The organism is Alteromonas sp. MmMcT2-2 (assembly GCF_022348305.1).
Classification (GTDB): Bacteria; Pseudomonadota; Gammaproteobacteria; order Enterobacterales; family Alteromonadaceae; genus Alteromonas; species Alteromonas macleodii.
Genome location: NZ_JAKRFA010000030.1, coordinates 1,727 through 59,397 on the forward strand (window position 1 = coordinate 1,727; position 57,671 = coordinate 59,397).

The following is a 57,671-nucleotide window of genomic DNA, read 5'->3' on the forward strand; positions in this document are numbered from 1 at the left end:
TTTGCCACACTTATAAGTAGTAACCCACCTCCGCAGCCATTTATTGGTGTGGTCTACAGAGGATTATGTCTTTTTAGAGGGGAAAATCCCTAGAACCCCATCTATAAACGGAAAGTTTTCGTATCCACTATTCATTGGTCGCCATTCAATACTGTGTTCGCTCTCAAATTTTTGAATAAAATGGCAGTGCCAATGTAACCGAGACGTTAAAGCGGCTAGGGAGCGACTCCATTGTTTTCTATCAGAATTCGGCAGTAACTTTTTCGTCTGCTTTTGATGTTGGACGCTTTGGTAAACTTGCTTAATTGATAGATTGCCCCATGCCAAGTAGGGACTTAAACGAGAACATGCCCGTCTTGCATATTCCGGCTTAGAAATATGTTGATGGTAGTATTGTCCTCTAGCATCGAAAAAATCTTTTAATACTTGCCAAGCACGCCTTTCACCGCCTGGCTGCATCTTGTTTAATTTTTTTAACTTGTCTAAAACATCCTGCCGATAATAATTCGCTTTCTCGCTACAATGAGTGCCGGTTTGATTAGTAATATGACAATCAAACAGACCAAGCTCATCTAAATTTTTGCAAGCAGTGTTGATGTTGTTATGCTGGGCCCAGTCGACCCAATTAACGCTATTTATATCAATATCATAGGTTTTCGTTGTAAAGTGACGATCCCAGTTTTGCTGCCATTGCTCACGGTGAGGCAAACCACGCATCACTGCGCCATACTGGGACTCAATATGGTTTATTTTCTTTTTCTTCAAATAGTTACTTACTAAAATGTCACGGTTATGCGTAACGCTCAACCCTATTTCTTGGTAACTCCTAACTGCTGAAATGGCGTAGTGCTGGGCAATAAGTTCGAGCGCATCAATAACTTCACAGTGTAAGGTCAGTAAACGGGCGCCTGAAGGCAACTGGGCGTTAATGTCGTCGATACTTTGCTGGATAAATTGCCAATGACGCATGTCCATATGCGGGTCGGCTATAAGGGAAGGCTCCCAACAAAAAAGCGGAAGAATGTTTTCGTTTTTTTCAACTGCACGGTAGAGAGGCTCGTGGTCTCGAAGACGAAGGTCACGTTTAAACCATATGACAGTGACCGATTGTTTAGAATGTACTGGAACCATACGACGAACTAACTACAACCACTTTTTACGAAATTGGCCGTCCGAATCATAAATCTCAGTCTGCTTTTGAAGGTTGAACTGTCTGTGGCCGCGAGGGTCGCTTCCAACACCAGCTAAGTAAAGCCAATTGCCCCAATTACTCCCCACATCGTAATCGATTAATTGATGCTCAAACCACGCTGCACCGTATCGCCAGTCCTGCCTTAGTTCGTGAACCAAACAGCTCGCAACCAGTTGCCTGCCTCGGTTTGACATATAGCCAGTTTCAGCGAGTTGTCGCATGCAAGCATCGACTATCGGATAACCGGTTTTTCCTTCGCACCATAACGCAAAGGTTTCCGGACAATGCTGTGTCGACGGCTTTTTACCCTGGATACCGCTAAAACGAAACCAATTGGCCCCGTATTTACACTGTAACCAATGAAAAAATTCGCGCCAAAGTAATTCAAAGTATATCCAATAAGTGGAATCGTTTTTTTCAACGGTTGCTTCAAACTGTTGAACTTGCCGAATGACTTCCCGTGCAGACAGCGACCCGTTCGCTAACCAGGCCGAAAGCTTGGTACTGTCTTGCCAAGTATCTAAAGCGTTCCTTGTGTCTTTATACGTTGCTGCAGCTTTCCAATCGAAGAGATAAGTATTTAAATGCGTCAGCGCTGCTGTTTCACCTCCAACAAACGATGATTGAGACGGGCTTGGTAAATCAGTATCAATGGCGAATAAAAAAGACTCATCTAATTGCGGTGTAAAAGGGCTTGGTAAGCTTTCCATGGGTGGATGGACAGATAATGGCTTACAGTGCTTTTCTACTTTTCTGCGAAACGGACTAAAAACGTCGGGCATCTCTTTTATGTTGAAAGGAAGGGTTTGTGCATCAAATAAGCCAAACGTCGGAGTTTCTATTACTGTTACCGAATCGAAAAAGCGCTTTACTGTATTTAATTGTGCTCTCTCATTAAAACCACAGTGCTCGCTTACCCCAAGGTGAGAATATGGTCCGGACTTCATCAATTGAACTAAACGCTCAGCAGGGTCGCCTTTGACAATGAGCAAATCATGTCCGAGCTTAGCTAATTGCCGTTTTAAATCCACAAGTGTTTGAAGCAGGAATGTGTGCCTATGTTTCCCCATAGGCGCAAAACCATATGTCGTAGGTGTAAACGCTTTATCATCAAGAATATAAAGAAAAGTAACCTGCTGAACTGCTTCACACAGCGCAGAAATAGCAGCATTATCGTGAAGTCTAAGGTCATGTCGAAACCAATATAAACCTCGTTGATTGTTGTTCGTACGTTTTGTTTGTTGGTGGTGATTTATCATACTAATTTTGAGTACTTTTTTACTATTTCTACGGATCCTGAATCCGAGTTTTATCGTAGTACATGCAATACGAATAATATTAAGATTTGGCGCAATGCCTGAGGAAAAAAAGTGACCGTTCCCGTTAGTATAATGTGGTTCAGACAAGACCTTCGTGTAAAAGACAATCCGGCCTTAAACGCTGCCTGTGATATGGGAAAAATAGTACCCATCTACATATATGATGACACTGCACCTAATGGCAGAGAGCCTGGGGGGGCAAGTAAATGGTGGCTGCATCATTCACTCTCGTCGCTCAATAAACGCTTGAACGGACATTTACAAATATTTAAGGGTGACCCACAGACACTTATTCCAAAGTTAATGAAATCATTTAACGCTAAAGGTATCTTTTGGAATCGGTGCTATGAGCCATGGCAAATAAACCGCGATAAAACGATCAAGAAAACCTTAATCGAGCATGATTATGAAGCCCATAGCTGTAACGGCAGCTTACTATGGGAGCCAATGAAAGTATTAAAGAAAGACGGTACACCGTATCGCGTATTTACACCCTACTACAAGAAGGGCTGCCTGCAGGTTGAAGAGCCTCGTTATCCCAAAGCACCACCCGCACGTATTACTTATGCGGATGTCGACAACGACAGCGATGGATTAACATCGCTAGATTTACTCCCTTCCATCAACTGGGATGCAACCATTGAAAAAGAGTGGTCACCAGGCGAAGACGGCGCCGCTGATAATTTAGCTGACTTTATTGAAAATTCAGCACGTAAATACAAAGACGGCAGAGACATACCGTCAGCCAATGGGACATCGCGTTTGTCGCCGCATTTACACTTTGGTGAAGTGTCTCCAAATCAAGTTTGGTACGCGATAAAAGACCAGTTTGGAAATAGTGAAAACAAAAGCATTGAAACCTACTTGAGTGAGTTAGGTTGGCGCGAGTTCAGCTATTATTTGCTGTTCCATTTTCCTACTTTGCCTAATAAGAACTTCAACGAAAAGTTCGATAAGTTTCCTTGGCGCACAGATGCGAAAGCGCTCAAAGCGTGGCAAAAGGGAAATACAGGCATTCCTATCGTAGACGCTGGCATGCGCGAACTGTGGCAAACGGGCTACATGCATAATCGAGTTCGCATGATTGTGGGCTCGTTTTTAGTGAAAAATCTATTACTCAGTTGGCATGAAGGCGAGCGATGGTTTTGGGATACATTGTTGGATGCCGACCTTGCGAGTAACAGTGCTAGTTGGCAATGGGTTGCGGGTTCTGGCGCTGATGCTGCGCCTTACTTCAGAATATTTAACCCAATACTACAAGGCGAAAAATTTGATAAAAAGGGCAACTATGTGCGTAAGTATTGCCCTGAATTGAACAAGCTGTCAGACAAGTATATCCATAAGCCATGGGAAGCCCCTTCGGCGATATTGAAAGATGCAGGTATAGAACTTGGTAAGGAATACCCAAAACCTATTGTTGATTTAAAAGCATCGCGTCAACGCGCGCTAGACGCATTCCAAACATTAAAAGAGTAGGGTATGGCAGCACTCATTTTAGTTTTAGGCGATCAGCTTACCGAGACGTTGCCAGCGATTGCTAACGCAGTAAAAAGCAAAGACACAATCTTGATGGCCGAAGTCCGTGAAGAAGCCACCTACGTTAAGCACCATAAGAAGAAGATAGCGTTTTTGTTTAGCGCAATGCGTCATTTTGAAAAAGCGTTGCGAGACGACAATTTTAACGTTAACTATGTTCATTATAGCGACACAAACAATCAGGGCGATTTGCTCGCTCAGGTTAAGCATGAACTTAACGGAAATGATTTTGACGAAGTAAAGGTGACTATGCCCGGAGAGTACCGCTTACTCAAAAGCATGGAGCAATGGGAAAACGTGCTTGGCATACCCGTTAGTATATGTGATGACAATCGCTTTTTATCGTCCCCACAAGAATTCACGGATTGGGCTGAAGGCAAGAAACAACTTCGAATGGAGTTTTTTTACCGTGAGATGCGTCGCAAACACAACGTGCTCATGGAAGGAAAAAATCCCATTGGCGGTAAGTGGAATTACGATGCCCAGAATCGCGAAGCAATGCCTGAAACCCAGAGAGTACCGAAGCATTCTACGTTTGAGATTGATGACATTACTTCGAAAGTTATTGAGCTCGTAAAAAGCGAGTTTAGCGATCATTTTGGCGATATCAATCACTTCCACTTTGCGGTAACTCGAAAAGACGCACTCAGCGTATTGAATACTTTTATAGAAGAAAGATTACCTAACTTTGGTCAGTATCAAGATGCCATGGTGGAAGGCAAGCCTTGGCTTTATCATTCACATATCGCGTTTTATTTGAACTGCGGTTTACTGACGCCAAAAGAAGCCATTCATGCAGCCGAGCAAGCTTACCATGCAGGGCAAGTTCCACTGAATTCTGCTGAAGGGTTCATTCGCCAGATTCTGGGCTGGCGGGAGTATGTTAGAGGGTTCTACTGGCACTTTATGCCAAATCTAAAAACCGATAACTACTTCAATAACAGCCGCGCATTGCCCTCGTTCTTTTGGGACGCCCAGACGAATATGAACTGCATGCGCCAGTGTATTAAAGAAACGCAGCAGAACGCTTATGCCCACCACATACAAAGATTGATGGTTATTGGTAATTTTAGTCTTTTAACTGAACTTAGCCCTGAGGAAGTGCAGGCATGGTATCTGTTAGTGTATGCCGACGCATATGAATGGGTTGAACTTCCTAATGTTGCGGGCATGATTTTGTACAGCGATGGAGGTAACCTAGCAAGTAAGCCGTACGTCGCAAGCGGAAGCTACATCAACAAGATGAGCAATTACTGCAAAAATTGCGGATACCAAGTTTCTAAAAAGACCGGACCAAAAGCGTGCCCGTTTAACTACTTATACTGGCACTTTATTGACAAACACAAGGAAAAATTGAGCAACAATCACCGCATGGCCATGATCTATAAAACCTACGGGCGAATGAAAGAAGAAAATATCGAAACTATGAAGCAAGATGCCTCAACATTCCTGACTAAGCTAACGAAAAATGAAGAAGTCTGATTTACCCACCAAAATTTGTCCGGTTTGTCAGAGACCATTTACTTGGCGCAAAAAATGGGAAAAGAACTGGGAAAATGTACGTTATTGCTCAAAACGTTGCTCAGGAAATAGAAAACCACTGAAAGCAAATGAATGATAGTAGTATACGTTTTTATCAAAGGTAACGCTTCTTTATGACTTGGCCAGGTTAATCATTTGTTTCTTACAGTACGTATAACGCATAGTGAACATACAAGGAGAGTGTTGTGGAAGCACCGATTACCGTAGATAGACTGCGTTTCCTTTTATACAGTGTAAAAGAAAAGCTTTGGGTAAAACCTCTTGGCTTTTGTTTGCTCTCAATATTTGCTGTATTCGTCGCTAAAGTAGCAGACGGGACTTCATTGGCTGAGCATATTCCTGAAATAAAACCCGAATCAGTTGAAACACTGCTTTCAATTATGGCATCTAGCATGATGGTGATCGCCACGTTTTCTGCAGGTACCATGGTTAATGCTTATGCTTCGGCCAGTCAGTCGTCAACGCCGCGTTCTCTAAGCCTTATAATATCCGATGATGTATCACAAAATGCTCTGTCAGTTTTCATAGGCGCATTTATCTATAGTGCTGTAGCGCTTACTGCAATGACTCAAGCTTTTTTCGATGAAGCCGGGCTTTTCATTTTATTTTGTCTAACCTGTCTGGCTTTTTCGATAGTTATTTTAACTTTTATCCGGTGGGTAGACAGCGTTGCACGATTAGGGCGCGTGGGGTCAACGTTATTAAAAGTGGAGCACGCCACGACACGCGCAATTAAAAATAGAATAGATATGCCGTGCTTAGGCGCAGTACCGCAAGAGCAAATAAAAGAGCAGGGGACGCATGCCATTTATACTAAACAAGTGGGCTATATTCAGCTTATAGACATTGCCAAGCTGCAACACTGGGCTGATAAAAACGACGGTTTTATCAATGTTGCCATGTTACCCGGTGAGTTTGTTTCACCAGAGCGTGCCATAGCATATTCAAATAAAAAGGTAGTATCAGATGAAATTGTTGACGCATTTACTATAGGTGAAGCCAGATCCTTTGAGGCTGATCCTCGCTTTGGCTTTATCGTACTAGCCGAAATTGCATCTCGTGCATTATCGCCATCGGTTAATGACCATGGTACTGCAATAAATACCATTAGCAGCATTACACGCCTTATGTTGTTGTGGCACAAGCCCAAATCCGAAACTGAAACCGAAAACTCACAAAGCGATAGCGCTCAGCATGAGGAGTTTAAATATAACCGCATTTCATTGCCTGCGTTAAATGTGAATGATCTTTTTGACGATGCGTACACCAGCATTGCCCGTGATGGTGCTGCTAATATTGAAGTTGCTATCCGAATACAAAAGTCACTAAAAACAATTAAAGCGTGCTTTAAAGATGAAGGTACAGGCATAGAAAGAGATTTTGTTGAGGCGGCGTCTAAGTTAGCGAAGCAAAGTTACGAACGTGCAAAGTTGGCATTGGATTACGAAGACGATATTAAGCGAATTGAGCGCGTTTATAATGATAACTAAACCTGTAATTTATTACTGCCAAAATCACTGCTAAAAATACTTAAAGTAAACAGCTAGCCAGTCTATATAATCTCTGCATACCACAAACCATGTAATCTACGTAAATGATCGATCGAGTTTCTTTTTGTAGTTAATCAGATTAAATCTGATTAACTACAACTCAGATAAACACAGCAACATTTTAAATAGCTAAAAATCCACATTTAAAAAATTAAAGTCTAGTAGAAAAATACAAAGACTGCGTCTTTCTGTTTGTTAGTTATACCCATAATTAATCAAAAAACTAACGTGACGCTACGTGAATGAAAATACATTTTGCGAGGTGTAGTGCTACAGATTTCACGTAGCGCACGATTTATAAATTCCATGTCTAAATCCAAAGTTCATAGCAACTTTCAATAGAAACTACTGACACAATTGAAGCAAGTGCGGTAACGCTGAGGCACAAAAATAGCTGCCACGCATAAAAGTCTGTAAGTAATCACAGCCAACAAAACATCCGAATAAAGTGACATTTTCGCCCTAATCGTCCATATACATAATTGCGCATAATGTATATTATGTTAAATAGAGCATCAAAATTGATGGTGAATGAGCCAGATGGAGCTTTGCCAGATGCTTTACGCTATCCTTCTCGTAATATTTAGGTATTCGTAAGGTTTAATGACAACTAGCACAGATAAATAATAGACTTAATCATGTTCCTAAAAACATTTATCAGGCTTTATTCTTCTTTGCTTTTTATAATGAATGTACAGCCAGTAATATTAATTATTAACTCAATCAGCCAAAGGCTTAACGCTGATGAATTAAATAAAGGCTCCTAATTATTTCTAAAATAAGACGACTAGTTGTAAGGTTAAGGTTTTTCTAACATTTAGCGTTACATGTAATAATTACGGCCCGTAAAACTCATTTATTGATTACTCTTTATTTGAAATATCATCAATTATCTATACTTCTTATTAAATTAAACATCGTGCATGGAGACCGTTCGTTGTTTTAAAGTTGGGTGGCGTGGATAGCACGTAGAATTAAAACATAATCGACGCGATGTTTATTGAATTCATATCTGCGTAGACGTCGTTTATTCGGCTACGTACCGTATCGACGTCTTATTATCGTCGTACTGTAGTCGACATTAGATAGGCGCTCTATGAAAAGCGTATAAAAAGCAAAGGTAATAACTTCTAGGTTATCGCCTATTCCGCTTTTGTAACGTTTATTTTTAACTCGTTTGGTTTTGAAAAATGTGCGATTAGCCAGCAAACATGTTGGAAGTAAATCATGTGAAGTACTTCTTTAATAAATAAGCTCTTAGGGTGTTTTTTCATCACTTTTCAGCTTGTTTTTTAGGCGTCGCTACGTGAAATCTGAGCTCGCATTCGGGGTATTTACCTTGCAGATTTCACGTAGCGCACGATTTGAATTACACAAAAAACGTACTCTCTCAGCAGGCCACAAGCCTTATCTCGCGATATGGTTTGGAATAATTACGAGATAGGCCAACAATTGACGGCATTGAAACACCCAAACTGTTTATTTATACAGTAATGTGATAGAGTAGCACTGTACTTGAGATTACAATAGTAAAGCGCTTTGTGGAGTGATGAATGGATTAGTGCGTAACTTCACGCATGATAATTACAGTTATCATGCGTGAATATTGTTATATATCAATAGCTTATCAAGTTCTGTTAAAACTAGCATAATAGTCACAATAATGTCTTCACCAGGTTGCTCAATGCCCTCAAAAACTAATAGCTCATACCTGCTCACAACTCAATTAGTTAGCAGCAACAGTGATAGCAGCTCACAGCCACAAGACTCAAGTAGCGCGACGGTTCCAGCTTTTGGTATCGAGTACTCTCGTGGTAAGCAGCACACGTCAGGTTCTGACGACCTAACAACAAGTCAATGTTCATCTTCTGATAAAAACGTTGAAAGCTATTATCAAGATATTTTTACCAAGCTTCCATACAACACACAACGGGCATACATTAGTGACTACAATGAGTTCGCAATTTTTTGTAAGCAAGCTGGATTAAGTGGCTTTAAGAACAACTTCGAACACAATGAGATCTGCATTAAACAATATGTTGAAGCGTTGTGTCGTTCTCCCCTAGCCTATAGAACCATTAAGCGTCGGTTATCTGCCCTTAGTAAATTTTTGGGCGTGGCTAAATTGCCAAACCCCATTATTAGATCTGCGTATCTAAGAGACTTTATCCGTTTATCGCTTATAGAGAATAGAAAGTTTCGCTTGTCTCACAAACAAGCGGTTCCGCTTACGATAGATATGCTTGAACAAATAAACAATGCAATTATTCCTGATTCTTTATTAGAGCTCCGCGACCTTGCAATCATTAACCTGATGTTTGATGCATTGCTTCGCGCTGATGAATTAGTTCGAGTTTGCATCGAGGATATATCTGCGCGTAATAACACGCTGTTGGTTGTTTCTTCGAAAAGCGACCAGTCTGGTCAAGGTCAATATCGCTATATTTCTTCCAGCACCATATCTATGGTTCAAGAGTATATTAACGAAGCTAATCTTGATCCAAAGACTAATGCAACCCGCCTTTCTTCAGATTTACGCGGGCTGCACAAAGGCGTTTTGTTTAGACGACTAACAAACCATAAAACAGCACTTTTGCCATTTGATGAGAACATTCCCAGCCATAAGGCAAATGTACTTAACTATTCGAGTGTCTACAGGATTTGGCAACGTATTGCTCAACGCGCAGGTATTAGCGAAAACATTACCCCTCATAGCGGTCGTGTTGGTGGTGCAGTTTCTCTAGCCGAAGATGGTGCATCGTTACCCGAGCTTCAACTGGCTGGAGGTTGGCAATCACCGGAAATGCCTGGGCATTATACAAAACAGGCTAACGTAAAGCGTGGTGGAATGGCTAAATTGTCGGCAAAACGGAAAAGATAAAGCTCATTAAATACAGTAACTTAATTAATAAAGGGTTACGCATAACCAGAGACATCAGTAACAATGTCTAATTCACCTACTCTCTTCATTCTTTTACCAATCTGAAACTGTATAACTCGCGTATCAAAAGGTAAATTTGCCTTAAACCTATATTAATGAATAGGTTTTCTAAGTTGGCAAACATTTTAGTAAAAGGAGTGAAATATGAGTAGCGGTATTGATACAAAGCATGGAAAATTACTCGCGGAAATGGTGGTTCCCTCGTCGTCATGGAATGTCCAACCCGAGAAACAAGACCCTTTCAAGTCACAAGAAGCAGCACTAGATTATTTAAACTCAAATAATGAGCCGTTATATCTCCACGTGCCATTAGCTCAATCTGATGATTACGTGAGAATCTGCGTAACTTCACGAGGCGATGATGTTGTTTTTACGATAAAAGATATCAATAACGGTGGTGAAACTTCATTGCATTATTCGCACATTAAAAACTTAGATAGCACAATTAGAACCTTAGTTTCAGAATGTTGTGACCAGAAAATCAAAGCCCTATAAGTTAGGGCTTTCTTTCCGCCTATAAATCGCAAATTGCACTACCAAAGAATGCTAATCCACGTAAAGCCGGCCATCATTAGGCTGATGAACACTGCTGCCGAGCCGATATCTTTAGCACGCCCTATTAATAAATGGATGTCTGTACTGACATGATCACAGAGTTTCTCAATAGCCGTGTTGAGTAGCTCAGTGATAAGCACTATCAGTAAAGATATCACCAGCAATATACGTTCTACATGCGTAACGTCGATGAAAAACGCTACAGGTGTCATTATCAATATTGCGAAAATTTCTTGTCTGACCGCAGCTTCACTTAAAAAGGCTGCTCGAAGCCCCTTAAGTGAATAGTAAGTGGCATAGAGTACGCGTAAAATACCTGTCCGTTTCGTTATCATGATAAGTAATTTTAAGATTAGTTACAGCCTTTCAAAACGTAACTGACCTTCATTACATCTACATGACGGCGAAGGTATTTATCATGGATATTTAAAGCATTTTCGACGCTAATCGCCGCATTAATTTATACTTTCACAGCTAGCACGTCTGTTTTAACACCATGTAGTACTGCATTGGCCGTTGACCCAAGTAACAAACGAAGACCGCTCTGGCCATGGGTGCCGACAACAATGAGATCTGCATTAATCTTTTCGGCCATATGGTGAATCTCATCAGCAGGAGAACCTATCTCTACATTGATGTGGCTGTAAGGTATATCATGTTTTGCGGCAACGTCTTTTAATTGCCTTAATGCCTGCTCTCTTACTTCCTCTGAAAAATCCCGTTCTAAAAATAGTCCGTAAGGCTCTACATTGGTTTGTGGATAAGCAACATACAGGAGGTGAATTTTGTGACTATTGCCCGCTATTGCAATGGCTTTCTCCACCACTAATTCGTAGTCAGAATAAATATCTATAGGTACTAAAATTGTCTCGTAACCTTGCATTGTGGCTGTCCTCAATTTTTGTTAGGTAGCAGTGCTTTTCTACCATACCGTTAACTAATTCCATTAAATAGTAGTGCTATACAAATAATTATTCTTTGAGCTAGGTCAATGATTAGTCTGCAGCCTCATTCATAATCAGTGTATACACATTAGTTCTAGCGAACGTTACGCATCTTTACCGTAAAAGAAAGAGGGAAATGAGTATGAAAACGGCAATAGTTGTTATAGCAACGCTTCTCCTTTTCGCCTGTGACCAGGGCGCGCAGTCACCTCGCGGCTTTAGCTTGCCCGAAGGTAATATGGAAAAAGGCTATTTGGTATTTAAAAAGTATCAGTGCCAAGACTGTCACAGAATTGCAGGAGAAAAAGAGTCCGACAATGCGCAATACCTAGTCGCGAAGCCTATTCCGTTGGGAGGCAGCAGTGGAAGAATTAAAACTTATGCAGAGTTGGTGACAAGTATTATTAACCCATCACACAAACTTACTCCTCGACAGCCTGCCAGTTTCACCAGCGAAGACGGTGTGTCATTAATGCGAGTTGTAAACGACGAGATAACCGTTTCCGAACTAATAGATTTAGTGGCGTATCTTCAGCCTAAATATAAAGTAACACCCTACAGGACTAGTGATTACCGCCTCTATCAACTGCGTATTCCAAGCGAGCAATCTAAAGATTAACTCGCAGTTTTAGGCATTAAAAATCGTTAAGCGTGACTCCACAATCGGTATTTGATTAGGAGTCATGGCTTAGTTTTTTTAAGATACCGCTTTCGTTTCTTGCTCTATTTCTGCCAATAAACTACAAGGCATAAAGCTTTCAGAATTTGCTTCTTTTAAGTGTAATTTAAATCTATCGGGAACGTCGTCGGTTAAGAAACTTCCTGTTTTAACTAACGGGAAAATTTCGTCGTAACGCGCAATATTACACTGATCTACTCGCCTAAATATATGGGTACGATTTAGTTCGCTAGTTCTCACATGTCCTGTAGAAGACAAGATATCCATCAGCGCATGAATAGTTTTTTTGTGAAAGCGGTACACGCGCTCGTACTTGTCTTCAACGTTTAAGCCCTTGGCAAGCTTGGGGTCTTGCGTTGCTACACCGGTCGGACATTTATTCGTATTGCATGACAGCGACTGAACACATCCAAGTGCCAACATCATTCCTCTGGCACTGTTACATAGATCGGCGCCTAAACTTAGATTTTTCGCTAACTGAAAAGCGGTAATGATTTTTCCAGAAGCAATGATTTTAATTTTGTCGCGAATACCAAAACCAGTGAGACAATCGTCAACAAACGCCAAGGCTTCACGCAGAGGAAATCCTATAGAGTTTGTGTACTCAAGGGGTGCGGCGCCGGTACCTCCTTCGCCCCCGTCTACCGTTATAAAATCTGGCGTTACGTCCTTCTCTACCATGGCTTTGCACATGGCAATAAACTCACTTTTTCTACCCAGCGCCAGCTTAATACCCACTGGTTTATATCCACTTAACTTGCTTAACTGACTAATAAAATCAACCATTTCTAAAGGCGTTGCAAACGCTTTATGTCTAGGGGGAGAATCAACTTGAGTTCCAGGCTCAACCCCTCTTATTTTAGCTATTTCAGGGGTATTTTTATACGCAGGTAAAATACCACCATGTCCAGGCTTAGCGCCCTGGCTTAGCTTTATTTCTATCATTTTTACATTGTCGAGTTTGGCTTTTTCTTCAAAAAGAACAGGATCGAAACCGCCATCTTTACTTCTACAACCAAAGTATCCCGTACCAATTTGCCAAACGATATCGCCACCATTTTCGAGGTGATATGGGGTTAGACCACCCTCACCTGTGTTATGGTAAAACCCGCCTTTTGCAGCACCTTTATTTAGCGCCAAAATGGCATTTTTTGACAAGCTTCCAAAGCTCATTGCGCTTATGTTAAGTATGCTTGCACGATACGGCTTTTTGCAATGAGGGCCACCTACCGTCACTCGGGGATCTTCATCCATGTCTTCCACTTCGCGAGCAGATAAAGAATGGCCAATCCACTCATAGCCATCTTTATACGTATCTAGCTGAGTACCGAAGGGAACAGTTTCTCTACTGTTTTTCGCACGTTGATAAACAATCGAACGAAACATGCGGGAAATAGGTGCTCCGCCAGTATCGGTTTCTATGATGTATTGCTGGATGTAAGGCCTTAGTCCCTCGACAGTCCATCGTACCCTGCCAATTAATGGAAAGTTCTTTAAAATGGCATGTTTTGTTTGGAAGGCATCATATAGACCAAAAATGAGTAGCGTGACTGATAAAAGTAAAAACCACCACACGGGCGCCCACAATACGCCAATCACCACATTGAAAGCGACCAGCAGGGTTAGCACAGTTAGAATTGTTAAACGCATTCAAAGTCCTTCTTTATTTTTGGTCATATCAAAACAAAATAATATGCCTACAACCCTGTTCAATACACCTGAAATCGGGAACTAGATTTACTTTAGCGGTAAATGACTGATTTAGGGGTTAAATATACTGAGCCGGCTTTTAGCTCAATTGGGTTACGCGTTACCAAAATATGCAATTACAATGCTTTTTTAGCTGCGAAAACAAGCCATTGCATGCTAGTCTAAAACCTTTCAATTAGCGAGTTGAGAGAGCGATTTGTAGCTATCACTGGTTAATAGATGATGTGACCTATACAAAGGTAACGGATTTTACGTTCAACATTTTCTGAAAGGTAATTCATGGAGTATGCATTTCTTCTTTTCGCATTTGTTTGCGGCTTAACGGTTAAACTTATTGGCATTCCTCCTTTAGTTGGCTACTTGGTAGCTGGCTTTTTATTAAATTTTGCAGGCTACACGCTCACTGAAGATTTAACCCAAATAGCCAACTTGGGCATCACCATTATGCTCTTCACCATCGGTCTGAAACTCAACATCCGCGATTTGAGTCGACGAGAAGTTTGGGCGGGAAGCGTTTCACATACCTTAGTATGGGTGGGCGTTATTACCTGTTGCGTCTATGCGATTGGTGCGGTTGCTGCAAATTTCGTTGATGGGCTTACATGGAAAAGTGCTGCGCTTATCGCTTTTGCCCTTAGTTTCAGTAGCACAGTGTGCGTGGTTAAAGTATTAGAAGAAAGTGGCGAAAGTAAAACCCGCCACGGACGCCTTGCCATTGGCATTTTGGTCATGCAAGACGTTTTTGCTGTTATCTTCCTTGTTGCAGCAACTGGAAAGCTCCCCTCTGTGTGGGCGCTAGCGTTGTTGGCCTTATTCCCAGCAATGCCAATCATAAACAAAATGATTAATAAGTCGGGCCACGGTGAACTGCTTCCGCTTACTGGCTTTATCCTCGCCTTAGGTGGCTATCACTTGTTTGAGCTGGTTAACATTAAAGGCGATCTTGGGGCACTAATCTTTGGAATCATGTTAGCGCAACATGAAAAGGCTTCGGAGCTAGCGAAGTCGCTGCTTAGTTTTAAGGATCTCTTCTTAATCGGCTTCTTCCTTACTATCGGTCTTACCGCCCTTCCCGATCTTAGTATGATTGTCCTAGCTATCGTGTTCTGCTTATTTATACCGTTAAAAGCAGCACTCTTTTTCGGCTTATTTACGTCACTTCGCCTTCGCGGTCGCACGGCTTACTTGAGCAGCTTGGTGCTTTCAAATTACAGTGAATTTGGGCTTATTGTTGGCGCACTAGCCGTTTCATTAGATTTATTGGCAAACTCTTGGTTAGTGGTGATTGCTTTAGCCGTATCTATTTCATTCGTTATTACCAGCGTGCTCTATCGCAATTCTCATTCTCAATATCACAATCATAAACACACCATTAAACGTTTTGAGAAAAACGAGCGCTTAAAAGAAGACATTTATCCTACTCTCCACAACGCGGAATTTTTAGTGTTGGGGATGGGACGAGTTGGTCGCGGTGCCTTCAATGCGTTATCTAAATTAAGTGATGTGAGCGTATGGGGAATGGACGCCGACCGAGTAAAAGTAAAAGAGTTATCAGACGAAGGCTTAAACGTAATATGCGGCGACGGTGAAGACGTCGATTTGTGGGATAATTTAGATATCAAACAAATTCAGCTTGTTTTGCTTGCTCTGCCTTCTATACAGGACGCAATAAACATCACACGTCAGCTTAAAAACGCGGGCTATGTTGGAAAAGTTGCAGCCATTGCACGATATGAGGATGAAGTATCACATCTATTAGAAAACGATGTAGATAAAGTCTTCAACTTCTTTACCGAAGCAGGGCTTGGTTTTGCTGAAGAAAGTCTTGCTTATGCGCATGCACAACAGTAATGCTGTTCTAAATGCGAACAATGGATGAATTGAGAAACGTTATCGTTTGTAAACAACTGTTTTACAAAGACTTTTTTGACATACAGTCAAATTTAGACTAAACTTCACGCAAATACGTTAATAGGGTTTACACAATGCAAGGTGATAAACAAGTTGTTGCAAAATTGAACGAAGTACTGACAAGTGAACTTACTTCGATAAATCAATACTTTCTGCACGCTCGTATGTTCAAAAACTGGGGTTTTTCTGAACTTAACGAAAAGAATTATAAAAAGTCTATCAAGGACATGAAGCAAGCGGATGATCTTATCGAGCGCATCTTATTCCTTGAGGGCCTTCCTAATCTTCAAGCGTTAGGCAAGCTTTATATCGGTGAAGATACCGTTGAAATGCTGTCATGTGATGCGCGTTTTCAAAAGGAACAGCTTCCACTACTTCGTGAAGCTATCGCGCTATGTGAAGAAAAGCAGGATTATGTTTCTCGTGATTTGCTTGAAGACCTTCTTGAATACGAAGAAGAGCACCTAGACTGGATTGAAACGCAAGAATACCAAATTGATGCTATGGGTATAGAAAACTACCTACAAGCGCAAGTAATGGGAGATGACTAATGAAAGGTAACCAAGCAATCATCAATGGCTTAAACGAACTACTCTCTTATGAGTTGGCCGCCATGGATCAGTATTTCATTCACTCTCAGATGTATCTTGATTGGGGGTTGAATAAGCTTTACGAACGCATCGATCATGAATTTGATGACGAGCGTGGACATGCAACTAAGTTAATTGAACGCATGCTGTTTTTAGAAGGTACGCCTGACATGACGAAGCGCACAGGCTTCAAAGTGGGTAAAGATGTACCTGAGATGCTAGAAAGCGATTTACGTGTTGAATATGAAGTTGATGCAAAGTTACGTGAAGTCATTGCGCTTTGTGAAACCGAGAAAGACTACGTAACTCGTGACATGCTAATTGTACTATTAGACGATACAGAGATGGATCACGCACACTGGCTAGAGCAGCAGCTTGGCCTTATTAAGCGACTAGGTATTCAAAACTACCTTCAGTCTCAAATGTAAGAAATAGCGTTCACGCTACAATTTACAGGTAATTAATGAAAAGCCGCTCTTTAAATAAAGAGCGGCCTTTTTTTGCTTGTTTACTCCCCTTTCTTTAGGGAGAGTCTTATTGCTTTTAATACAGTTACTGCTGTGTAACAAAATACAAATAGCTGGGGCTTTCTTTATCTTTAATATTTAGACGTAGCTGCCATTTCATAACTGGCTCACTACAGCTACCTAACATAAACCAACCTGACCATTTTCCTTCCCCGTCGTTATCTAACAGCACGGGAATTTTGCCCATATACATGTTTAACCCTTCAATCCATGCGCTCTCTATTTCCTCTCCCTCAGGAACTAAGAGCTTAACCGTTACTGACTCTTCGGCTTCAGGCATGGCTGAAAAAGTGGCAATTGCTAACCTGTCATCAATTAAGAATTCGCAAGTTTCATTGACAAAGTTGCAGCTGTTTCCTATTCCATTAACTACGCTCGTGTCTTTTAACACCGATGACTGGAATTTATGTGCAAGGTATACACACACGGCTACAACAATAATAGCCACTAATGGAAGCTGGGAATGTAAAATTTTTGATCGTTTATTGTTATCGTTATTTAGCATTTCTTAAATTTTGTGTATTTCTTCATTGACGGAGATCAAGCTTAAGTAGTTTATGGTATCTTTTTGTAATTAAAAACCTTATCATCCGCGTACCAACTGGCTTGGAGACAATAATTATTACTCTTTCCGAGCTCGGTGTGAAGCGTTATTCCTTAGCTGATACACGTCTCGACCGTACTATTCCGGCAGTTGGAGACCATAGTTCATTTGAAGTGGAAGATTCATTAAAATGAGTGAAATAAGCCAAGCACAACCTGACTACAATTATAAAGTAGTTAGGCAATTTACCATCATGACCATAGTCTGGGGTATCATTGGTATGGGCCTAGGGGTATTTATTGCCGCGCAGTTATTTGCACCTATGCTTAACTTTGACACACCATGGCTAACATTCTCACGTTTGCGTCCGTTGCACACTAACGCCGTTATTTTTGCCTTCGGCGGCTGTGCGCTATTTGCAACGTCGTACTACATCGTTCAGCGTACCTGCCAGGTAAGACTGTTCAGTGACAAACTTGCCGCATTTACCTTTTGGGGTTGGCAAGCCGTTATTGTTTTAGCTGTAATTACCCTACCTATGGGTTTAACCAGCACAAAAGAATACGCTGAACTAGAATGGCCAATTGATATCCTTTTGGCACTGGTTTGGGTCGCTTATATCATTAACTTCTTCGGAACCCTAGTAATCCGTAAAGTTTCGCACATTTATGTTGCAAACTGGTTTTTAGGCGCGTTCATGTTAACTGTTGCAATTCTTCATATTGGTAACAGCATGGCTATTCCGGTATCTTTCACTAAATCGTATTCACTGTATGCAGGCGCAGTAGACGCTATGATGCAGTGGTGGTACGGCCATAACGCGGTAGGCTTTTTCCTAACTGCGGGCTTCCTTGGTATGATGTATTACTTCGTACCTAAGCAAGCTGGCCGCCCGGTTTATTCATACAGACTTTCAATTGTCCACTTCTGGGCACTTATCTCTCTGTATATCTGGGCCGGTCCTCACCACCTTCACTACACTGCCCTACCAGACTGGACTCAGTCATTAGGTATGGTGATGTCTATTATCCTATTCGTTCCATCTTGGGGTGGTATGATTAACGGTATTATGACGCTATCTGGCGCGTGGCATAAACTTCGCACCGACCCAGTATTGCGTTTCCTTATCGTTTCATTGTCTTTCTACGGTATGTCTACCTTCGAAGGCCCAATGATGGCAATTAAGACCGTTAATGCACTATCTCACTACACTGACTGGACAATTGGTCACGTACACTCTGGTGCTCTAGGTTGGGTTGCAATGGTTTCAATTGGTTCAATTTACCACTTAATCCCAGTGCTATTCGGTCAGCGCGCTATGTATAGTACCAAGCTAGTTAACGTACATTTCTGGTTCGCAACTATCGGTGTTGTTCTATACATCGTAGCAATGTGGATGTCTGGTGTACTACAGGGTCTAATGTGGCGTGCGGTAAATGCTGACGGTACGTTAACCTATAGCTTTGTTGAGTCATTAGAAGCGTCTAAGCCTTTCTATGTGGTTCGTTTCATTGGTGGTTGTTTCGTGGTAGCAGGTATGCTTGTTATGGCATACAACACATGGAAAACCATTCGTGCACCTAAAGGCAGTATCGCTGCAGACCCAGCGACTCAGCCGGCGTAGTAAAGGAGACGAATAATGAAAAACGCACATGAGTTAATTGAAAAGAACGTCGGTCTGTTAACGGTATTAATCCTTATCGCTATCAGCTTCGGTGCCATGGTTCAAATTACGCCGTTGATGTTTCAACAGCAAACTATGGAACCGGTAAAAGGCTTACGTCCATATACCGCGCTTGAGCTTGAAGGCCGTGATATCTACATCCGTGAAGGTTGCGTAGGTTGTCACAGCCAGATGATCCGTCCATTCCGCGCTGAAACAGAGCGTTATGGTCACTACAGCGTTGCTGGCGAATCAGTATGGGAGCACCCCTTCCTTTGGGGTTCTAAGCGTACTGGTCCTGATCTAGCACGTGTTGGTGGTCGTTACAGCGACGAATGGCACCGAGTTCACCTGCTTAATCCTCGCAACGTAGTACCAGAGTCGAACATGCCAGGCTTTCCTTGGCTTGCGGAAAACACGCTTGATGGTGAGTTAACAGCTAAAAAAATGGAAGTATTCCGTGGATTTGGCGTTCCGTATACCGACGAAGATATCGCGGGCGCGAAAGCGGCAGTACAGGGTAAAACGGAAATGCAAGCCCTTATTGCTTATCTACAATCTCTTGGCACACATTTGAAATAATATGGACCAGGGAATTGTAGGCAGCATTTTTACTGTCATCGTCTTTGTAAGCTTCATCGGTGTTGTGTGGTGGGCATTTAGCAGCCGCAACAAGAAAAAATTCGATGAAGCGGCAAACCTAGTGTTTGCAGACGAAGAAAAAGAAAAATCAAAAGAAGATTAGCAGGAGTCTCGAACTCATGAGTATGTTTTGGACAATTTGGATTTCAGTGATAACTCTAGGGTTAATCATTGGTTGCTACTTCCTTCTACGCTGGACCCTTGCTAACAAGACCGGCGTACCTGAAGGTGAGTCAATGGGCCACAAATTCGATGGTATTGAGGAGTTGAACAATCAACTTCCTCGCTGGTGGACAATTATGTTCTACATGACCATCGTTTGGGGCTTTTTATACCTAGCGCTTTATCCTGGCTTAGGTGCGTTTGAAGGTATTTTGGGTTGGAAGAGCTCTAACCAAAATATTCAATCGCTAGAAGAGTCAGCTCAGGCGCGTATTGATGCTAAAGAGCAAGGCTACCTAGTAGAATATGACCGTGAACTAGATTTCGCTGCCGAGAAGTTCGATCCGATCTTCGAAGCGTATGCACAAGTTCCTGTTGAAGAACTGGCTAAAGACCCAGAAGCAAATAAAGTAGGTCAGCGTTTGTTCCTACAAAATTGCTCTCAGTGTCACGGTTCTGATGCACGTGGTCAAAATGGCGGCTTCCCTAACCTAACGGACAACGACTGGTTGTACGGTGGTTCAGGTGCGAAAATCGTTGAAACTCTTACGCTTGGTCGTAAAGCAGCTATGCCAGCATGGCTAGATGCTATGGGTGAAGACGGTATCGAAGAAGTGGTTAACTACGTACTTAGTTTAAGCGGTCGCGATGTGGACCCTCAGCTTGCAGAAGCAGGTAAAGCTCGTTTCGCAGCGTGTGCGGCTTGTCACGGTATGGACGGTAAAGGTAACCAAGCACTTGGTGCACCAAACCTTACTGACAATATCTGGCTATACGGCGGCAGCCACAGAGCGGTAACAGAAACGCTTACTTACGGTCGTAACGGTGTAATGCCTTCATTCAAGAAAACCTTGGGTGATGACAAAATTCACGTTGTTGCAGCGTATGTTTACAGCCTTTCAAATGATTAATGATTTAAATCATTAAATATCTTAAAAAGCCTCGTTACTACGGGGCTTTTTTTATGAGAAAATACAGCGATATAGACAGCAATACAGAAAGTGTCGTTGCGAACACATTTTGTGCGCCTTGGAGCTGCGTCCCCAACACTATATTTATTGTTATTAACTGATGTAGCAATAATAAATATGTTGTTAGCGACGTTGCTAGTGAAGTAAATACGAGAAAGATTTCGATGAATAGACCCTGGTATAAAGAGTTCTGGCCCTGGTTTTTAATTGCCGTACCTATCATTACACTCATCATGGGTGGCGTGTTGTTAAACCTTGCTATTAGCACCGAAGATAGCCTGGTGGTAGACGACTACTACAAGGAAGGAAAAGCAATCAATGCCCGTCTGGACAAAGAGGCCATAGCCCGCCGCAAGAATATCACCACTGATTTAACCATTGAAGATGGAAGCATAGCGCTGCAATTTCATTCGGGGATTCCACAAGAAGGTAACGCGGTTAAATTAAGTTTCTATCACGTAACGCTAGAAGAGCGCGATGTTAGCGTTTTATTGAGTCGCGACGCTAACGGTATTTATCGCGGTTTTATTGAAGAAAACCTTGACGGCAAATGGCGCATATCGCTGACGCCGATTGATGATAGCTGGAAAATTCAAAACACGGTCTATCTGCCCCACACTGGCAAAATGAAATTCAATCCATAATGGCAAGGCACGACTGTTACCATTGCGGCTTGCCTATAGCGAGTTCAGACAATGGGAAATTTACTACTGTCATTTTAGGGCAACAACGAGACATGTGTTGCCCTGGCTGCTTAGCGGTAGCTGAAGCGATCGTTAACAACGGCCTTGAGGACTATTACCAGTTTAGAACCGAACCGGCGCAAAAATCTGACGATGGTATTTTAGAAACATTAGACAAGCTAAAAGTATATGACGACCCTTCCCTTCAAGAAGAGTTCGTGTTTGAAGAAGGTCAGGACAAACAGATTCAATTGACCCTTGAAGGTATTACGTGCGCTGCGTGTGGCTGGCTTATCGAAAAGCAGTTGTCGAAAGTAGAAGGAATAAAGCAAGTCGCGGTGAATGTACAAGAGCGCCGAGCACTGGTTACCTGGTCACCTTTTCAAATCAAACTTAGTCAAATTCTATCTACGCTAAAACGCATTGGTTACGTTGGCTCGCCATTTCACCCCGACGAACACGAAGCCAGCTATAAGCGCGAACAAAAAACCTTTCTTAAAAAGCTTGGCCTAGCAGGCATTATGACCATGCAGGTAATGATGCTGATGACGGGGCTTTATTTTGATTGGTTTGGCGCCATTGAGTTAGAGACCCGCCAATATTTTTATTGGGTTGCCCTTACACTTACTACACCTGTGGTGCTGTATTCAGGCAGCAACTTTTATATGGGCGCCGCTAAAGCGCTAAGCGCCAAAACGGTTAATATGGACGTACCCGTTACGCTCGCAATATTCGGTACTTACATTGCTGGAATTCGTTCTACAGTATTAGAGCAAGGTGAAGTGTATTTCGAATCCATTTGTATGTTTATTTTTCTGCTGTTACTTAGCCGATTCTTAGAACATCGCAGCCGTCATCGCGCCGCACAGATCTCTGCCAATATGATGCAGTATGTGCCCGTATCAGCGACTAAACTAAATCCGGATGGTAGCCTAACCGAGTGTCTGGCTAAGCAGCTAAAAATTGACGACGTAGTGCTAGTGAAGCCTGGTGAAACAGTCCCCATTGATGGGGTGGTAACCGACGGCAACGCAGCGGTTGACGAATCTATGCTTACCGGCGAGTTTAATCCCGTGCGTAAGTCCAACAGTAGCCCAGTTTACGGCGGCACGGTTTGTCAAGATGGTACGCTAACCATTACGGTTACGCAGACCCTTAAAAATGCGCTGGTAAATCAAATTGTAAGACTGCAAGCAAGTGCCATGGCGAGTAAACCTAAAGCAGCGCAGATAGCCGATAATTTTTCTCGCTATTTCGTTACCGCGGTATTGCTGATTTCGGCGTTAACCTATGGCTTTTGGGCGTATCAGGGTAGCGACGAGGCATTTTGGATCACCATATCGGTGCTGGTTGCAACCTGCCCTTGCGCACTAGGGTTGGCCACGCCATCAGCGTTAACCTGCGCTATGGCAAAATTAAACAGACAAGGTATTTTACTAAAACGGGCAGATGCGCTTGAACAAATTACTGACATTGACACCATCGCTCTAGACAAAACCGGCACGCTCACAAAAGGCAAATTTACTATTTCAAATGCCTGGTACGCTGACGGCGTGGATAGTAATAGTGCGCTATCAATTGCGCGCGCTTTGGAGTCACGCTCTGAACATCCGATTGCCAAAGCCTTTAGCGACGATATAGCCTTTAGCGACGGTGTAGCCTTTAGCGAGAATTCTGCCTCTAGCGGCAGTGCTAACGTTATCGATAGCACTGTACACAAAGTGACTAATTTTACCGTTACGCCAGGAGGTGGTATCAGCGGTGAGATCAATGACACGTTGTTTTCTATGGGTTCTGCAGCATTCAGCGTTCACGAATCTCAGCTAAAACTCATTGAAGCGTTCCCTTCAGCTAACGTGTTTCTCACGGTTAAGGGGCGTATTATGGCGGCGTATGAAGTAAAGGATTCACTAAGAGAAGATACGCAAGAAACTCTCGATATATTAGCTGCAAGCCATACCCTCGCCGTTTTAAGTGGTGATACACAGCAAAACGTTAATGCGCTTACCGCACCATTGCCAATTTCGACCGCTAAAGGTGGCCTAACACCTGAGCAAAAGTACGAAGCCGTTCAAGCTATGCAGCAATCTGGCGCGAAAGTGATGATGATGGGTGACGGTATTAACGACGCTCCAGTTCTTGCCAGTGCTGATGTGGCAATTGCAGTGGGTAATGCCACAGACGTGGCTAAAACTGCCGCCGACGTGATACTGCTTGGCGATCAGCTGCTTTCTGTACCAGAACTTATTCGAACTGCGCACCAAGTGAAGCAAAAAATAAGGCAAAATATTGGCTGGTCGGTAGGTTACAACGTTTTGATCTTACCTTTCGCCGTATCAGGCCTACTTTCACCGTGGATGGCTGTTGTTGGTATGTCGTTAAGCAGTATCATTGTGGTCACAAACTCAACGCGACTCTTGAGCAAATAGCATGAGTATTATTTACGTATTAATTCCAATCGCCATCATCATTGTTGCCGTCGCTATCGTGATATTCTTTTGGGCGGTGAAAACCAATCAATTTGAAGATTTAGATCGCCAAGGTTATAGCATACTGTTTGACGATGATCTTCCGCCAGAAGAAAAAAAGCTAGCTGAGCAACGCAAGCAACTTCAAGACAGTAAAGTAGACAAAAGCCAAGCGCCACATGGAAGGGATTAACTACTTCTCTGCCTTTCTTATCGGCTTAGCCGGTGGAGTTCACTGTGTGGGAATGTGCGGTGGAATTGTCGCTGCGCTAAGGATGGTATCGCCTAAAGGCGCTTCAGCACTACCCTATACCCTTGCCTATAACATGGGACGTATAGTGAGCTACACCATCGCCGGAGCAGTAACCGGGGCACTTGGAAAAATTGCAGCAGATTATATACCTCTTGCCAACTATGCCCTTTCCCTACTTAGCGGAATCATGTTGCTTCTACTGGCGTGTTATTTGGGTAAGTGGTGGACTGGCTTAACAGTGCTGGAAAATGCGGGTAAAGGCCTATTTTCCAAAGTCCAGCCGCTTTCAAAACGCTTTTTGCCATTTAAGACCCCTTTAAGTGCGTTGCCTTATGGTTTTATTTGGGGTTGGCTTCCTTGCGGTTTGGTGTATTCCACACTTACCTGGTCTCTCGCGGCGGGTAACGCGCTAGAAGGCGCTGCTATTATGTTCTTCTTCGGTTTGGGTACATTACCCACCTTGCTCGCTGCAAGCGCTGGTAGCCAATATATTGTTCGAAGTTTTCAACATAACCATTTTAGACAAATTATTGCAGTAATAATGGCAATATATGCAGCTTATCTTATTCATGGCGCAATCGTTTAAAAATGGGTGTATTATTGTCGGGTATTCTTTTAGAGAGCGTGCATTATGAGCAAAGGAAGCCAATTTTCTATTCACTGTCAAAACTGTAGTTTCAGTCACCTGTGTTTACCGGTGGCGTTAAACAAAACAGAAATCGAGTCTCTTGACGATATTATTGAACGCAAGAAGCCGCTTCATAAAGGTGACACGCTGATTCAAACTGGTGATAAATTCCGTTCTCTATTTGCAGTGAGAACCGGTTCATTCAAATCATTTGTGACTAATACCGAAGGTGAAGAACAGATTACCGGCTTCCATTTTCCTGGTGACATTATCGGTTTCGATGCATTAAGAGAGAACAAGCACCAAAGCTATACCTCTGCGTTAGAAACTGCCATGGTGTGTGAGCTTCCCTACGAGACCCTCGACGAAATGTCAGTGCAATTTCCAAAGCTACGCCACCAGATCATGAGCTTCATGAGCGCTGAAATAAAACAAGATCACGACATGATCATGCTTTTAAACAAGCGAACTGCAGAAGAGCGCTTACTGTATTTCATCTCACACCTGTCGCAACGCTTTGAAGAGCGTGGCTTTTCCCATAGAGAATTCCACTTAACCATGACGCGCAACGAAATTGGAAACTATTTAGGATTAACGATTGAAACGATTAGTCGTCTGTTAAGCCGTTTTCAAAAAGACAACATCATAAAAGTAGACGGCAAGCTTATTACTATCTTGGATTTCGATAGACTAAACACCAAACTAGCGGCGCTTAACGGCCCAAGCGTTGTCTGCGGTTAGCCGTTTTTAGGTGTTAAACAAGGCGCGCACTAAGCGCGCTTTTTTGTGACCTTTGGTAGCCACATATCTAACCTTTCAGCGCCACGCCGGTTGCTCCATATTCAATTAGGTAGGTTCACTCATGGTCGCCTCGTAAAATTCTTGATCTAAAACAACTTACGTTTTTCCCAATGTCGTTTATAGTTAGTATTAGAAAGCTTCGATTTCGACAGCCGCTACTAAGTTTCGTAGTTAGGGGGACGTTATGATTGAGTGTAAACGAATTCTGGCCGTGGTAGATGCCGAGCGCGATAACCAACCTGCACTAAGCCGAGCTTATGAACTCGCTTCAAAAACAGGCGCTTCAGTTACCGCAATGATGGTGGTATACGACTTATCTTATGATATGACGACCATGCTTAGCCCGGATGAGCGCGAGTCAATGCGCGATGCAGTTACAAAGGAGCATGCAAAATGGCTTGCCACCCACTTAAGAGAACAAGGATTCACTGAAACTGATATCGTTGTAGAATGGAATAATCGTGCGTATGAGTCGATTATTTACTACACCCTAAATAATCAGATAGATTTAGTGGTAAAGGCAACCAAAAAGCACGACGATCTTGCTTCTGTTATTTTCACCCCCACCGACTGGCATTTAATGCGTAAATGCCCTCGGCCAGTATTACTCGTTAAAGAGCACGACTGGCCAGAAGGAGGAGAGATTATTGCTGCAGTAAACGTAGGCAGTGAAGATGATGAGCATGCCGCACTTAACGATAAGCTCACCCTCATTGCTAACGACTACGCCTCTTTATTGAAAGGTAGCGTAAATTTGGTCAACAGTTATCCTTCTACACCACTTAATATCGCCATAGAAGTACCTGAGTTCGACCCCGATACCTATCACGACGCGGTAAAAAATCATCATTTAAAAGAAATGCGTAGTCACGCGTTGAAGTACGGTATTCCTGAAAATAAATGTGTAGTAAGAGAAGGCCTTCCGGAAAAAGTTATCCCGCAAGTGGCAAAAACACTGGATGCAGAGCTTGTTGTTATTGGTACTGTTGGCCGCGTGGGCATTTCAGCGGCCCTAATTGGTAACACTGCAGAACACGTGATCGACGAACTCAATTGCGATGTGCTTGCTATTAAGCCAGATGGATTTGTGTCGCCGTTGTCGGTGTAGTCTTTTCATCAAGTCTACATAGCCCGTGTTTGCCGTTACTTAGCGGCCAACACGGTATGTCACCAACAAATTTAACTTCACAAGCATGGTCTCGAAAAGCCGCTTTAATGTATAATGGTGGCTTTATCACAAACCAAGCTAGTTAATTATGAGTTTAGGCACAAACAGTGCTGACGCGTCGCCATTAAATGCTGCGCAAAGTAAGCAAAAGTACAACTTCAACAAACTTCAGAAACGACTTCGCCGCAATGTGGGTAAAGCCATTGGCGATTTCGGTATGATTGAAAACAACGACAAAGTAATGGTGTGTTTATCTGGCGGTAAAGACAGCTACACCATGCTAGATATTTTATTGTTTTTAAAGAAGATTGCGCCTATTCACTTTGATATCGTTGCGGTTAATCTTGACCAAAAGCAGCCTGGTTTCCCAGAACATATCTTGCCTGAATATCTAGAAAGCATTGGCGTTGACTACAAAATTGTAGAAGAAGACACCTACTCTATTGTTAAAGACAAAATTCCAGAGGGAAAGACGACTTGCTCTCTCTGTTCTCGCTTGCGCCGTGGTATTCTGTACCGCACGGCAAAAGAGTTAGGTGCGACTAAAATTGCATTAGGTCATCACCGCGACGACATGCTAGAAACGTTTTTCCTCAATATGTTTCATGGTGGCAAGCTTAAGTCTATGCCGCCAAAGCTAGTCAGCGACAACGGTGAACACATCGTTATTCGTCCATTGGCGTACTGCACAGAAAAAGACATCGAGAAATATTCTCAGGCCGCTGAATTTCCGATTATTCCGTGTAACCTTTGTGGCTCACAAGAAAACCTACAGCGCCAAAACATAAAGGCTATGCTTCAAGACTGGAACCGTCGCTTCCCAGGTCGTATAGAGTCGATGTTCCGTGCGCTTCAAAACGTAGCGCCTTCACACTTAATCGACAGCAACCTTTATGATTTTAAAGCTATAGCTACACAAGAAGGCCCGGTAGAAGACGGTGATATCGGGTTCGATGAACCTTCTTTCACTACAGAAAATAGTACGGACTTCAGTGATGAAGATAATACTATTGAAGTAATAAACATTATGGAACCTAAGTAAATGAAAATCGGACTTGCGCTAGGTGCCGGTGCCGCAAGGGGCTGGACTCACATTGGCATAATTGAAGCATTAGAAAAACTCGGCGTAAAAATTGACGTTGTAGCGGGATGCTCTATTGGTGCCTATGTTGGTGCTGCCTACGCAAGTGGCAAGCTGGAAGGATTGAAAGAGTGGGCCTGTTCCCTTAGCGACTGGCAGGTACTTGCTCTTATGGGTGTAGGACTTAGACGCGGCGGCATTGCCAGCGGACAGAAGGTTTTCGACAAGCTAGCAAGCGAGTTTTGTGAATCGACTTATGAAGACATGCTTAAGCCGTTTGCGGCTGTGGCTACCGACCTTTATACCGGCCGTGAAGTAGTGTTTAACTCTGGTCCTATCGGAGACACCATTCAAGCATCCTGCGCTATTCCCGCACTTTTTGCGCCCGTAGCACATGGTGATCGTTGGTTGGTAGACGGTGCCGTTGTAAACCCTGTACCGGTGAACTTATGTCGCCAATTAGGGGCCGATTTTGTAATCGCGGTTAACCTTAACGCCGATTTCCGACCACTTCGTCTTGAAAAGTTGAGACAAGATCATGAAGAAAACCAGCGCAAAACCGAGGACTTTTTTACAAAGAGTCAAAACGTACTACGCCAATGGTTCTCTCCTGACAACAAAGAAGAAAAAGCCCTAGAGAAAAAAGATGAAAAAGACAGCGTCTCGGCTGGCAATGTAAAGACTGAAGAAGGCATTGCTTCTGATGTGATTGAAAAAGTGGAAGAAGAGTTGACCGAAGTCCCCGCTAAAGTGAACAAGCGAAACCCGCCGGGAATTATGAGCGTGATGAGCAGTTCACTTGAGATACTTCAAGCTCGCGTCACACGTTCACGTTTGGCTGGCGATCCGCCTGACATTCTTATTGAGCCTCAGCTTACCGACGTGGGTATTATGGAATTCCACAGAGCCGAAGAGCTATGCGCGAAGGGCGAAGAGACCATCGCGCGTTTAGCAGAGCAAATTAGGTATCAGCTTCTTACCTAATCCCAAATATGCATTTAGCTTGAAGCCATAGCGGTAACACGTAGCGGCGCATGAGGCAGTGTTAAGCCTTTTGCGTCGTTGATCCAATCTTGTTCTAGATGCAATACGCCGTTATTGATTTGCACACCTTGTGGTGTAATGAAATCTAAATTCTTGTCATCAAACTGAATCATCAAGCCCTTTACCGAAGGCATCATGAAAGACAAAAAACTTCCCATTTCATTAAAGAAAGCTTCGTACTGACCATACAAAAACGTAAGGTCGTCTTTTGTGTAATACTGCTTAAGATATTCCGGCTTGGTTTCAAGTTGTACCGACATATCACACACGTTCGCGCGTTCGTTTAAATCGATGCGAACCAGTGCGTTGGCAAGTTTCAGGGCCTTTTCAGTAGGCACCGTGAATCGCCCTTCACCACTCACTTCTAAGGGCATTGTTTTCTTATCGGTTACGATAGACGCTCCGTTAACTTCACATAAACGCCCTTCGCCAACACGAACAAACCCGAATGCAAACTGAAGTGCTTGGGTATCTTCATTATCCAGCTTTTTAACATGGCTATAGAAACGGCTGTACTCAACATCTATCGTTTCAGCAGCAACGGAAGAACTGCCTACACCAATAAACAGAGATGAAGCAAAAAATAAAGCAGCGCGTATCATTCGGATAAAAACTCCTCGTTAAATAGGATCATAGTTTGAAGCTCTTCAACATAAGCGGCTCCTCGCTCAGAATAGTTCATTAGCCCTTCAGCTAACGCAACACCAGTAATAGGAATTTGGTTTGCACGCAGTCGACTGCGGATCTCTCTTAAATCCGCATACGCGTCGTGGCGGTTTAAATTTCGCATGTAGGTGTACGTTGCACGCGACAAACTGTCGAATTTGGCAACTTCATGAGATGCCCCATCGTTTCGACGGTTCGGAACAAAGCCACACCCCTTAGAGAAACACCATAAGCCAAAGAAGTTATAGCCCTTTCTTGCGAACCGGCTGGTGCCCCAAGCTGACTCATTCGCGGCTTGCACAAGCACGAGTTCGGCAGGTAGAACATCAATCTTTTGTAGCAGAGCTAGCAATTTTAATTTCAGCGGCTGCGTTGGCTTAACTCGATATTCCTCTTCTAACCATTCAAGCCTTGCCATATCTTCTTCAGAGAGCGTTTCGTTAGCTAACGCCTTTCTGTATAAGGTTTGTACGTAATGTCTAAGCGTGAGTAGATACGCATTCTGCTTCTCTATTTCGGGGCGTAAATAGTTAAAAAACGCCTCTTTCTTCTCTTTTACATCTGTATAGGCAGAGAAGTTAGGCACCGGCTTTTTAGCTTCAACCGTTTGCGGTATATCTAAAATATCCGGTTCGTCCTCAGTAAAAATTATGGCGTTAATGACGATTACCGCCAATACGCCTAACGTAATGAGGACAATTTTAAAGGTTTCACGCTTATGCATCGAAGCTAGACTCATTCACATCGTTTTCAGATGCTTCCGTGCTTACTCCCTGCTCGCCAATCAGTTCCTGATAGAGCAAGCCCATCATACTAAAATAAAAAGGTAATACCCAAATAAGTGAAAAGCCCAGCGTTAATGGCACCGACACAAACAGTAAAAAGAACACACCAAATATGCTGGCAATTTGAGCCCAATATGCATTAAATACGCGACACGACAGGATGATCGCACTAATTGGCGTTAACTTTCTGTCAGCAACCAACATAAGTGAAAAGGACGAGGCTAAATAAAAATAAACGCCGGGTATAATAAGCAACATCATACCTAGTTGAACAAGAATACTGTTTACTAGCTGAGTTAGCGCCAGCAAGAATATCAAGGGGAAAAACTGGAATACGGTAAATACTGAAGTTTTAGTGCCGCGGGCAACAAAAACGCCCATCATATACAACCCCGTCAACAGCGGGGCAACGATGCAGATTGCAACAATTTCTATGATAGACTGATGCTCGAATACATAGGTCCCATCGTCATTTATTGTGATGTACTGCTGAGCAAATACACCTAACACGACAAACGTCAAAAATAGAACAACACTTCCCTGCAGCAATGATGAAAAGTTTGCCTTTGTTAAACCGGCAGCGCGGCGCAATAGACCTTTGGTATCAAATTGATACTGTTTAGACAACGTATTGTTCAGGCGGTCTTGGTTTACGTCTTTCACACAACTCTCTTATCTTTTTGAAAAATCGGCGGGATTATACCAATTCACAAAAACAAATGCCTGTTTGTAAGGTAAACAAACGTTAACCTAGTACTAATTTCGCAGCTAAACCGACGAGTAGCACCCCCATCGCACGGTCTAACCAATACCCTTTTTTACCAATAAGCTCAGCTACTTTACTGGTGCTCAAAAGGTATGAAAGAAAACAGAACCACAGTCCAGTAGCTATAGCTAAATAGATACCGTAGCCAAGTTTCACTGTAAATGGAGTATCAATACTAATAATTGCAGTAAACAATGAGAGGAAAAATAGCGTTGCTTTTGGGTTTAGTCCATTTGTGAGAAAGCCCATCCAAACTGCGCGCTTTGCAGATATGTGGGATGTTTTCTTTTCAGCGTTAACTGCCTGGTCCTGTTTTACAGGCCCGCTTCTAAGCGCACCAAACGCAAGGTACAGTAAATAAGCTGCGGCGGCATAGCTAAACGTGGTGAATAACCATGGAGTAGTTGCAATAACCACACTAAGCCCCACTAACGAGTAAGCCACATGCAGTAATATAGCTAAGCCAATCCCTATACTGGTGTACATGGCGATACGTCTGCCATAGGCCACGCTGTTTCGAACAACCACCGCGAAATCTGGCCCTGGGCTAGCAACAGCCACAAGGTGTACCAACGCAATGGTAAGAAACTCATTCATATACTGCATGTCATGCGCCTCCTACAGTGCGTACTTTGATATTAATTGATCAACCCATTGTGGGACGATGTGAGAAGCAGGGCCTGTTAGCGATTCATCGAACAATGCATTAGTTACGCCCGGCTCCAAATTTGCCTCTATGGTGTGTGCGCCACTTTCTTTAGCGATCTGAACAAAACCCGCGGCAGGATAGACATTACCTGATGTGCCAATGGCAATAAACACATCAGCCTTTGAAAGCGCATCGTAAATCTCTTCCATGTACATGGGCATTTCACCAAACCACACGATATCCGGTCGTAAGGTTACTCTGTTGCAACACGGGCATTTAGTGGTGTGATCAAAACTATCACTCCAGTCAAAAGTCTGCTGGCTTATAGCGCAGCGCGCAGATAGCAGCTTGCCATGCATATGGTAAACAGACTGGCTTCCACCGCGCTCATGCAAGTCATCCACATTTTGAGTAACCAACATCAGGTTGCTACCGAACGCTTTCTCAAGTTTGGCCAGCGCCTCATGCGCTGCATTAGGATTCACGTCGTCTTGCTGTAACTGCGCACGTCGAGCGTTGTAAAAGCGATAAACTAAGCTAGGATTTTGTTCAAAAGCCTCTGGGGTGGCCACCTCTTCTACGCGATGATTTTCCCAAAGGCCGTCATTATCCCGAAATGTCTTTAATCCAGATTCAGCGGAAATACCCGCACCGGTAAGAATAACAATATTGGGTAGAGATTGATCAGATGGCATCAGGTTGTTCTTACTCTGTAGTTATAGCGCTAATTATACGATTAGCATGTTGTATATTTACTTAGTTAAAAGCCGCGACTCTTTACATACCTTTGACCACAGGATATTGAGTATCAGCGCCCCACTCTGACCAAGAGCCATCGTATACTGAAACCTGAGTAGCGCCGCACAATAATGCCGCCACACCAATTATGCAGGCGGTAACGCCAGAACCACACGTACAAATAATAGGTTTGCGTAAATCGATATTAGCGCGGTCAAAAATAGCCTTAAGCTGCTCAACTGGCAAAAAATGCCCGCTTTTGAGTAAGGTGTCAAAAGGAATATTAAACGCTCCAGGCATATGACCTGAACGTACTCCTTCACGAGGCTCTGACACTTCTCCTTTGAATCGCGGCGCGCTACGCGCATCAACAAGTTGTGCTTCAGTATTTATTGCCTGAAGAACTGCACCGGAATTTGCGAACCAACCAGGCCTAGGTGTAGCTTGATAGGTTAATTTTCCGTATTGTTGTTGTTCTGAAACCGGCAGCGCTGCTTTTTCCCATGCAGGCTGTCCGCCATTTAATATATAAACATCTTGGTGGCCCAACGCTTTTAACATCCACCACACTCTTGGCGCAGAATATATTCCACGGGTATCGTATACCGTAATAGGTGTATTCGCTGTTATACCCTGATTACCAAGATAAATTGCAAGGTCATTTGCAGAAGGCATACTGTGAGGGAGACCTGTAGTGTGATCGCTACCTTCACTATCTAAGTCAAAGTCGACTGACGCAGGTAAAACCATTGCCGTGCGCGTATCTGGTGTTTTTGAAACGGGGTCGTCCATTAACGCTCGTACAAGCGTTACCGGCTTTTGTTGCATTACATTTGCTAATTCACCAACTGAGAGCAATACCGATGCCATTACATTCTCCTAAAAGGCACCCACATCAGTGAGTGCCCTGTAATACCCCGATAAAACAAATCGGTACGTATTCAAACACATTACATAGTTAGCTAACCAACTAACCTATGTTGCGGATCTACTTAGCTAAGAGCTGCGATAGCCGCGTCGTAGTTCGGCTCTTCTGTTGTTTCTGCAACTTGCTCTGTGTAAACCACTTTGCCTTCGGCATCGATAACCACTACTGAACGAGACAGCAGCCCAGTAAGCGGCGCTGATTCAAAGGTAACACCATAGTCATCACCAAAGCTTGAGCGGAAAGTCGAGCCTGTAAGTACATTTTCAATACCTTCAGCACCACAGAAACGACCCGCTGCAAACGGAAGGTCTGCCGATACACAGATAACTGTAGTGTTATCCAATTTTGCCGCTTCTTCGTTGAATTTACGGACAGACATTGCACATGTTCCCGTGTCGATAGAAGGGAAAATGTTTAATACCACATTTTTTCCTGCAAGCTCAGACAGTGTTACTTCACCCAAATCTGCTTTCACTAATGTAAAGTCTGGTGCAGATGTGCCTACTTCAGGAAGCTGACCCTTTGTCGTAACTGTATTGCCTTGAAAAGTAACTGATGCCATTCGCTTTCTCCGTGTTTTGTTAATATGAAATAGTGGATGTAAAACAATACTTTCGCAAATAAAAGTGACGCTTTTTAAATGTTACTTTTAACCTGCGACTCTGCAAACGCAAGCTTATGCTGCAAATGAGGCTTACCTTTTAAATATTCCCGTCTAAACACACTGAAATAATGCGCTAAGGTTTGCGCCCCTTGCTTCTGTTCTGCAAGGTCTAAAACGCTAATACCAACTTCAGCAGTACAGTGTTGGAAATCATGGGTAGATTCGCGTAGTAAATAATCTGACGCTACGTCCATACTCACGCCCAACACAGGAAAGTCATGCAAGTAAGGGCTCTTCACGAACATTTTTTTTGCTTCACGCCACGTTCCATCCAAGAAAATAAATAGTAACGTTTTCCCAGTATTCAATGGTGGCGTATCAATACAACGTTCAGCTGCAGCATATTCGTGTGGAAATACCACGATAGGAAAATATTTTTCGTTGCGAAGTAACGCCAATAGCGCCTCTTCTGGCTCGGTGCGCTTCCACAAAAATGCGTGGTTATCTTTAACCACGTCCGCAATTAAACGACCGGTATTAGTAGGCTTATAATATTCGCCTTTGTACATCAAGAACAAAACCGCCACATCAGTGCCAGCCTCAGGCTTAAATTCACAAATACAGTTTTGCGTTGGAAGCAGACACGCGTCGCAGCGAACTACTTTACTCCCACGAGCGTGGAATGGACGTTCAGCACGAGATAACTCATCTAAACGAAGTGACATAACAGAATTCAAGATAGTACGTCTTTGCCAAAATTTTTATGGATTTTACCATAGTAATTTGTGATAAAAGAGCGCAATTATCTTATCAATTTTTTGATTTAAAGTTTGGAAAATTGGGAGTAGATAAATGGTGCCCGGGGCCGGACTTGAACCGGCACGCTGTTACCAGCGAGGGATTTTAAATCCCTTGTGTCTACCAATTTCACCACCCGGGCATCGGGTTGCTTTTCAGCAAAGGTGTCAGGCGTAGAACCTGATGCTGCGTTGCAGCGTTTGGAGGCGGAACCCGGAGTCGAACCGAGATAGACGGATTTGCAATCCGCTGCATAGCCATTCTGCCATTCCGCCAGATGCGTCTGGCGCGTGATTAAAACTCATCTCTAAGAGATTGGAGCGGGAAACGAGATTCGAACTCGCGACCCCGACCTTGGCAAGGTCGTGCTCTACCAACTGAGCTATTCCCGCATGTCTTAATCGACCATTTCGTTTGGTTGATGTCCTCTCGAAATGTGGGGTGCATTCTACCTACCCATTCAAAACTGTCAACACAAAAAAGCGTTTAAATTGAGATAAATGCGGTTTTTTATGATCGTTTGCTATTTTTTTATTCACTTTGATTAATGTACGATCAATTTCACTTTACTGCGCCACTTCGAAGGTGTGGCCAGGCCGCTTTTGTATAAACAAACATTGACCAAATTGACAGCACTGCTGAGAAATATAAAAGAATATAACCTAAAGAAACCCAATAAATAGTTATGCCCATAAAGGTTTCTAATCCCGACAACAAGCCAATTAAGGCTAACATTTGCGCAGTGGTTTTTGCTTTACCTATAAAAGACACTTTAACCGCATCCCTTACACCATTCGAACCCATCCATTCACGTAACGCCGACACATAAATTTCACGAACCAATAGCGCAATAGATGGCAACGTGATCCACAGGTTTGCATAACTATGAGTAATCATAAGAAGAGCAGCGCCCACAATGAGCTTGTCTGCTACAGGATCTAAGAATGCACCAAAAGGTGTAGACTGCTGTAGTTTTCTTGCTAGATAGCCGTCAAACCAGTCCGTTATTGCCGCAAGCCAAAAAATAAATGCGCCTGCCTCGTGCGCCCAGCGCCAATCAAGAAAATAAACAACTACAAATACAGGAATAAGGATTACTCGGAATAAAGTAACACAGTTTGGAACAGTCCACATAAAAAGTACGTCTCGGTGTTATGCCTCTATGGGCGTTTTAGCGCGGTAGCGTATAAGCTCTGCATCTTTCATTTTTCTAACACATTACCTTAATTTGTAATGCATTGCTTGTTACTCATTCATTTATTGATGAAGGTGGTCGTAAATAGTTTCCGCCAGTTCAGGGCTTATACCAGGTACATTTGAAATTTCATCTTTGCTGGCTTTCTTAAGACCCTGCAAGCCCCCCATGAATTTAAGCAGTGTTTGTCTGCGTTTTGCACCAATACCAGGTATGCTTTCCAAACTCGACGTGGTTTTAACTTTCTGGCGTCGGTTGCGGTGCCCAGTAATGGCAAATCGGTGAGACTCGTCGCGAATATGCTGAATAAGGTGAAGCCCTGGCGAATGGCTATCCATCGGCAGAACCTGATGGCTACCTGCCAGTATTAGTGTTTCTAAGCCAGGCTTACGGGTGGTGCCTTTTGCCACGCCTAACAGCATAGGCTTTTTATCATGGGGCCAATCTTCAAAAAACGCTTCTGCTTGGGCAAGCTGTCCTTTACCACCGTCTATTAATAGAAGGTCTGGTATTTTTTGCACTTCTTTCACTGACTTGTAGCGACGTTTTAACGCCTGTGCCATGGCCGCGTAGTCATCACCTGGGGTAATGCCTTCTATATTGTATCGGCGATAGTCACTTTTGTGCGGACCTTCACGTTTAAATACCACACACGAAGCCACCGTTTGCTGGCCAGACGTGTGTGATATATCAAAACACTCCATGCGTTGAATAGGCGTATCAACTTCCAGTGCCGCTTCTAAGTCGAGATAGCGTGCAAACACAGACTTTTGCTGACTGTATTGAGCATCTAACGCAGTTTGCGCATTTGACTGCGCGAGCTGCAGGTACTTGCGCTTCTCTTCCCTCGCCCCTTTAAAGAACTGAACCTTGTGCCCAGCTTCACTAGCTAGTACATCTGCTATAGCGTCTTCGTCAGTTAATGTATTGCCAAGTACTATCTGCTTTGGAATAACTTTGTTTCCCGCCAGATAGAACTGTAGGAAGAAAGATTCAAAAACTTCTTGTTCATCGGCAGTGTTGGGTACTTTGGGAAAATAGGCCTTGCTGCCTAACAACTGCCCTTCGCGAATAAACATTACCTGAATACACGCCATATTGCCTTTAAACGCAAACCCAAACACATCCATTTCGTCTTGAGTACCGGCAACCCACTGTCGTTCTTGCACTTTTCTTAGTGCATTAATCTGATCGCGGTAACGGGCAGCGGCTTCAAAGTTTAGTGCCTCGCTGGCTGCTTCCATCTTTTCCACCAGCCCACCAATGACCTGCTGGTTTTTACCTTTCAAGAACAAGCGTGCAAAATTGACCTGCTCTTTATATTCTTCATCGCTTACATAGCCTTCTACACACGGCGCACTGCAGCGCTGCATCTGATACTGAAGACAAGGTCTACTGCGTGCTCGGTAATAGCTATCTTCACACTGACGTACGGGGAAGATTCGCTGCATTGAACGCAAGCTTTCTCGCACCGACCACGCACTGGGGTATGGGCCAAAGTATTCGCCCTTTTTCTTTTGAGGGCCGCGATGGAAAGAAAGTCTTGGATGTTCGTGATCGGATAAGAAGATAAAGGGATAAGACTTGTCGTCACGCATGACCACGTTGTAACGCGGTTTGTATTTCTTGATGAAGTTGTTCTCAAGCAAAAACGCTTCAGTTTCGCTGTTTACAACTGTGACATCCATGTTCGCAATCTGACTAACTAGCGAACGCGTTTTGGCGTTATCAAGATTACTACGAAAATAGCTTGATACGCGCTTTTTAAGGTTTTTGGCTTTTCCTACGTAAATAACCTCTTCCTGACTATTGTACATGCGGTACACGCCAGGTTGAGAGGTTAGATTCTTAAGAAATGCTGCTGAATCAAATGCAGACATAATCACTTTGACGTTGCGCGTCTAGTGACGCTTAAAAGGTGTTAGGATTGATAAGCTTATGGCGATAGGCCAAGTGCGTTAGCTCTACATCAGAATTTACGCCTAACTTTTGAAACATTCGGTAACGGTAAGTATTAACCGTTTTTGAGTTAATACTGAGTTCTCGGGCTATATCCGGCACTTTGTGACCTTCGGTTAATCGCATTGCTATTGTAAGTTCTCTACTCGATAGCTCGTCAAACGGATTATCCGAACTAGGCAATAACTTACCGATGGCTATGCTATTGGCCACTTCTTGATCAACATACTTTTGTCCTGCCGCAACTTTATGGATAGCGCGTATTACTTCGTCTGGCTCTGCATCTTTTGTCAGAAAACCGTATGCGCCTGCGTCCATAACTTGCATTGGAATAGGACTTTCCTTGTGCATTGAAACACAAATAACACGCGTATTTTCAGACATACGAACAATTCTCTTTGTCGCTTCCAGTCCACCAATACCGGGCATATTCACGTCCATGAGTACCACATCTGGCGCGTTTTTTCGGCACAAAAGTACCGCGTCTTCACCGTTCTTCGCTTCGGCGAGGATAGTAAAATCGTTTACGTCTTCCAGAATCCGGCGTATCCCTGTTCTGACCAAATCATGGTCATCTGCTAGGATTATTTTTATCACTCTAGTATCTCACTGACTTCAGTTTTACATACAACTGGAATAAAGACTGATAATGCTCATCAATGAGAAGTATTACAAGCCTTTAACCTCATCCAAGTCATAATACCATGAGATAAGAATTCGTGAAGTAGAGATACTCAATTTGAAACTTAATTATTGATCTAGATTACTTTTAGGCAGCTATTTAGGTAATTCAAACCACAAGGCCACACTTTCCTCTGAGGCTTTCAGACGAATGATGTCTTGCTCGTAAATACCCAAAGCATCGCCTGCCTCTATTTCAACTGCATTCGTTTCACTGTCTACCACAGCCTGTACATTACCGCTAATCATATGAAGGTAACCCTTTTGGTCTTCAGTGCCATGCTCCCATGTTTCGCCAGCTTTCAAAGTTAAACGGCTGATTGCCGCATTTTGCTTAATGCGTAATGACCCTTCCCTACCGTTATCACTTACTAATAATTCAAGCTTTGAATCATGGTTATTTCCACCCGCCTGTGTGCCAAAGGTTTTTTGCGCATAGCTGGGCGTACCGCCTTTTTCATTGGGCACAATCCAAATTTGCAGAAAGTTAACAGGCTCTTCAGTAGAAGGGTTAAACTCCGAATGCATAATACCCTTACCTGCACTCATTACTTGCACGTCACCCGCAGGCACTACGTACTCATTACCGGTATTATCTTTGTGCTTTAAAGCACCGCTCACAACATATGAAATTATCTCCATATCTCTGTGACCGTGGGTTTCAAAACCTCTGCCGGCCTGAACAACATCGTCATTGATAACCCGTAGCGCTGAAAACCCCATATGTTTTGCATCATAATAATGTCCAAACGAAAAGCTATGTTGGCTTTTTAGCCAGCCAAAGTTCACTTTTCCTCTTTCATTCGCTTTTCTCAAATACATCATCTTGCATTCCTTATAACCGTAAGCCGCCACTGACTCTTCTGCCCAGCAGGAGTAACGCTGGGCGATAGAACATGTGTTAAGGGCTAATTATTTAATAAGGCCATTTTAATCCTCTTTAATAGAAATAAAACGTCATATATTTGAGCATATTATTCTAATATTTAGAATTAAACTAACTATCGGTCAACAGATGCGGGTTAAGCTACGCTAAGAAATAAAGCACAGTCTTTGCAGCGCGGTTTCTACAACCGCAGGGTGACAGGCTAAATTTAGCCTAATATGGTGTGGAGAACCAAAGGTCGCGCCGTCGTTACCTATCACGCCTCGCTCAATACATCCTTCCACAGTGGTCACGGGTGAATATTTGAGAGGTTGACGAGAAGCGTCACCTAAAGGAGCTTCATGCACAGAAGCGATACTGTTCGGCTGTGTTAAATGCGAAGGGAATGTTGAAAGGTCTAGCCACAAGAAATAGCCAGCGCTGCCCATTGTATAATTAACAGATAAACCATAGTGCTCAAAGAAGCGCACAACAAGCTTTCGGTTGAAGCTCAACGCACTTTTTACGCTGTCTAACCAAGTACTTCCCTTCTCATAGGCGGCAATCAACGCAACTTTTCCTAAGTTACTTGCGTTCAGGTGCCTGCTATTAATAGCTTGGGCAAACGTCTCTCTGATTGTTTTATCCTTAATGACCGCATACGATGCACCTGGAATACTCGCTAGGTTAAACGCCTTGGATACGCTATTGATGTGGATAATGCGTGGCAGTTGATGAGTATGGATGTTACCACCGTTTTGACTTTCTTTGCGCCTCTCGCTCTTATTGCTTACCTCTGCACCAAACATGGGGATTAGCGTTGGTTCATTTGACGAGTTAAATGCAAACTCGCTGTGCACCTCATCAGTGATCATTAAAATATCGTTCTTGGCGCAGAAGCTCATAATAACACGCTGCTCTTCTGCACTTAACACTGTACCTGTAGGGTTATTAGGATGGCAAATCACGAATGCAGCCGCAGCACTATCGAAGGTTGAAGTATCTATAGTTGCGTTAGAACCTTCGACGTCTTCCTGACGACTCTTGTCGCTATCCTTTGTCGCGGCAACTTCAGAAAGCTTAGTCTGAATTTGACGCGTGTTTTGAATGACTGGAATAGATACTGGCGTTAAGCCGTTATTATGAATAGTCTCTGTTAAAGGGGAATAGGTTGGTGTTAAAACCATGACTTTTTGACCAGGTTGGCAAAAAGTGTGAAGCGCAACGTCTATTGCTCCTATTGCGCTCGCAACATCCACAACATCGCCACTTTCCACTTTAAATCGACTACTTTTTTGCGTGGTACGCTCAAAACGTTTTGCTACCGCGTCACCGATATCAAGGGACTGATATCCATAAGTAGAGCGAAGGTTTTGTGTAATCGCGCTGAGAATTTCATCACAAGGCGGGATGTCCATATCCGCTATCCACATTGGAATAGGGTCTTGCTGAGACGCGACAACGTTCGCTTGAGATGAAGACGCGCCCTGAAAGCGGCGAAATATCGCTGAATATTTAAGACGAGTTTGATCGAGTTTCAGGTGAGAAGGTGCCTGCCATACATCCTTGTAAGGCATAAACTCGCTTTGCATAGCGTTGAACACGGGGAAATGGCTTAGCGCGTTGCTCACCTTCACATTATCCTATTTATATAGCCTTACGCATTTACTATTGGCTAAAGGCCTTCTGAAATCTACTATACTTATAAGCACGTTACACGCGTACCGCGCCCACTTTACACTGCACACACGCCTTAAAAGACACCGTGTTACTCTATCTTTTCAAACACGTTAAATTCAGAAAGCGTATGTTGGTATTTCCGCTTTGTTTCTCGAATGACAAATGGAATGTCTTTAGGTTCAGCAATTCGTTTAAAGCTTTGACCTAATGCATCTTCAAGCGCCTGAGTAGAGCTAAGCGTTTCACCATTTTCATCTTTGTAGCCGCCCAACCACTCACTTCTTTCGGTATACTCTTCCAACCATGTAAAGGGGCTGGCGACAACAAGCAATCCACCTTTATTTAGCCGCGTGGCCATGTCCGTTAATACCTTTCTTGGACTATACACTCTATCAATAAGGTTGCCTAAGAAGATCAAGTCGTAGCCTGTGTACTGCGGCTTCAAATTACACGCATCACCTTGTGCGAAAGCAACCTTGTCTACACTGTCATCTAAACCGAGCGCAGAGAGCTTGCGCGCCTTAAACGACGTAAGTTCACCTTCTTCTATAAGGTTATAGCGTATTTCACCACGCTCTTGCATCTCAAACGCTGTTTTTATAAAGCGTGCAGAAAAATCGATGCCATCGACATGATCGAAGTATTTTGCAAGTTCAAAGGTGGACCGACCAACGGCACACCCCAAATCTAACGCTCTAGCGTGTTGACGCCCTTGCATAGCGTCAATACAAAACTGCGCACTGGCTTTAGCAAAATTAGGGACGCCGTAGTACTCGTCGCCGTAATGGAATTCACTGTATTGCGAAACCTGTGTATCACTTTCATAATCAAAATCGTTCACCGCTATAACTCGCTTTCCTTGAACATACCGAAACCCCGCGTGCTGAAAGAAGTGGCGCCTAAAAGCGTAACGACTATCTTTCATTGCTTCGTTACCAGTAGATACCCAACTGCCACCTTTAATGAGGTTATGCTTATTGTCAAATGTGGGTGTTGTAAAGTCGTCATACAAAGGATGAACGTTAAAGCCTTCAAACGGATAGATGGGTGTTTCCGTCCATTGCCATACGTTGCCAACAACATCATAAAATTCGCCGGACTTATTAACATTAACAGGTTCACTCGACGCATATTTTTGCAGTAAAGCCTTCGCTGTATACGGTTTGTGTTACACCAGCCTGCTGACGTAACGCTTGCCATTCATTTTCAGTCGGCAGACGGATAAGCTCACCCGTTTTTTCACTCAAGTAGTTACAAAACGCTTTCGCTTCATGATAATTCACATCCACAGGCCAATCTAAAGGTAGTGGATGCTCTTCAAGCATACTGCGATATAAATACTCATCACCCTTTTTAATCCAAAATACAGGGTGCTGCGCTTTAGTATATTCACGCCACTTATTACCTTCAGCCTCCCAGTATTTTGCGTTGTTATAGCCGCCGTCTTGCACAAACGATAAATACTCACCATTACTTACAAGAAATTTAGACGCACTAAACTCGCTAACGGATTCTTGCTGAGAACCATATTCATTGTCCCAGCCGTAATAAGCACTGTCCCACGCTTTGTCATTTATGACTTTCTGTGCCGGAACGGTCATTAAAACATTAGCCTCTAACGCTTCAGCATTAGTTTGCATAGTGCTACATGCAGGCCATTCTGGGCTGGGGCGTACCGATGCAATGGGTAGCTGTCGGATTAGAACAGATGAGGTTTCTAAATGAATACGTTCATGCTCTATTCCCATAACAACGGGCCACATTGGACTTTCCCAGTCAATAGGCATGATAAAAGACATGGTATCTATTAAATCGCATACCAATGTGCGCACTTGATTACGATATTGACGTACCTCTTCCACCTTCGGCCAGTCGTAATTTTCATCGTTGAGATCATCCCAACTCATTTCATCAACACCAATGGCAAATAGCGATTCAAATTTTGGGTTAATGCGCTCGTTTATTGCTTTAGACAGTACTAATTTATTGATAAAGAAAGTAGCAGTATGACCAAAATAGAAAATTAACGGATGGCGCAACTTTTCAGGTCGTTGATAAAACACGTCATCATTGGCAAGACAAGAGAAAAGCGATTCGTAGGTATCAAAGGAATCGAGGAAATAAGCCTTTATTTCCTGTCTTTTTTGCTCAACTGTTCCGTCCCGTAAATTAAGTGTGGGCATTGCCTGCATAATGTCCTCTCGAATTCTTTTTATAACCACCAACTGCGTAGGAGAAGCGAAACGTGCAAGCACGAATGACGCTTTTAAATGCCGTAATGATTTCAGTTGATTATTAACCTTTTTATATATATCAAGCTTTTGTGAATAAAGCGCGACATAACTTGGTTTTTATGAAGTGTTTTGTAATTACAAGATACTGACAGGATGAGATCAGAAAATATTTCATAACAAACTTATGCCTGCGATGATGCTGTGAAACACCGTTTAACTTAAAGCTCGTGATCATAAAAAGCATGGAGATACCGTTGGTTATCATGTTACGTTTACCTAGCTTACTAAATGCCCGATTCAACGTTGGCCAATAAGCTGCGTCGGTAAACAGCATACTTATACGCTTATACCTTCACACCTTCAGAAACGAAAAAGGATTTTTCTTAACATGAAATCAGTAATTTACATAGCAGTAACGCTGCTCTCGTTGTACGGTTCACCCGCGACTGCAGCTGACAACTATACTAATGCGCTTCTCAATGAAGCCGTTCGCAAAGGCAATAAGAGTACCCCTTTAATTGTAAACCCAACACTCACTATGGAGCGCCTATCAACCAGTGACGGAGAGATCACTTATCACTATCGCTCTATGACGTTGACTCAAAACAAAGGCGTTAATCAATTTGTAGAGGAACAACAAAAGAAGCTCTATCCGTATGTGTGCACTTCACCCTCGCAAGAAATTTTTAGGCGACATGGAATTACAGTTAATTATTTGTACAACGATAAGAATAATGATTTTTATGCGGTGATAAGTATCGACACTACAACGTGTAACGAGGTTGGTTGAAAACGTTCTAGCAGCACGTTTTTATTTGACCCATAAAAAAACCCGCAACTAAGTGCGGGTTTTTCGTATTTGGCGGAGAGTGAGGGATTCGAACCCCCGGTGGGTTTGACCCCACGTCTGATTTCAAGTCAGGTGCATTAAACCGGGCTCTTAATAACCATCTTGGTAGAAAATGACCTGCGTTCTCATTATTTAAAAACACTATTAGCGTTAACCTACTATAAATGCACGTAAAACTTAAAACGACGTTTTTTAAAAGCGATTGAAGTTCTCACTCAAAAATTCTCATTAGGTATTCTATGCACGTAGACAGTTCATGATGCCAAAATGATAATGTTCGTTTAGCTTTGAACAATATAGTTTTGCGTAGGTTTCACTCTTGGCTATAGCCATATACTAAAGCGCGTAAATTTAGCCCATAAAAAAACCCGCAACAATGTGCGGGTTTTTCGTATTTGGCGGAGAGTGAGGGATTCGAACCCCCGGTGGGTTTGACCCCACGTCTGATTTCAAGTCAGGTGCATTAAACCGGGCTCTTCAAAGTGTTCAAAATTTAATTGCTCTCGTTTAACGCAGCCGGTATCCAATCAGGTGTTGCACTGACGCGGCAATGTGAAGCACTGGTCAATCACACCACATAAACATGCTTGCAGGTTTGGTTAGAAGCGTTAAAGACAGAGCTTTATCAGCTGCTCTATTATTAACACCATAACAAACATGGAGAGGGAGAAGGTGCTCTTCTCTAGGATGGGCGTATCGCGCATCCGGCGCGCTGTACCATTCAACAAGACGAGCTTTTCGTTCATTCTCGCTGTAGGCACTGGTCTGCATAGTTGTCTGAAGCCAGTTATTAAAGCGCGTTGCTTTTCGCATTGCATCATCGGAGCTATCAAAAAAGCCCTGCATATTATGAAAAGAAGACCCCGAGCCCAATACTAAAATATTCACTTCGTTCTTTGCTTCACTATTTACAGGCTCTACCCCGAGTTCAACAGCTTTCCTAATTGCTTCCCCCAATAGCACATGCTTTTTAGAATCCAAATCAGACGTAATGGATAGTTGAATACAGGGTACATCGGCACTGGGATACATAATACTTAGGGGAATGAACATTCCATGATCGAAACCACGTGCCCTATCCTCCCGTACAGCGATGCCTTGCCCTGCTAAACGCTTTAGTAATAAAGTTGCGAGTGCTACTTCCCCTTTGGCCGGATATTCAAGGGAATACGCCTCTTTAGGGAAGCCATAATAGTCATAAATCAAGGAAGGTTCTGGGTGAGTAGTTACACAGACTTCAGTATCTTCCCAATGGGCACTAATCACTATGACTGCATCAGGTTTGGGTAAATCTGTTGATAATGCTTTGAGCGCTTCAATCATTTCAATGTGATAGGCAGGCATTCTCGCCTCTCCTACTGACTGCATTTCAAGAAGTGGAAGCGGCCCTCCACCATGAGAAATATAAGCGGTGTTAATTCTCACAGACGGGCGAGTTTGCGTTCGCTGTTGCATAAAACCATACCTTGTTAGATGTAGAGAATACCATTCCTGCATTCCCACGCTTCGCTAGGAAACTTGCCAGCGTCTTCAGAGTGGGCAATTATCAATGCGGATTGATATAAGGGCTCTATAGCCATTGAAACCGGCGCATTTGGGCCGGTTTCGTTAGTCGTCGAATCTCACAACCGCTATTTATTAAGCTTGTGACTAATAAGAGAGTCGATTGAAAGTTTACCGCCACCTTGAATAGCTAGCGCACCTGTTGCAGCAAGTAACGTTAGTGCAAACTCGTATCCGTTGTTAGTCATAAATAAACCGTTTGCTGCATGTACACTAAAAATCGCAATCACCATTGTGAATGCACTTACTAAAGCGGCTGGGCGTGTTAGAAAACCTATAATAAGCGCTAGCCCGCCAAAAAACTCAGCGCTGCCGGCCAGCAATGCCATTAAAAAGCCTGGCGCTAAACCAATGCTTTCCATCCACTGACCTGTGCCTTCTAGTCCATAACCACCAAACCACGCAAAAAGCTTTTGTGCGCCGTGTGCGGTAAGAATAATGCCCACAGGCACACGTAAAACCAAACTAGAAATACTGCTGTTAGAAGTAAAAATGTTTTTCAGAAATTGCTTGTTCATTGTTGAATCCTCAAAGTCTCTCGTAATTGAAAGTGTCATATCTAAAAAGTGATGAACGCTCCGCCTGACTTCATTGAGTTGGCACAGCGCTAACCTGATGCATATAGAATAGTTACCAACACCTATTGAATAAAGCGGTTAAATATTGAATGATTACCAACAATTTGTTGTTTATAGAGACGAAAGACTAAACGATGGATAAATTATCGCTACTGAAAACCTTCTGCGTTGTTGCGAATGAAGGCAGTTTTACAAAAGCTGCAGAAAAGCTAGACACGTCAAATCAACTCGTAAGCAAGTATGTTGCCGAATTAGAGAAGCAACTTGATACGCGTTTATTCAATCGCACTACAAGAAAAATTCACCTAACCGAGGCTGGTCAGCAGTGTTTGCAACATGCAAATCATATTTTAGAAAGCGTAACCGATATGGAAAGTCAGCTTGGGTTGCTCAATACAGAAGCAAAGGGAGTTCTGCATGTAAGTGCCCCTGTCTCTTTCTCAACATTACATTTAGCGAGTGCACTCAGTGCGTTTCAACAAGCACACCCTCACGTATCGATAAACTTGCAGCTAAACGATAGAAAGATTGATGTGATAGACGAAGGGTTTGATGTAGCAATACGTGCAGGTCACCTAGCTAACTCGTCGCTGGTGGCCAAGAAAATCACAACGATAAAGCTGGCCCTGTGCGCTTCACCAGCCTACCTGGAAAAATATGGCACACCGCAACATCCAGCCGAATTAAAACCAGAACACTATCTTGAGTACTCCTACGTCAACTATGATAACGATAAATCAGTGCTTATTGCGGCGCTTAAAGCAAATGCTCAGACTGTGACGCCCAAGCTAACCGCCAATAACGGAGAAGTCCTAACCAATGTAGCAAAGCAGGGTGAAGGTTATGTACTTCAACCTACCTTCATTGCCGGTGAAGCGCTCAAAAACGGGGAACTCGTGTCCATACTGGACGATTTCGTACCGCAAGCTATCTCTTTGTATGCGGTCTATCCTCATCGTAAGCTCATTTCTAATAAGCTAAGGGTTTTCATTGACTTTTTATCAAGCTATTTTGCAAGTACGCCCTACTGGGACAAGTAAATCGCGGTACGCGTAACGCTTAATTTATGTGGTAAAAACGTAACTTCAGTGGATGAGGGATATCAACATAATAAATTAAATAAAAACGGCGTGGAGAAACACCTCCGACGCCGTTCGCGTAATAGCATTTCTGGTTTCAGTAACGTGAACTTTAAAGAAGTAACCTTACCCTAAAGCCCTCATCACATTCTGAAGGTTTCCATAATCGCGGGCACACCCGGGAACATACCAATTAGTGCCATAACGGTACATAACACCAAAAACGTAATTCCTGGAATTAGCCAACGCCCTACTTTGCCGAGCTCTCCAGCTCTATCTTTGCACCCAACGAGCCCCAAATTATCCAAAAGCATAGTAAAAGACCATCCGAATACTGGATTAACTAATACAGAGGAGATCACCACCAATGCGGCAGATTGCGTCGTTTTACCTTCACGCGTCATTTGCATACCGGCTTCCATTAGCGGCAGAAAGACCCCAACAATAAGCGCTACGCAAAGCACTGGCGGCCAAATTGCTAGATCCATGGGGTAACCCCAAAGTGCCGCTACAACGCATAAAAAGCCAGTAACTAATGCACCACCGGGTATGGGTCTGCGCGCGATTGAAGCCGGAATAATGTAGGTCCCCCACGAAGATGAGATATTCCCCCCTCCCAGTAGGCTTCCCACTGCCTGACGACTAGATGCAGCAATCATGGTGTCATCTATATTCATGTGCGCTCGTTCACTTTTTTTAGGGTAGCTAAGCTTTTGAAAGACTTGATGACCTAAGAAATCTGGCGACCACATAGACACAGCCAGCACAGCAAAAGGCAGCACAGCAATGAAATGTGACCAGTCTGGCAGACCTAGTTTCCAACCTGTGTCTTCCCCCCACCAATAAGCAGGGTTCAAGTTAGGCATACCCGGCGACGTTGTGAACTCAAATGGCGCACCGAAGGAAAACGCAATGACCGCCGCCATCACCGCACCAAGCGGAATGGCTAGCCAGCGCTTTTGAATATGCTCTAGCCATGCATACATTAAAATAGTGGCAATGATCACCACGAAGGCTAAGTAAGCCATATCGAAGCTTTCTGCCCACGCAAAGAGTTTCTTGACCTGGCCTGTAATGCCAATAAACCCTAAGTATAACAGCAATCCACCGCATACACCGTTACTGGTTAGCCTAGCAAGCACACTGCCGCCCTTCGTTATTCCTAAGATAAAACCAAAGAGTCCAATGAGCAGACCGAGCGCCATGGGATGGCCGCCAGATGCAACAATAAGGGGTACCAAGGGCAGTAAGGGGCCGTGTGTACCTGCTAAGTTAGCTGACGGGTTCAGAAAACCGGAAATCAGAACAACGAACAAGACTGCTGCAATGAGTAATTCAAAGCGCACGTTTTCAATAACAAACTCAGGAGATAGCCCTAGCGGTGCTGCGAATGCACCTACTACGGCGGCAACCATAACGATTTTTCCTATGGTCGCCGCCATGCCTGGCACAAAGTCTTCCCACTCAACGCGGTAGTCTTTACCAGGCAGGTTCAACCGCCAACGTTTTGGAGAAAGTATTTGAAGTTCGTGATTTAAATATTCGTCTCTTGATTTAAAACTACTGCTCGGTTTGTGAAGGTTTTGATAAGAAGAACTTTCTTGTGACACATAACACCTTTAGATTGCGCGAAGAAAAGCGCAAGCCTAAACATGTGAACGGAATGTAACAATGCGACTGTGGTCTTATACGAAAGTCTAACGTGGTAGACGGGCATAAAAAAACCCGCAGCAATGTGCGGGTTTTCATAATATGGCGGAGAGTGAGGGATTCGAACCCCCGGTGGGTTTGACCCCACGTCTGATTTCAAGTCAGGTGCATTAAACCGGGCTCTGCCAACTCTCCTGAAGTGAAGAGATGTTTTTATATTCACATGACACCATTTTCATCTGAAACTACTTGAAAATGGGAACTAAAACCCATACAACATACACTAAATAATTGTGTACCATTTTGGTCATATCATAAGTCCTGTTGGAGGAAACAATGGATCAACGTTCGATGTATTCAAGTGCATCTCAACCATCGGTATTGCAGACGAACAAGGTTCTACGCAACACCTATATGCTGCTTGCGATGACACTGGCGTTTAGTGCGGTTTGTGCTGGTATAGCAATGGCAGTAGGCATTTCTCCTATGATGTCTCTTGTTATGACTATCGGCGCTTTTATTACGTTATTTGTAGTTCAGAAAAAAGCTGATTCAGCATCTGGTATCTACTGGGTGTTTGCATTCACAGGTCTAATGGGTGCATCACTAGGTTACACGCTTAATTTCTATCTAGGCGTTGCGGGCCCAGGCTTGATCATGGAAGCGCTAGGTGCAACAGCCCTTGTGTTCTTCGCGCTTTCTGGCTACGCACTTACCACTAAGAAAGACTTCTCGTTTATGGGCGGATTCTTGGTAGTAGGTCTAGTTGTAGTGCTTGTAGCTGCTATTGCGAACATCTTTTTCGCAGTTCCAGCGGTAAGCCTAGCAGTTAGTGCAGCGATTGTGTTTATTATGTCAGGATTCATCTTGTTTGATACAAGTCGTATCATCCACGGTGGTGAAACAAACTACATTCGTGCAACAGTTTCGCTATACTTGAACATATACAACTTGTTCACGTCTATCCTTCACCTTCTAGGTGCGTTTGGTGGCGACGATTAAAACAGCGTTAAAGGTTTAAAGAGAAACACCCCTTAACCGGGGTGTTTTTATTTGTATGGCAGAATATTCAGTACTTATCACATCATCACCGTTTCAAGGCGATACAGCGTTACGCGCCCTCTCCTTTGCACAAGGTGTAATCGATAATGGTGATGTAATAAACAACGTTTTCTTTTATAGCGAAGGTGTACACCACACTAATAACTTAATGCTAAAGACGGGTGACGAGCTGTTCGTATTTGAAAGCTGGAAGACTCTAGCGACTGAACACAACGTGAAATTACTAGTATGCATTACCGCCGCCGTTAAGCGAGGTATTGTTAGTGAGTTAGAGGCGAAAGAGAATGGGTTGTCTCAGGCCAACTTAACCGCGCCTTTCGAGCAAGCTGGCTTGGGCGAATTCTTCACTGCGCTCCATGATTGCAACAGGTTGGTACAATTCTAATGGCGCAACTACTTATTAGGTTTACGCAAAGCCCTTTTTCCAATGCTAAAAGCCAAGACGGTTTAGATTTTGCGCTTGCTGCAACAAACTATGGGCACGATGTTAAAGTGCTTTTTGAAAGCCAAGGTGTACTGCAGCTTGTTAAGGCAGCGTCTACCAAAGGACTAAAAAATCACACCAAACGTTTAGCTAGCATGCCGTTTTTCGATATCGAAGAATGCTTTGTGTGTAAAGCAAGTGCAGATACCTACGACATTGAGCAGGTTCTTTCTAATAACAGTCTAGTTGATGAGTTAGACTGTGAGTGGATAACCCCAGAAGAAAAGGTCACGCTTATCCAAAGCGTAGATCATGTGGTGACATTCTAATGCTTATTACTATTTCAACGCCAAATTTGAGCACTGAATACAAACAGCTTATTGAAGCCACTTTTGAGCAATCGACTTCTACTTATGTTGTATTTGTTGGAGATGGCGTTTATGCCCCTGCATTAAACACCGCGTTTTTTGAGCAGCTGGCCAATACGCTAGAAAGCACGGTAAAAGACAAATCAACGCTAAACCTGTCGTTCTTGAGTACAGATGCGGATACCAGGGGCGCAAATCTTCCCGAACATATTAATCCTATTTCTCACAAAGAACTTGCTGCAATATCAGCAAAAAATCAGCACTGGATACCCCTTTCATGACACAAGAAACCTATAGCTTCAATTATAAAGGGCAAGCGATCCCTACAGACAAAGCCGGGTATTTACTCGACTATACCCTTTGGGAAGAAGATATGGTTGAGTTGCTGGCGCAAGAAGAGAACATTGAATTAACAGAAGCCCACTGGGAAGTGGTGCGCTTCGTACGCGCATTCTATGAAGAGTACGAAACCAGCCCAGCGATTCGTGCTTTGGTGAAAGCTATGGCCAATAAGTTTGGGCCAGAAAAAGGTAATAGCCGCTACCTGCAGCGACTCTTTAAAAAAGGCCCGGCTAAGCAAGCCACCAAACTGGCAGGATTACCTAAACCTGCGAAGTGCTTGTAAAGGCGATCGCACATTATATTTAAAGTTCTAGCGCCCCCGGCTAGCCTTCTGCTAAAAGCACTTGTTGATTTGCTTCACGGGTTGAAACCCGATTTAAGGTAGCTATCAGAAGAGCCACCCTATTGTTAACTGTTTTAGCCTTGGTGTTGATATTGCAACTCCCCTCCTACATTGGCGTTTTATCTCGGGTTTCAGGCATATTTTTCATACTTGCCTTTTACCGAACACCATAAACGTGAATGTTTTACATAAATGGACATAGGAGGCTGTATGACAGTTCAAAAACACTACGTAATTGTGGCCAACCACGACGACGCCACAGCTTACACCTATACCAACCACGGAAGTGCACTTGTTGAAGTAAAAAAGTGGCATAACGAGTTTAGTGGAGCGAGTGACCAAGACATTTATACAGATAAACCCGGCAGACAATCGGCTCCCGCTTCGCAAGTACCAGGCGTTGATAGCATGAATCGAAAAGATGCCGCCGAACTCGAAGATGAAAGATTTGCTAGTGACATTGCTGACTGGCTAGATGGTGAACGTAAACGAGGTGCTTTGGGCTCGATAGATATTATTAGTGGGCCTGGATTTCTTGGTAAATTGAGAAGCGGAATGTCATCTCAATGTTCAGACGTCGTCGACAAAGAAGTGAAAAAGAATGTTTTAGGCGCGGACGAAGAAACCTTGCTTTCCTACCTTAAATAAAACGTTATTTAGTAGTTAGATTGTCACAGGCGGCTGTTGTCATTGCCGCCTTCTCTTACTCGCTTATAAGTAAAAGTTAGCGGTTTTCGTCAGCTTTTAACACATTAACCTCACCGATTGCCTCGGCGCTTTTAAACGTCTTTACTCGCGTGACTTCAAGATCGGTATAAACACGAGGATTATTCAAAATATATTCTACCTCATTGTTCAATGAGCCTTGTGTGTCAGCCGCTAACCACGCATTTATCGCATGTGCATTATGTGGAAGAAAGCAAGGAATGGATTTTTCATGATACTGACTAAACCCCTCTACGGGTGGGCGCGTCACTACTGCACAGGAAAATAGGCCATTACTAAACCGCCGGTATACCGCGCCAATGAGCAATGCACCAGTAGCCGGTTTCATTAAATAGTGCGCTTTTCCTTTGCCAAGTGGATTTGACTCTCCTACTGCAGTTGCGACAACCACAGCGCGTCGTTCACGAATGAACTTGCTCCAATAAGGGCTTTCTAAATTACGGGCATTGAATGTGGTTCTGTTGCCAACCTCTAACGTGTCGCCAACGGGCTTAGCATCAAACCACCATGTAGCATCGATGGTGCTATCACCAGATACAATTAAATTGGTAATTTGTCGTTCTGGCACTTTTCCAAATGCAGGATAAAAGTTAATAACATTGCTTGTGGAAGATTCATTGACAAAAAGCGGAATGGTTTGTGTAAGCCCGACTTCTTCAAGTAGCGCAATAACGTCAGGTGAGTCAGTAATACGCTGTATAAATCCGCACATAAGTCCTCGTAATGAAAAATGCTTCCGCCATTTTAAAATTCTATAGGTTCCATATCTCAAAATATTGCATGGTAAATGAAAAAAAGGAAAAGGGATTCACCCATTTCCTTTTTTTAAAGATAAACCTCAGTTTGTTCAGTCTAACTACTTAGCGGTGTGTTTATCAAAAAACTCAATCATTGCAGTCCAACGCTCGACGTTGTTTTCTTCTTTATAGAAACCGTGTGCCTCGCCAGACTTCATCATCCATTCGTACGGTTTATTGCGCTTTTCTAACTCTTCTCGTAACGCAAAAGCATGCTCTTTGGGTACGCGGACATCTTCCTCACCTTGGATGATGAATACAGGTACCTTTATTTTATCGACGTTTTTTACCGGAGATTGGCTATCACCATCAGGCAATACACGATTCAAGTAGTTTATACCAGATTGAGACTCTGGAATGTCGCCTGCAGATTTCATCAGTGCTAGGTCATACACTCCTACAAAACCTACTGTACACTTATATAAGTCAGGTTCTCTAATGACACTTTGGAGGGCGGCATAACCACCATAAGAAGCACCATAAACACACATTCTATTTTGATCAACAATGCCTTGCTCAATTAGATAATTGACGCCGTCGGTCATATCGTCAATCATTAGTGTTCCCCAAGATTTGAAACCTGCTTTCAGAAATTCTAAGCCATAGCCTCCTGAACCTCTGAAATTAGGTTGGAATACAGCATAACCGTGAGCCGCCAACACTTTAGCATCGCTTCTCATTTCAGTAAGTGTATCTTTTAAACCGTGAGGACCACCGTGTGGATGCATTATTAAAGGAAGGTTTTTTGATACACCTACTGGTAAAGTAAGAATGCCCGAAATCTCCTGACCATCTCTTGCCTTATAGGTAACAATTTTAGATTGGGGCATATCAAAATCGTTTAACCATGGTCGCGTATCAGTCAGTTTTGCTAACTGTTTTTTATTTTTATTAAACAGATAATACGCCGTGGGTTGATTAATCCCGCCAACTGCTACAATCATCTTTGAGCCGTCATACGTCGAAGATGTGATAGACACTACACTGCCCTTAAACGCTTGACGTAAACTAGCTAAAATTCGTTGTTCATCAGTGTTTTTAACTTCACTAAAGTAAGTAGCACTGAGGTCTTTATATTCATATTCCGCGCCTATGACTTCTTGCACTTGCCCTCTAACTTCGTGCAATATAGGCTCCACATCAACCATTTCATGGGCAGCTAAAACAGTGTGCTTTTTAGTATCAATGTTATAAGTTGCGACAGCATCTGTATCAGTTTCAATAGTACTAAGTCCAACTAGCGTTTTATCATCGGCTAAAAATACTAATGGATTGAAAAATGAATCAAATGATTCCGCCTGAAATGCCACTTGCCAGTCGTCGTCTACTGAACTTCGTACCATTAGCGTTACTTGATTATTTTCATTAGGATCTGAGCTCGTCATTGCCAAAGCTTCACCTTTGCTGTTGGTTATGATTCGTAAGCTATCTCCTGTGGATTTATACATACGTAACGGCATTCTACCCAACGATGCTTTTCGCCCATTGCTCACCTTCATTTTATAGAGATCCAAAAAAGGCTCTTTTGTTGACCCTTGAACGCTAAAAACGACGATGGCATCTGGATCGTCTGGTAAAAAATCTACGACCTGAGAGTATCGGGTATCACCACTTTTAGAGCGGTAGCCAGTGAGGACCACGTTATCACTGCCATCTGCATCCATCGCTAACAACTCTCCGGTCGGGACTGGTTGCTCTAGGGCGCCGACTTCACGCACCATGCTCAGTAAGAGACGTTCATCATTTAACCAGTTGAAACTGCCGACTGACTCTTTTCCCCTTCCTCGAGTGATCGATTGTACTTTTTGCTTTTCAATATCAAGTACCGTAAGGAAAACAACGCCATCATCATCTCTGGAAGTAGATGCCAGATATTTACCATCGGGGGATATTTTAATTTGTAAATACTGAGAGTGTTTTGCGAAAGCCTCTAAAACGGGCGTTTTCACTTCAGCATTTGTAGAAAAAGAGAAAGCTAGGCTTCCCAGCATAATCGTTTTCAAAAGCGATAAACGAGCTTTCATTTATAATTATCTCCATGTAAAAAAGCCCCCTATATTCGGGGGGCTTAAACAATCAAATCACTAGATTAAAAGCTGTAGCGAACATTAGCAAATACGCGACGACCAATAAAATCATATTGAGAAAATAGCGCAGCATTACCCAACTCAAATCCGCTCGCAGAAATACGAGGAGGCTCTTCATCAAATAAATTAGCTACACCTACGATGACGTCAAAATCTTCGTAAGCAAATGAGCCAGACACCGCGTGGTAAGTTGTCCACCTCGTTTCGTCAATAAATGTTACTGTCTCATCATTCAGCGTGGTCGTGTTTGTTTCACTACCGTAGTACTCGTAATCATTAGTAGAGTCAAAGTAACTGGCCGTCCACGTTATACTCCAGTCATCTTTACCATAGGTAAGACGAGCTACACCTGTATGCTTAGGAAGACCATTTTCGCCTACTTCGTTGTTGTACGGTGAATCTTCAAATAGTAGACCGTACTTTTCAATTTGCATTGTATGTTCTACTCGGAATCGAACATTACCCCAATCGAACTCTTCGTCGTAAGTAAAATTATAATCTACACCACGAACACGCTGATATGAGATGTTTACGTATCCACCGTTAACCACATCTATACCATAATCGTTAGTTTCACTATCGTTACGACGCGTAAATAAATTACACAATGGTTCATTTTCAAAATCGATAGAGTCGTAACAGCGATCGACAATATCAGCACCACCAAGGTTGTCTATCTCATTTGAGATCTCGATATTGAAATAATCGATAGAGAAAGCATAAGTATCTTCGGGGCTGGTCAAAACAAGACCGATGCCTTCTGCAACAGAAGTTTCCGCTGAAAGACGCCCTTCACCGCCGCTCGTAATAAGTAAAGCTGAACTGCCGCCCTGATCATAATCAGCAGGAATGCCATCAGCCTGACAATTCGCGAAAACAGTATCGGTAATATTACCCGCTTCAAATTCACTTACATAATCAAGACATGGGTCAACAGATAACTGACCGCTAAAACCCGTCTGCTCAGCAAGATAAAGCTCATAGAGGGCCGGCGCTCTAAATGAAGTACCACGGCTAGCACGGACACTAACACCATCAACAATAGACCAGTTCATACCTAACTTAAACGTAGTGTCGTTGCCGTAAGTGTCGACATCATTCCAACGACCAGAGGCTGTCAGATCTAATCTTTCTATGCCGGTTATACCTTCAAGAAGTGGAATTTTTACTTCTGCATAAATAGCTTTGGTTAACTGATCGCCAGCGGTGATGCCACCACCAGATAGCCCCCACGAGTTGCCATTTAACGTGTGCTCTCCAGGCGTATCTTCAATTTCATCTTTCTGGATTTGGAAACCAAACGCAGCGCCAACCTCACCAGCAGGAAGAGAAAAAAGATCCCCCGTCACGTAGCCTTCAAGCGTTTGTTGGTCGTAAGTGGTTTTTCCATTATCTCGTCCGAACAAAAAATCTTCTTGTGCAGGCGTTCGATCACCATAGAGAAAATTAGGATCTGTCCACGGAATATCAACACATGTATTACCGCTAAATTCTGTTACCTCTCCAGAACAACTTACGCCATTAAAGGCATTGCTCTGAGCCATCCACATTGCATCATCGTAGATGATATCCTGACCGTATTTACCGTCATTGTGGCTATATTGATAAGAAAGATCCCAGGTCCAAAAACCGATGTCGCCGGTAGCGCCGATTACGCCTCTAGTGTAATCGACTTCAATTTCAGAACTGAAATGATCGGTTAGTGCTACTGCCATTACACTCCCATCACCGTCAAAACCATCTAAAACATCAGTTGGAAGTCGCGGAATATCGGCCGTCCAAAATTGGCGGTAATCATCAGTTTTTGTTTTACGTTTACTATAAATAAACTCACCGTAAAGAGTTACGCCATCTGATAAGTTATAATCTCCGGTTGCATAAATAGATGCATTCTGTGTTTCTGGTACTACCGTTTGTTGCCCCAGGAATGGATGATTTAAGTCCCACCACCCTTCACTTTCATAATTATCATTGAAAGAAACCGGATACCAACCTTCCGGTGTAGTGAACCCTACATTTGCATCATTAAAACTCTCAAAACCATTGTTTGCAAAAAAGTTGTCGTAGTCATAAGCAGCGTTCAAACCACGGCCATATGCATCATTAACACCACCCGAAAGCCACAGGCCATAACCGGCTTCACTACAATG

General features: G+C 43.2%; 55 protein-coding genes, 4 tRNA genes and 2 pseudogenes (2 of these 61 running past the window's edge). 30 read left to right on the forward strand and 31 right to left on the reverse strand.

What is annotated here, in order from left to right; translation table 11 throughout:
• The 3 genes and pseudogenes from MHM99_RS15410 to MHM99_RS15420 form a co-directional block, all read right to left on the reverse strand.
• Positions 1-44: pseudogene (locus MHM99_RS15410) on the reverse strand (Tn3 family transposase); its annotated part reaches 1,726 nt to the left of the window's first position; the annotation flags it as partial.
• Positions 45-63: 19 nt separating this feature from the next.
• Positions 64-1,131: a deoxyribodipyrimidine photo-lyase gene (locus MHM99_RS15415; RefSeq protein WP_239220118.1), complete on the reverse strand. Its 1,068-nt coding sequence runs from the start codon at positions 1,129-1,131 to the stop codon at positions 64-66.
• 12 nt (positions 1,132-1,143) lie between these two features.
• Positions 1,144-2,451: a DASH family cryptochrome gene (locus MHM99_RS15420; protein ID WP_168463618.1), complete on the reverse strand. Its 1,308-nt coding sequence runs from the start codon at positions 2,449-2,451 to the stop codon at positions 1,144-1,146.
• Between the two features lie 111 nt (positions 2,452-2,562).
• Between MHM99_RS15420 and MHM99_RS15425 the strand changes: the two genes are divergently transcribed.
• From MHM99_RS15425 to MHM99_RS15450, 6 genes are all read left to right on the forward strand, one after another.
• The gene (locus MHM99_RS15425; protein ID WP_168463617.1) at positions 2,563-3,987 is read left to right on the forward strand and encodes a deoxyribodipyrimidine photo-lyase; all 1,425 of its coding nucleotides are present in this window, start codon (positions 2,563-2,565) and stop codon (positions 3,985-3,987) included.
• 3 nt (positions 3,988-3,990) lie between these two features.
• Entirely contained in the window at positions 3,991-5,529 is a 1,539-nt protein-coding gene (locus MHM99_RS15430; RefSeq protein WP_168463616.1) for a cryptochrome/photolyase family protein, read from the forward strand.
• Positions 5,516-5,665 carry a DUF2256 domain-containing protein gene (locus MHM99_RS15435; protein WP_081099375.1) on the forward strand — a complete coding sequence of 50 codons (150 nt, stop codon included), beginning with the start codon at positions 5,516-5,518 and terminating at the stop codon, positions 5,663-5,665. Before MHM99_RS15430 ends, MHM99_RS15435 begins: the two co-directional genes overlap by 14 nt.
• Positions 5,666-5,774: 109 nt before the next feature.
• Positions 5,775-7,079, forward strand: coding sequence for a DUF2254 domain-containing protein (locus tag MHM99_RS15440; RefSeq protein ID WP_168463615.1), 1,305 nt, complete (start codon positions 5,775-5,777; stop codon positions 7,077-7,079).
• A gap of 1,744 nt (positions 7,080-8,823) precedes the next feature.
• Entirely contained in the window at positions 8,824-10,020 is a 1,197-nt protein-coding gene (locus MHM99_RS15445; RefSeq protein ID WP_049588203.1) for a tyrosine-type recombinase/integrase, read from the forward strand.
• A gap of 204 nt (positions 10,021-10,224) precedes the next feature.
• Entirely contained in the window at positions 10,225-10,575 is a 351-nt protein-coding gene (locus MHM99_RS15450; protein WP_014949580.1) for a hypothetical protein, read from the forward strand.
• Positions 10,576-10,613: 38 nt separating this feature from the next.
• Here MHM99_RS15450 and MHM99_RS15455 read toward each other — a convergent pair whose 3' ends face one another.
• Positions 10,614-10,970, reverse strand: coding sequence for a diacylglycerol kinase (locus MHM99_RS15455; protein WP_014976618.1), 357 nt, complete (start codon positions 10,968-10,970; stop codon positions 10,614-10,616).
• A gap of 125 nt (positions 10,971-11,095) precedes the next feature.
• A complete protein-coding gene (locus MHM99_RS15460) occupies positions 11,096-11,518 on the reverse strand; it encodes a universal stress protein (protein ID WP_014949582.1) in 423 nt (140 codons plus the stop codon).
• A 203-nt stretch (positions 11,519-11,721) separates the two neighbouring features.
• On the opposite strand from MHM99_RS15460, the gene MHM99_RS15465 reads away from it, so the two are divergent.
• A complete protein-coding gene (locus MHM99_RS15465; RefSeq protein WP_049588205.1) occupies positions 11,722-12,198 on the forward strand; it encodes a c-type cytochrome in 477 nt (158 codons plus the stop codon).
• Positions 12,199-12,276: 78 nt separating this feature from the next.
• On the opposite strand, the gene MHM99_RS15470 is transcribed toward MHM99_RS15465, so the two are convergent.
• Entirely contained in the window at positions 12,277-13,908 is a 1,632-nt protein-coding gene (locus tag MHM99_RS15470; RefSeq protein WP_239220119.1) for an FMN-binding glutamate synthase family protein, read from the reverse strand.
• A gap of 339 nt (positions 13,909-14,247) precedes the next feature.
• On the opposite strand from MHM99_RS15470, the gene MHM99_RS15475 reads away from it, so the two are divergent.
• The 3 genes from MHM99_RS15475 (at position 14,248) to bfr (MHM99_RS15485) (ending at position 16,897) form a co-directional block, all read left to right on the forward strand.
• A complete protein-coding gene (locus MHM99_RS15475; RefSeq protein WP_049588210.1) occupies positions 14,248-15,819 on the forward strand; it encodes a cation:proton antiporter family protein in 1,572 nt (523 codons plus the stop codon).
• A 134-nt stretch (positions 15,820-15,953) separates the two neighbouring features.
• Positions 15,954-16,430 (forward strand): bacterioferritin, encoded by a 477-nt coding sequence (bfr, locus tag MHM99_RS15480; protein ID WP_014949586.1) that lies wholly within the window; start codon positions 15,954-15,956, stop codon positions 16,428-16,430.
• A complete protein-coding gene (bfr, locus tag MHM99_RS15485) occupies positions 16,430-16,897 on the forward strand; it encodes a bacterioferritin (protein WP_014949587.1) in 468 nt (155 codons plus the stop codon). The genes bfr (MHM99_RS15480) and bfr (MHM99_RS15485) overlap by 1 nt, the downstream gene beginning before the upstream one ends.
• Positions 16,898-17,021: 124 nt before the next feature.
• Here the strand turns inward: bfr (MHM99_RS15485) and MHM99_RS15490 are convergent, their stop codons facing one another.
• A complete protein-coding gene (locus tag MHM99_RS15490; RefSeq protein WP_049588213.1) occupies positions 17,022-17,501 on the reverse strand; it encodes a hypothetical protein in 480 nt (159 codons plus the stop codon).
• A 229-nt stretch (positions 17,502-17,730) separates the two neighbouring features.
• On the opposite strand from MHM99_RS15490, the gene ccoN reads away from it, so the two are divergent.
• From ccoN to MHM99_RS15550, 12 genes are all read left to right on the forward strand, one after another.
• The gene (gene ccoN, locus MHM99_RS15495; RefSeq protein ID WP_049588214.1) at positions 17,731-19,164 is read left to right on the forward strand and encodes a cytochrome-c oxidase, cbb3-type subunit I; all 1,434 of its coding nucleotides are present in this window, start codon (positions 17,731-17,733) and stop codon (positions 19,162-19,164) included.
• A gap of 15 nt (positions 19,165-19,179) precedes the next feature.
• On the forward strand, positions 19,180-19,785 hold the full coding sequence (ccoO, locus tag MHM99_RS15500; protein WP_014979357.1) for a cytochrome-c oxidase, cbb3-type subunit II: 606 nt from the start codon (positions 19,180-19,182) through the stop codon (positions 19,783-19,785).
• Between the two features lies 1 nt (position 19,786).
• Positions 19,787-19,948, forward strand: a complete 162-nt coding sequence (locus tag MHM99_RS15505) for a cbb3-type cytochrome c oxidase subunit 3 (protein WP_014949591.1) — start codon at positions 19,787-19,789, stop codon at positions 19,946-19,948.
• 16 nt (positions 19,949-19,964) lie between these two features.
• Positions 19,965-20,918, forward strand: coding sequence for a cytochrome-c oxidase, cbb3-type subunit III (gene ccoP / locus MHM99_RS15510; RefSeq protein WP_039220102.1), 954 nt, complete (start codon positions 19,965-19,967; stop codon positions 20,916-20,918).
• A 224-nt stretch (positions 20,919-21,142) separates the two neighbouring features.
• A complete protein-coding gene (locus MHM99_RS15515; RefSeq protein WP_049588215.1) occupies positions 21,143-21,622 on the forward strand; it encodes a FixH family protein in 480 nt (159 codons plus the stop codon).
• Positions 21,622-24,090, forward strand: a complete 2,469-nt coding sequence (locus MHM99_RS15520; protein WP_239220120.1) for a heavy metal translocating P-type ATPase — start codon at positions 21,622-21,624, stop codon at positions 24,088-24,090. The genes MHM99_RS15515 and MHM99_RS15520 overlap by 1 nt, the downstream gene beginning before the upstream one ends.
• Position 24,091: 1 nt before the next feature.
• On the forward strand, positions 24,092-24,322 hold the full coding sequence (gene ccoS / locus MHM99_RS15525; RefSeq protein WP_014949594.1) for a cbb3-type cytochrome oxidase assembly protein CcoS: 231 nt from the start codon (positions 24,092-24,094) through the stop codon (positions 24,320-24,322).
• Positions 24,309-24,968 carry a sulfite exporter TauE/SafE family protein gene (locus MHM99_RS15530; RefSeq protein ID WP_049588218.1) on the forward strand — a complete coding sequence of 220 codons (660 nt, stop codon included), beginning with the start codon at positions 24,309-24,311 and terminating at the stop codon, positions 24,966-24,968. Before ccoS ends, MHM99_RS15530 begins: the two co-directional genes overlap by 14 nt.
• 45 nt (positions 24,969-25,013) lie before the next feature.
• Entirely contained in the window at positions 25,014-25,751 is a 738-nt protein-coding gene (gene fnr, locus MHM99_RS15535; protein WP_014949596.1) for a fumarate/nitrate reduction transcriptional regulator Fnr, read from the forward strand.
• A 244-nt stretch (positions 25,752-25,995) separates the two neighbouring features.
• Entirely contained in the window at positions 25,996-26,919 is a 924-nt protein-coding gene (uspE, locus tag MHM99_RS15540) for a universal stress protein UspE (protein ID WP_014949597.1), read from the forward strand.
• Positions 26,920-27,067: 148 nt separating this feature from the next.
• Positions 27,068-28,021, forward strand: coding sequence for a tRNA 2-thiocytidine(32) synthetase TtcA (ttcA, locus tag MHM99_RS15545; RefSeq protein ID WP_014949598.1), 954 nt, complete (start codon positions 27,068-27,070; stop codon positions 28,019-28,021).
• Positions 28,022-29,044 (forward strand): patatin-like phospholipase family protein, encoded by a 1,023-nt coding sequence (locus tag MHM99_RS15550; protein WP_014979378.1) that lies wholly within the window; start codon positions 28,022-28,024, stop codon positions 29,042-29,044. It abuts the gene before it with no gap.
• A gap of 14 nt (positions 29,045-29,058) precedes the next feature.
• On the opposite strand, the gene MHM99_RS15555 is transcribed toward MHM99_RS15550, so the two are convergent.
• The 17 genes and pseudogenes from MHM99_RS15555 to ovoA all read right to left on the reverse strand — a co-directional run bounded on the left by MHM99_RS15555 (position 29,059) and on the right by ovoA (position 43,610).
• Positions 29,059-29,706, reverse strand: coding sequence for a DUF2987 domain-containing protein (locus MHM99_RS15555; protein ID WP_014976627.1), 648 nt, complete (start codon positions 29,704-29,706; stop codon positions 29,059-29,061).
• Positions 29,703-30,494, reverse strand: coding sequence for a glucosaminidase domain-containing protein (locus tag MHM99_RS15560; protein ID WP_049588219.1), 792 nt, complete (start codon positions 30,492-30,494; stop codon positions 29,703-29,705). Before MHM99_RS15560 ends, MHM99_RS15555 begins: the two co-directional genes overlap by 4 nt.
• Complete coding sequence (locus MHM99_RS15565; protein ID WP_014949602.1) at positions 30,487-31,218, reverse strand: stress protein; 732 nt, start codon at positions 31,216-31,218, stop codon at positions 30,487-30,489. The genes MHM99_RS15560 and MHM99_RS15565 overlap by 8 nt, the downstream gene beginning before the upstream one ends.
• An 82-nt stretch (positions 31,219-31,300) precedes the next feature.
• A complete protein-coding gene (locus MHM99_RS15570) occupies positions 31,301-31,927 on the reverse strand; it encodes a LysE family transporter (protein ID WP_014949603.1) in 627 nt (208 codons plus the stop codon).
• Between the two features lie 12 nt (positions 31,928-31,939).
• Positions 31,940-32,665 carry a Sir2 family NAD+-dependent deacetylase gene (cobB, locus tag MHM99_RS15575; protein WP_049588221.1) on the reverse strand — a complete coding sequence of 242 codons (726 nt, stop codon included), beginning with the start codon at positions 32,663-32,665 and terminating at the stop codon, positions 31,940-31,942.
• Positions 32,666-32,747: 82 nt separating this feature from the next.
• Positions 32,748-33,578, reverse strand: a complete 831-nt coding sequence (locus MHM99_RS15580) for a sulfurtransferase (RefSeq protein WP_049588222.1) — start codon at positions 33,576-33,578, stop codon at positions 32,748-32,750.
• 122 nt (positions 33,579-33,700) lie between these two features.
• Entirely contained in the window at positions 33,701-34,198 is a 498-nt protein-coding gene (gene tpx, locus MHM99_RS15585) for a thiol peroxidase (RefSeq protein ID WP_014949606.1), read from the reverse strand.
• Positions 34,199-34,272: 74 nt separating this feature from the next.
• Entirely contained in the window at positions 34,273-34,965 is a 693-nt protein-coding gene (locus MHM99_RS15590) for a DTW domain-containing protein (protein WP_014976631.1), read from the reverse strand.
• 128 nt (positions 34,966-35,093) lie between these two features.
• Positions 35,094-35,180 (reverse strand) — tRNA-Leu (locus tag MHM99_RS15595).
• A gap of 59 nt (positions 35,181-35,239) precedes the next feature.
• A tRNA-Cys gene (locus MHM99_RS15600) sits at positions 35,240-35,313 on the reverse strand.
• Between the two features lie 41 nt (positions 35,314-35,354).
• Positions 35,355-35,430, reverse strand: a tRNA-Gly gene (locus MHM99_RS15605).
• A 169-nt stretch (positions 35,431-35,599) separates the two neighbouring features.
• Positions 35,600-36,172, reverse strand: a complete 573-nt coding sequence (gene pgsA / locus MHM99_RS15610) for a CDP-diacylglycerol--glycerol-3-phosphate 3-phosphatidyltransferase (RefSeq protein ID WP_049588224.1) — start codon at positions 36,170-36,172, stop codon at positions 35,600-35,602.
• A 123-nt stretch (positions 36,173-36,295) separates the two neighbouring features.
• Positions 36,296-38,113, reverse strand: coding sequence for an excinuclease ABC subunit UvrC (uvrC, locus tag MHM99_RS15615; RefSeq protein ID WP_049588225.1), 1,818 nt, complete (start codon positions 38,111-38,113; stop codon positions 36,296-36,298).
• A 31-nt stretch (positions 38,114-38,144) separates the two neighbouring features.
• Complete coding sequence (uvrY, locus tag MHM99_RS15620) at positions 38,145-38,789, reverse strand: UvrY/SirA/GacA family response regulator transcription factor (protein ID WP_049588227.1); 645 nt, start codon at positions 38,787-38,789, stop codon at positions 38,145-38,147.
• A 180-nt stretch (positions 38,790-38,969) separates the two neighbouring features.
• Positions 38,970-39,698, reverse strand: coding sequence for a pirin family protein (locus MHM99_RS15625; RefSeq protein ID WP_049588228.1), 729 nt, complete (start codon positions 39,696-39,698; stop codon positions 38,970-38,972).
• Positions 39,699-39,905: 207 nt separating this feature from the next.
• A complete protein-coding gene (locus MHM99_RS15630) occupies positions 39,906-41,369 on the reverse strand; it encodes an aminotransferase class I/II-fold pyridoxal phosphate-dependent enzyme (RefSeq protein WP_049588230.1) in 1,464 nt (487 codons plus the stop codon).
• A 137-nt stretch (positions 41,370-41,506) separates the two neighbouring features.
• Positions 41,507-43,610, reverse strand: a pseudogene (ovoA, locus tag MHM99_RS15635) (5-histidylcysteine sulfoxide synthase).
• A gap of 430 nt (positions 43,611-44,040) precedes the next feature.
• On the opposite strand from ovoA, the gene MHM99_RS15640 reads away from it, so the two are divergent.
• Positions 44,041-44,442 (forward strand): hypothetical protein, encoded by a 402-nt coding sequence (locus MHM99_RS15640; RefSeq protein WP_014949614.1) that lies wholly within the window; start codon positions 44,041-44,043, stop codon positions 44,440-44,442.
• 624 nt (positions 44,443-45,066) lie between these two features.
• Here the strand turns inward: MHM99_RS15640 and MHM99_RS15645 are convergent.
• Together MHM99_RS15645 and MHM99_RS15650 are read right to left on the reverse strand one after the other, a co-directional pair.
• On the reverse strand, positions 45,067-45,957 hold the full coding sequence (locus tag MHM99_RS15645; protein ID WP_239220121.1) for a class III extradiol ring-cleavage dioxygenase: 891 nt from the start codon (positions 45,955-45,957) through the stop codon (positions 45,067-45,069).
• A 176-nt stretch (positions 45,958-46,133) separates the two neighbouring features.
• Positions 46,134-46,583, reverse strand: a complete 450-nt coding sequence (locus MHM99_RS15650; protein WP_014949616.1) for a DoxX family protein — start codon at positions 46,581-46,583, stop codon at positions 46,134-46,136.
• A gap of 194 nt (positions 46,584-46,777) precedes the next feature.
• On the opposite strand from MHM99_RS15650, the gene MHM99_RS15655 reads away from it, so the two are divergent.
• Positions 46,778-47,683, forward strand: a complete 906-nt coding sequence (locus MHM99_RS15655; protein ID WP_239220122.1) for a LysR family transcriptional regulator — start codon at positions 46,778-46,780, stop codon at positions 47,681-47,683.
• 182 nt (positions 47,684-47,865) lie between these two features.
• Here the strand turns inward: MHM99_RS15655 and MHM99_RS15660 are convergent, their stop codons facing one another.
• A complete protein-coding gene (locus MHM99_RS15660) occupies positions 47,866-49,332 on the reverse strand; it encodes a DUF3360 family protein (RefSeq protein ID WP_239220123.1) in 1,467 nt (488 codons plus the stop codon).
• Between the two features lie 143 nt (positions 49,333-49,475).
• Positions 49,476-49,567: transfer RNA gene (locus tag MHM99_RS15665), tRNA-Ser, on the reverse strand.
• A 141-nt stretch (positions 49,568-49,708) separates the two neighbouring features.
• Between MHM99_RS15665 and MHM99_RS15670 the strand changes: the two genes are divergently transcribed.
• From MHM99_RS15670 to MHM99_RS15695, 6 genes are all read left to right on the forward strand, one after another.
• Positions 49,709-50,374 (forward strand): Bax inhibitor-1/YccA family protein, encoded by a 666-nt coding sequence (locus MHM99_RS15670; RefSeq protein WP_239220124.1) that lies wholly within the window; start codon positions 49,709-49,711, stop codon positions 50,372-50,374.
• Between the two features lie 55 nt (positions 50,375-50,429).
• Positions 50,430-50,819 carry a sulfurtransferase complex subunit TusD gene (gene tusD, locus MHM99_RS15675; protein WP_239220125.1) on the forward strand — a complete coding sequence of 130 codons (390 nt, stop codon included), beginning with the start codon at positions 50,430-50,432 and terminating at the stop codon, positions 50,817-50,819.
• Positions 50,819-51,187, forward strand: coding sequence for a DsrE family protein (locus MHM99_RS15680; protein WP_014949621.1), 369 nt, complete (start codon positions 50,819-50,821; stop codon positions 51,185-51,187). Before tusD ends, MHM99_RS15680 begins: the two co-directional genes overlap by 1 nt.
• Positions 51,187-51,507, forward strand: a complete 321-nt coding sequence (locus tag MHM99_RS15685; protein ID WP_049588239.1) for a hypothetical protein — start codon at positions 51,187-51,189, stop codon at positions 51,505-51,507. Before MHM99_RS15680 ends, MHM99_RS15685 begins: the two co-directional genes overlap by 1 nt.
• Positions 51,504-51,851 carry a TusE/DsrC/DsvC family sulfur relay protein gene (locus tag MHM99_RS15690; protein WP_014949623.1) on the forward strand — a complete coding sequence of 116 codons (348 nt, stop codon included), beginning with the start codon at positions 51,504-51,506 and terminating at the stop codon, positions 51,849-51,851. The genes MHM99_RS15685 and MHM99_RS15690 overlap by 4 nt, the downstream gene beginning before the upstream one ends.
• Before the next feature lie 270 nt (positions 51,852-52,121).
• The gene (locus MHM99_RS15695) at positions 52,122-52,559 is read left to right on the forward strand and encodes a host attachment protein (protein WP_014979395.1); all 438 of its coding nucleotides are present in this window, start codon (positions 52,122-52,124) and stop codon (positions 52,557-52,559) included.
• A 76-nt stretch (positions 52,560-52,635) separates the two neighbouring features.
• Here MHM99_RS15695 and MHM99_RS15700 read toward each other — a convergent pair whose 3' ends face one another.
• The 3 genes from MHM99_RS15700 to MHM99_RS15710 all read right to left on the reverse strand — a co-directional run.
• Entirely contained in the window at positions 52,636-53,349 is a 714-nt protein-coding gene (locus MHM99_RS15700; RefSeq protein WP_049588240.1) for an SOS response-associated peptidase family protein, read from the reverse strand.
• A gap of 144 nt (positions 53,350-53,493) precedes the next feature.
• Positions 53,494-55,458 (reverse strand): S9 family peptidase, encoded by a 1,965-nt coding sequence (locus MHM99_RS15705; protein WP_239220126.1) that lies wholly within the window; start codon positions 55,456-55,458, stop codon positions 53,494-53,496.
• Between the two features lie 65 nt (positions 55,459-55,523).
• Positions 55,524-57,671: the 3' portion of a TonB-dependent receptor gene (locus MHM99_RS15710; protein ID WP_239220127.1), read on the reverse strand. Its footprint extends 786 nt past the window's final position; the window shows 2,148 of its 2,934 coding nt (coding positions 787-2,934); its start codon lies off the right edge, out of view; its stop codon occupies positions 55,524-55,526.

Bases quoted from the DNA above. Each gene is read 5' to 3' on its own strand.
- MHM99_RS15705 (WP_239220126.1), bottom strand. From the start codon at position 55,458: ATGAAAGCTCGTTTATCGCTTTTGAAAACGATTATGCTGGGAAGCCTA.
- ccoS (WP_014949594.1), top strand. From the start codon at position 24,092: ATGAGTATTATTTACGTATTAATTCCAATCGCCATCATCATTGTTGCC.
- uvrC (WP_049588225.1), bottom strand. From the start codon at position 38,113: ATGTCTGCATTTGATTCAGCAGCATTTCTTAAGAATCTAACCTCTCAA.
- tusD (WP_239220125.1), top strand. From the start codon at position 50,430: ATGGCAGAATATTCAGTACTTATCACATCATCACCGTTTCAAGGCGAT.
- fnr (WP_014949596.1), top strand. From the start codon at position 25,014: ATGAGCAAAGGAAGCCAATTTTCTATTCACTGTCAAAACTGTAGTTTC.
- MHM99_RS15580 (WP_049588222.1), bottom strand. From the start codon at position 33,578: ATGGCATCGGTATTGCTCTCAGTTGGTGAATTAGCAAATGTAATGCAA.
- MHM99_RS15550 (WP_014979378.1), top strand. From the start codon at position 28,022: ATGAAAATCGGACTTGCGCTAGGTGCCGGTGCCGCAAGGGGCTGGACT.
- pgsA (WP_049588224.1), bottom strand. From the start codon at position 36,172: ATGTGGACTGTTCCAAACTGTGTTACTTTATTCCGAGTAATCCTTATT.
- MHM99_RS15415 (WP_239220118.1), bottom strand. From the start codon at position 1,131: ATGGTTCCAGTACATTCTAAACAATCGGTCACTGTCATATGGTTTAAA.
- cobB (WP_049588221.1), bottom strand. From the start codon at position 32,665: ATGCCATCTGATCAATCTCTACCCAATATTGTTATTCTTACCGGTGCG.
- MHM99_RS15625 (WP_049588228.1), bottom strand. From the start codon at position 39,698: ATGATGTATTTGAGAAAAGCGAATGAAAGAGGAAAAGTGAACTTTGGC.
- MHM99_RS15690 (WP_014949623.1), top strand. From the start codon at position 51,504: ATGACACAAGAAACCTATAGCTTCAATTATAAAGGGCAAGCGATCCCT.
- MHM99_RS15590 (WP_014976631.1), bottom strand. From the start codon at position 34,965: ATGTCACTTCGTTTAGATGAGTTATCTCGTGCTGAACGTCCATTCCAC.
- MHM99_RS15465 (WP_049588205.1), top strand. From the start codon at position 11,722: ATGAAAACGGCAATAGTTGTTATAGCAACGCTTCTCCTTTTCGCCTGT.
- MHM99_RS15515 (WP_049588215.1), top strand. From the start codon at position 21,143: ATGAATAGACCCTGGTATAAAGAGTTCTGGCCCTGGTTTTTAATTGCC.
- MHM99_RS15650 (WP_014949616.1), bottom strand. From the start codon at position 46,583: ATGAACAAGCAATTTCTGAAAAACATTTTTACTTCTAACAGCAGTATT.
- ccoP (WP_039220102.1), top strand. From the start codon at position 19,965: ATGAGTATGTTTTGGACAATTTGGATTTCAGTGATAACTCTAGGGTTA.
- MHM99_RS15680 (WP_014949621.1), top strand. From the start codon at position 50,819: ATGGCGCAACTACTTATTAGGTTTACGCAAAGCCCTTTTTCCAATGCT.
- MHM99_RS15450 (WP_014949580.1), top strand. From the start codon at position 10,225: ATGAGTAGCGGTATTGATACAAAGCATGGAAAATTACTCGCGGAAATG.
- uspE (WP_014949597.1), top strand. From the start codon at position 25,996: ATGATTGAGTGTAAACGAATTCTGGCCGTGGTAGATGCCGAGCGCGAT.
- MHM99_RS15435 (WP_081099375.1), top strand. From the start codon at position 5,516: ATGAAGAAGTCTGATTTACCCACCAAAATTTGTCCGGTTTGTCAGAGA.
- MHM99_RS15670 (WP_239220124.1), top strand. From the start codon at position 49,709: ATGGATCAACGTTCGATGTATTCAAGTGCATCTCAACCATCGGTATTG.
- MHM99_RS15460 (WP_014949582.1), bottom strand. From the start codon at position 11,518: ATGCAAGGTTACGAGACAATTTTAGTACCTATAGATATTTATTCTGAC.
- MHM99_RS15570 (WP_014949603.1), bottom strand. From the start codon at position 31,927: ATGCAGTATATGAATGAGTTTCTTACCATTGCGTTGGTACACCTTGTG.
- MHM99_RS15470 (WP_239220119.1), bottom strand. From the start codon at position 13,908: ATGCGTTTAACAATTCTAACTGTGCTAACCCTGCTGGTCGCTTTCAAT.
- MHM99_RS15645 (WP_239220121.1), bottom strand. From the start codon at position 45,957: ATGCAACAGCGAACGCAAACTCGCCCGTCTGTGAGAATTAACACCGCT.
- MHM99_RS15490 (WP_049588213.1), bottom strand. From the start codon at position 17,501: ATGCTAAATAACGATAACAATAAACGATCAAAAATTTTACATTCCCAG.
- ttcA (WP_014949598.1), top strand. From the start codon at position 27,068: ATGAGTTTAGGCACAAACAGTGCTGACGCGTCGCCATTAAATGCTGCG.
- MHM99_RS15445 (WP_049588203.1), top strand. From the start codon at position 8,824: ATGCCCTCAAAAACTAATAGCTCATACCTGCTCACAACTCAATTAGTT.
- MHM99_RS15640 (WP_014949614.1), top strand. From the start codon at position 44,041: ATGAAATCAGTAATTTACATAGCAGTAACGCTGCTCTCGTTGTACGGT.
- MHM99_RS15655 (WP_239220122.1), top strand. From the start codon at position 46,778: ATGGATAAATTATCGCTACTGAAAACCTTCTGCGTTGTTGCGAATGAA.
- MHM99_RS15560 (WP_049588219.1), bottom strand. From the start codon at position 30,494: ATGCATAAGCGTGAAACCTTTAAAATTGTCCTCATTACGTTAGGCGTA.
- MHM99_RS15700 (WP_049588240.1), bottom strand. From the start codon at position 53,349: ATGTGCGGATTTATACAGCGTATTACTGACTCACCTGACGTTATTGCG.
- MHM99_RS15505 (WP_014949591.1), top strand. From the start codon at position 19,787: ATGGACCAGGGAATTGTAGGCAGCATTTTTACTGTCATCGTCTTTGTA.
- MHM99_RS15475 (WP_049588210.1), top strand. From the start codon at position 14,248: ATGGAGTATGCATTTCTTCTTTTCGCATTTGTTTGCGGCTTAACGGTT.
- MHM99_RS15455 (WP_014976618.1), bottom strand. From the start codon at position 10,970: ATGATAACGAAACGGACAGGTATTTTACGCGTACTCTATGCCACTTAC.
- ccoO (WP_014979357.1), top strand. From the start codon at position 19,180: ATGAAAAACGCACATGAGTTAATTGAAAAGAACGTCGGTCTGTTAACG.
- MHM99_RS15685 (WP_049588239.1), top strand. From the start codon at position 51,187: ATGCTTATTACTATTTCAACGCCAAATTTGAGCACTGAATACAAACAG.
- tpx (WP_014949606.1), bottom strand. From the start codon at position 34,198: ATGGCATCAGTTACTTTTCAAGGCAATACAGTTACGACAAAGGGTCAG.
- bfr (WP_014949587.1), top strand. From the start codon at position 16,430: ATGAAAGGTAACCAAGCAATCATCAATGGCTTAAACGAACTACTCTCT.
- bfr (WP_014949586.1), top strand. From the start codon at position 15,954: ATGCAAGGTGATAAACAAGTTGTTGCAAAATTGAACGAAGTACTGACA.
- ccoN (WP_049588214.1), top strand. From the start codon at position 17,731: ATGAGTGAAATAAGCCAAGCACAACCTGACTACAATTATAAAGTAGTT.
- MHM99_RS15530 (WP_049588218.1), top strand. From the start codon at position 24,309: ATGGAAGGGATTAACTACTTCTCTGCCTTTCTTATCGGCTTAGCCGGT.
- MHM99_RS15430 (WP_168463616.1), top strand. From the start codon at position 3,991: ATGGCAGCACTCATTTTAGTTTTAGGCGATCAGCTTACCGAGACGTTG.
- MHM99_RS15695 (WP_014979395.1), top strand. From the start codon at position 52,122: ATGACAGTTCAAAAACACTACGTAATTGTGGCCAACCACGACGACGCC.
- MHM99_RS15420 (WP_168463618.1), bottom strand. From the start codon at position 2,451: ATGATAAATCACCACCAACAAACAAAACGTACGAACAACAATCAACGA.
- MHM99_RS15555 (WP_014976627.1), bottom strand. From the start codon at position 29,706: ATGATACGCGCTGCTTTATTTTTTGCTTCATCTCTGTTTATTGGTGTA.
- MHM99_RS15520 (WP_239220120.1), top strand. From the start codon at position 21,622: ATGGCAAGGCACGACTGTTACCATTGCGGCTTGCCTATAGCGAGTTCA.